This window comes from Halobacillus litoralis, assembly GCF_009856415.1.
Taxonomy (GTDB): domain Bacteria; phylum Bacillota; class Bacilli; order Bacillales; family Halobacillaceae; genus Halobacillus; species Halobacillus litoralis_C.
In genome coordinates, this window is the sequence record NZ_WMEZ01000014.1 from 1 (window position 1) to 42,094 (window position 42,094).

Below are 42,094 nucleotides of genomic sequence, written 5' to 3' on the forward strand. Positions count from 1 at the left end.
GTATAAGAGACAGCACCCAACCCACCGATAAAAGACCAAAACTCGCCGATAAATGCTTCTATGTCACTGATAAACTTAGATTCCAACTCTCATCCTTTACATCACATTGAAATAACGCGCTTCCGGATGGGCGAAAACCATTGCCGTGACCGACGCTTCCGGCTCCATCATGCATTCCTCAGTCAGCTCGATGCCGATTTCTTCCGGACGAATGAGCTCGAACAACTTCTTCTGATCCTCAAGCTCAGGGCAGGCCGGATAACCGAAGGAGTAGCGCTGACCTTGATACTTAGCAGAAAAGCGTTCCTGCATCGTGAAGTCCGTCGGGTCAGGGAATCCCCATTTATCTCGGATCTTCTGGTGGACCTGTTCGGCGAGTCCTTCCGCAGTTTCAAGAGCAAGTGCCTGCAGCGCATGGCTTTCTAAGTAATTTCCCTGCTCTTTCAGTTCCACCGCACGATTCCGGATGCCTTTTCCTGCTGTAACCGCAAAGAATCCGACATAGTCCATTTCACCACTCTCAACAGAACGCAAGTAGTCGGCAAGGCAAAGGAACGGTTCTTTGTTTTGGCGGGGGAAAGTGAACCGCTCAACGACTGTCTGGTGATCTCGCGGATCATAAATGAGCACGCCATCGCCGTCAGACTGGGCCGGGAAAAAGCGGTACATGGCGGAGGGCTGAATCCATCCTTCCCCTTTGGCGCGTGTGAGCAAACCATCCACGACACTTTTCAGGTGAACGGCTTTTTCGTTTCCTTCTACGAGCAGTTTATCAAATCTTCCTTTCAACCCAAGGTGGTGTCCAATCAACATCTGCATGTTGATGTACGGTTCAATGTGGGCGACTGGGTGATTTCGAATGATGTGTTTATCGAAATCATGCGGTTTAAATACGGGTACGGTTGTGGACACCGTCGATTTTGGTTTCACAGCCACAGCGGTTCCACCACGGCCTTTGGGAGCGTCACTTGCCGCACGGGTAAGGGCAGCCGTTCGTTTTTCTTCTTGCTCTTGTAAAAATTGATCCCGCTGCTCATCGTTGCTGAGCTGATTGGAGATCGCAAGACCGTCCATCGCATCCTTCGCATACAGAACAGGGCCATCATATTCCGGCGAAATCTTCGTGTGCGTAAACTTCCGTGACAACGCAGCCCCTCCAACAAGAATCGGAAGAGAAATGTCCTGCTGTTTCAAGTCCTGGGCGGTGAGCACCATCTGCTGAGCGGATTTGACGAGCAATCCAGATAGTCCGACAATTGTTGGTTGTTCCTTTTTAATCTGCTGGATCAGTTCAGCAGGAGTCACTTTGATGCCCAAGTCGACAACTTCAAAACCGTTGTTGCTCAAAATGATCTCTACGAGGTTTTTGCCAATATCATGTACATCACCTTTGACAGTGGCAAGCAGGACTTTTCCTTTTTTGTTCGAGGAATCATCTGCTTCCATGTGAGGTTCTAAGTAAGCGACCGATGTTTTCATGACCTCCGCGCTCTGCAAAACTTCGGCTACGATCAGCTGGTTGTCATTGAAGAGCCGCCCGACCTCCGCCATGCCGTCCATCAAGGGTCCGTTAATGATGGCAAGTGGCGTATCATATTCCGAGAGTGCCTTCTCCAAGTCAGGCAGCAAGCCTTCTTTCGTACCTTCTACAACATAATGAGCGAGGCGCTCGGCAAGAGTCATTGTCGACGTCGGGACTTTGGTTTCTTTTTTCTTTCCCCTGTAAAAAGCAGTGAAAGAAGCGAGCGTTTCATCATCCGTTTTGAAAAGCAGCTCATCCGCCAAATCGATTTCTTCCTGATCGATGGAGGCATAGCGCTCAAGCTTTTCAGTGTTGACGATGGCGTAGTCGAGCCCTGCTTTCGTACAGTGGTACAAATAAACGGCGTTCAATACTTCGCGGCCGACAGGAGGAAGTCCGAATGAGACGTTACTGACTCCAAGGACCGTCTGGCAGAACGGCAGGTGTTCTTTAATGAGTCGGATCCCATCAATGGTCGCTTCTGCTGACCCGATATATTGCTCATCACCCGTGCCGACAGGGAAGACAAGCGGGTCGAAAATGATATCCTGTGGGTTGATGTTGTACTCTTCAACGAGAATATCGTGAGATCGTTTGGCGATTTCAAGCTTTCTTTCCGCCGTTACAGCCATTCCTTTTTCATCGATCGTTCCGACAACGAGAGCCGCTCCGTATTGTTGCACAAGGGGGAGCACTTCTTTAAAACGCTCTTCTCCGTCCTCCAAATTGATGGAGTTGATGATGACTTTTCCTTGAGAGTACGTGAGCGCTTTTTCGATGACATCTACGTCGGTCGAGTCGATGACGAGTGGGACTTTGACTTTGTTGACAACCTGTTTCATAAAAGCTTCCATATCATCGATCTCATCCCGATCCGGGTCGGCGAGGCAGATGTCGATGACCTGGGCGCCTTTCTTCACTTGGGCGCGGGCTATTTCGGACGCCTCTTCAAATTTCCCTTCGGCAATCAAGCGTTTGAATTTGCGGGAACCGATGACATTCGTCCGCTCACCGACGAGGATCGGTCGATCGCCGGGGTCGTCGTAAATCAATGGATCGATGCCTGAAACGGCGTGGGCATGGCCGGAAGGTGCTATTCGTGGCTTGAAACCTTTGACCGCTTCTGCAATGGCACGGATATGATCCGGTGTCGTCCCACAGCAGCCACCGACGACATTCAGCCAGCCTTTTTCAGCAAAACCAGCGACCTTGGCAGCGAGTGATTCTGGTGTTTCATGATAGTTGCCTTCTTCATCTGGGAGGCCTGCGTTGGGATAACAGCTGACGGCGGACGTGGCGAGATCTGATAATGAACGCAGGTGATCTCGCATGAACTCAGGCCCTGTCGCACAGTTCAGTCCGACAACACTTGGGTTCATATGTTCAAGCGAAAGATAAAAGGCTTCGATGCTTTGACCGGCGAGTGTCGTTCCCATCGGTTCAATCGTCCCGGAAACAATCAGGGGCAGCGCTTTTCCTAGCGTTTCTTTAGCTTTTGTTATGCCGAGAAAAGCGGCTTTGACGTTGAGCATATCTTGGGAAGTCTCTAATAAAAGGAGGTCGACCCCGCCTTTGATGAGCCCTCGGGCTTGTTCTTCATAACCCTTGGCCAATGCTTCAAATGTCGTTCCACCGGTTACAGAGAGAGTTTTCGTTGTCGGCCCCATGGCACCAGCGACGAAACGCGGACGGTCTGGCGTATGGAAGCGGGAAGCGGCTTTTTTTGCAATCATAGCGGATTCGATATTGATTTTTTCAGCCAGGTGACCAAGGTTATATTCGTCCAGGACCAGGTCAGTCGCCCCAAATGTATTTGTTTCAATGATATCCGCTCCTGCTTCAAGGTAGCGAGAGTGGATAGTATCGAGCAGGTCTGGGTAGGTCAGGTTCAAGTATTCGTTACAACCATCGTATTCTTCTCCGCCGAAATCATCAGGGGAGAGGTCGGCTTCCTGCAGCATCGTCCCCATGGCACCGTCGAGAATGAGAATGCGTTCTTTGAGTTGTTCGTTAAACAATGTGGATGCCATTGGAAATCTTCCTTTCTCGTTCTGCTGTCTGCTGTTTAATATAGTTCGTCAATTCAACGGTCATTTCATAGCGTAGAAATGGTGTGATTAAGTAGATGCCATTGAACAGGTCCAGGGCTGTATCAATGAGAGATTTCGAGATGCTGAGACCTTCTGCCTGTGCTTGCTCTTTATCTGAACCGGCAAGCTCCATTTTTTCAAGAACCTCAGGAGCTAGTGTGATTCCAGGTACTTCATTGTGTAAGAATTCAGCGTTCCGCGCGCTCGTCAACGGCATGATTCCAATATAAATAGGCGCGTCGATATGTTTCGTTGCTTCATAAACTTCTATAATCTGTTCTTCATTAAACACAGGCTGACTAATGAAGTAGTCAGCTCCGTATTTGATTTTCTTCTCCAGTCGTCCAACCGCACGGTTCAAGTTGCGTACATTCGGGTTGAACGCAGCGGCTACAGAGAAGGAGGTGCTTTCGCCTAAATTTTTTCCGGAAAAAGAAATCCCCTTGTTCATTTGCTTGATGTAGTGAACTAAATCAAAAGAGTTCAAGTCATAAACCGAAGTCGCTCCAGGGAAATCCCCAATCTTTGTTGGATCGCCCGTCACGGCAAGCAACTGACGAATGCCGAGGGCGTGAAGACCCATTAAATGAGATTGCAACCCTAGTAAGTTCCGATCACGGCAAGCGATGTGGACGAGCGGGTCGATCCCATATCGTTGTTTGATGATGGAAGCCATCGCTGTGTTGCTGATTCTCGGGGAGGCGAGGGAATTATCTGCAAGGGTGACCGAATCCACACCTGCTTCGTGCAAGGCTTTGGCACCTTTTAAAAAGCGATCCGTTTTTAATTTTTTGGGTGGATCCAGTTCAACGATGATAGAACGTCCCTTTTTAGCTTTCTCATGGAGATGGGGACGTCCATCTTTCGTCTCGGAAGCGCGAACTTCGGTTTTTTCTTTAATCGGGACGACTTTATCTTTAATCGGAGGCTTGCCTTTTACGCGAGCGGCAATCGCTTCGATGTGCTCAGGGGTGGTCCCGCAGCAGCCTCCGATTAGGCGTGCCCCTTGTTCAAAAAGCGACTGGGCGCTTTTTTGGAAATATACCGGGTCTGTCGGGTAAACGAGCCTCCCATCCTGGTAGGCTGGTAAACTGGCATTCGGATAAGCCGACAACACCGCTTTTTCCGGAAGTGGAACGTCCTCTAAGGATTGTATCGTGTGATAAGGCCCCAGCCGACAGTTGACGCCAACAACGTCAGCGCCTAAGCCTTCCAGCTGTTCCAATGCGTCAGGAAGAGGGGTGCCATCTTGCAATACGCCCGCTTCATGCATCGATACTTGAGCGATGATTGGCAGGTCTGTTTCTTTTCTGGCAATCTTTAAAACGGTTATCAACTCTTCTAAATCATAAAAGGTTTCAAACAGGAGGCCGTCGACTTGTTCAAAAAGAAGACAGTACAACTGCTCCCTGAAGCTTCGCTTGATCTCTTCTGTTGAGATTGCTTGTTTACGAGCACCGCGGACGCCCCCGATTGTGCCGACGACATATGGAGCCTCTCCCGCCGCTTGTTTCGCAAGCTTAACCGCGGCGGTATTGATTTCTTTTACCTGATCCTGAAGGCCGTAGCGTTCAAGTTTAATATAGTTCGCTCCATACGTATTGGTCTGAATCACGTCTGCGCCGGCATTCACGTAAGCACGGTGGACGTTCAACACCTCTTCAGAGTGGGAGAGGTTCAGTTCTTCAAAGCACCGATCAATGCCATAGGAGTAGAGGAGGGTCCCCATCGCTCCGTCCCCGATCAGTGTCTTGTGTTTTAGAGCTTCGCGTAAATCCATCGTTCAACCTCCTGTTTGTAAAAATGCTTCGGATTCGATTTTTCCTAAAGCCTGGTGAAAATCTTTGATTAAGTCATTCGGATTCTCAAGACCGACCGATAAGCGGAGCAATCCATCTGTGATTCCGCGCTTTTCGCGCTCTTCTTTAGGCATGGAGGCGTGGGACATGCGGGCAGGATAGGACAAAATCGATTCTACTGCTCCGAGACTCACGGCATAAACAGGGAGTTCTACATGTTTCGTAAACTGCCTAACCGCATCTTCATCTCGCAGGCGGAAGGACAATACTGCACCGGAACCCTCCGCTTGATAGGCTTGCGTCGAGCTCCCCGGATGAAAACGGAAGCCTGGATAGTAAACCTGCTCCACGAGTGGATGAGCGCTCAATTTTTCTGCAATCTTTACAGCCGAAGCTTGAGACTGCGTCATTCGGCAATGCAAGGTTTTCAAGCCGCGAAGCACGAGCCAACAATCGTGTGCGCCCAGTATGGATCCGAATGAATTTTGTAAAAAACCGAGTTGCTCAGCGATTTCTCTATCGTTAGTAGCGGCAAGACCTGCGACCACATCGCTGTGACCGGCGATGAATTTCGTCGCACTGTGCAGGACAAGGTCCGCACCCAATTCGAGCGGACGCTGAAGGGCAGGGGTCATGAAGGTGTTATCGACGAATGTCCAGCAATCGTTCGCTTTCGCTAACTTTGCGACGGCACGGATATCTGTGATTTCAAGCGTCGGATTGGAAGGTGTTTCAATATATAAAAGTTTTGTATTCGGTTGGATCGCCGTTGCTACCGCATGGAGATCCGTCATATCAACAAATGTGTGATCGATTCCAAATCTGACGAGGACATCACGAATCATACGGAAAGTCCCTCCGTAAACATCTTGGGTGATGACAACATGGTCACCTTTCGATAAAAGCATGAAGGCCGTAGAAATCGCAGCCATTCCAGAAGCGAAAGCAAAGCCGTGACTTCCACTCTCAAGTCCCGCAATGGTATCTTCAAGAGCTTTCCGGGTCGGGTTACCAGAGCGGCTGTAATCATAGACTCCGGGATTGTCAAAATCCTGTTGATGGAAAGTGGATGCCTGTTGGATCGGGACACTGACCGCGCCGGTGTGCGGATCGAACTTATAATCACTATGCAGCAATCGGGTTTGCAAAGAATGATCAGTCATCGTACAGATTCCTCCTTTGGTAGTTGCGCAAGGGTATAATCAAGATCTTGAATCAAATCATCGATGTGTTCGACACCGACAGAGAAACGGAGCAGACGATTACAAACCCCGTAGCTGATTCGGGTTTCCTCAGGAATATCGGCGTGCGTCTGGGTCGCGGGGTAGGTGATGAAGCTCTCCACCCCTCCGAGGCTTTCGGCAAAACTGATCAGGTTCAAATTCCGCAAAAATGGATCGATCCATTCTTCCGATTGAAGTCTGAACGACACCATCCCACCCTTTCCTGGGTAGAAAACGTCCGTCACGTGCGGGTGGTCCTCCAAGAAGGCAACCACAGATTTCGCATTCGCTTCATGTTGTCGCATCCGGAGGGGGAGGGTCTTCATCCCTCTCATCACAAGCCATGAATCGAAAGGAGAGAGAACAGCTCCAGATGTATTCTGATGAAAAGCGAGCTTTTCACTTACAGCTTTTCCTTTACTCACAAGAATCCCGGCAAGAACATCATTATGTCCGGCTAAATATTTTGTGGCACTATGGATGACCACATCTGCACCCTCGGTAATCGGCTGTTGCAACACCGGAGTGTACAACGTGTTATCGACAAGCAATAGAAGGTCGTGGGTCTTAGCGACCGTTGAAATTTGCTTGATGTCTGCCGTATGCATTAACGGATTCGTCGGTGTTTCCACATAAATGGCTTTCGTCCTTTCGTTGATGTAGTCGTGGATGCGATCAAGGTTGTTGCTGTCACAGTAATGAAAGCGGAGGTCGTAACGCTCTTCCATGTGTTCAAACAAGCGGAACGTCCCGCCGTATAAATCTTCAGAGACGATGATTTCGTCCCCTTTTTTAAAAAGGGATAAAGCCGTCTGGATTGCTGCCATCCCGGAGCTGAACGCAAATCCCGCATCCCCACCTTCGATATCAGCAATCGAAGACTCTAGAATTTGACGGGTAGGGTTACCGGTTCTTGTATAATCAAAGCCTGTTGACTCCCCTAGACCAGGGTGGCGGTAAGGGGTGGAAAAATAAACGGGAGGGTTGATCGCTCCTGTAGGTTCATGCCGCTGATTCCCCGTCTGAACGAATTTCGTATCTGTATGCGGACACATAACAACACATCCTTTATTAGTTAATGGTTCAAAATCAAACGCCCTGTTAAACATAAGCTTCCGATTGTGGGAGAGTCAGTTTCGAGATGTTTTCGGGTTTCGTTGCCATGTTGGGCGTCAGGGGAGTCTCGCAGCTTCCCAACCACCCCTTTATAAAGTGAGAAACGAACCCTTTCAGACAGAAGGACTTTCTTCCACTATCCCTTTGTCTGTACCTAGAAAGTGCTCTATATCAAGCTTTTTAATCTAAATACTTGAACCGGCGCTTAAACTACCCACCTCTATCAAGTTGGAAATCAACTGTTTCAAGAAGTGGTTTCGAGACACTTACATGGCAAAGGGGCGGAGGGGAATGGCGAGACTCCTGCGGGAACAGAGTGCTTGGTGAGACCCCACAGGACGCAGTCCGAGGAGGCTCAAAAGAATAGAGGAAGTTCGATTAAGTTCGGCACTTCCTGTGCCAACATCGAACGACCCCACTTCGTGTGTGGCCCCGCGGAAAGCGAGTTATTCCCCGCCCCCCCATCCACTCAACAAATGTCTAGAAACTTAGTTTTCATGAATCCTGTCATATTCTTTAATAACGAATCATCAGCATCTAAAATAAAAATAAAAAAAGCCTTCTTGAAGAAGAAGACTTTTGTGGGTACGGTTCTTCTTCTTATCTTCCAAGTTGGTCAAACAACTTGCTGGAGTTAGCACCTTTCTGGTCAAACCAGTGGTTGCTGAGGCTTCGTCGGGCCAGTCCCTCTGCCTCTCTTGATAAGAGATTCAATTGTATTTTTTTCTAATTGCTGATTACTCTACACTACTCAGAAAGTTTTGACAATATGCTGGTAAGAATTTTTCTGAAAACTTTTTTGGGATGAGAAAAAAGCCTCCTTTTGAAAGAGCAGGCTTAGATGGGGGGGGGTTTGTACTCCAGCTTCGATGTAACAGCGGACGAGCTGCCATTCTCCATCCACTTTTTCGAACGTATCAAAAAAGAGGTTGGATGTACCCAGGAGCTCTCCGTTTAAACGGATGGAGACCCAGAAGGCGGCAAGGTGTGTGTTTTCATTGAGTTGGGTCTCGGAATGGTTGGTGTAGATCCAGGACATATCTTGATCCTGGAAATGGTCAAAAGCTTGATGCCATCCTTCGATCGACTCTTCATAAGAATAATCGACCCATTCACCCTGGCGGATCTCTCTTGCTGCGAGGTTCCGTGATGTCACTTTTTTTAAGTAATCCAAATCATGTTGGCTTGCTCTTCGTTTGTACTCTTCATAAAACGTTTGAAAATCCATAGCTATTCCTCCTCTACCTCAAGGGGTTCGACAGAGAAGGTGGAAATCCTGTCAATTAATGACAGATACCTAAGTTGTAGAGAACCGTTTTGACTTGTAGAGCAAGCGTACCGATCCAGAGCAGGTGAGCGACGGCATTCATCCCATACCAGGTCGTCTTTTTCTTCATCTGGCCACGCTTTTTATATAGAAAGGCCACCAAAGGAACCGTCAGAACGGTGAAAATAGTCGTCAATCCGAGAAGTCCTTTATAGTCGCGGATCCAGATGAAGTCATTGAAAAGGGGGATGATAATCGTTGGAGTATAAATGACAGATAGGAAATAAACCCCGATGGACCAAGAGGTCATCATGAACAGCAGGTTAATCAGAAGTGGGTAGGTTTTCAAGTGTACACTCCTCATTTCATTAATCCGATTAGTTTACTTGGTTTAATGTTATCCTACGTTCATCAGTTAGAATTGTCAACGTTTTAGCCATATTCTTTTTGATGGGCTTTCTTTTTCTTTAAATAGTCTTCATCCTCCCGGGCCAGAATCCATTTTTCCTCGAAAATTCTTGCGGATTCTGCTTTCTCTTGGTCGATGTCGCGATCATTCACCTCCCCGTTTTTGTCATACTTTTTCCCACCCCTATAATTGGCGTATCTCCGCGAGCGGGTATAGCCCATCTGCAGGAATTTCCTAGCCATATCCATGCCGACGAAGTCATCTGCTTCTTTATAATCGAGGAACATCTGATAGATTTTTTCTGATGATTCCCTAGCGATCTCAGGTGTCTTGAAGCGCCAGTGGGCCAGGATTTCACTTTTGTATGGTTCGACAAGTAATACGCCTTGTTCTCCGCGTCCGACCCGGTACTTCTCGGGGTTTTTCCGAAAATCAGTGTTATCAAAATCTAGGTCATAATCAAACGCCATCTTCATACTTCCTTTCTGTGTTCTCGACACCGAACATATTAAGTTCAAGGTCTTGAGAGAGCTTTTTGATCAAAGCGCCTCCGGCAGTACTGTTCCCTTTTTCATCAATGGCTGGTCCTACGACGCCGATTCCCATCCGGCCAGGGGATGAACCGATGATGCTTCCAGATACCCCGCTTTTACAAGGGAAGCCGGCTTCTACTGCATAATGGCCGGATGAATTGTACATCCCTGAGGTCATCATGATCGCTTTCACCGTGCGTAAGTGGTGGGAGGGGATGAGCTTTTCGCCTGTTTCAAGGTCCAGCCCTCCTTTGGCTAAAAACAGACCGACACGGGCGAAATCGTGGCAGCACATCATGACAGAATTCATCCGGAAGTAAAGGTCGAGCGCCTCTTCCACATCCGTAACCAACGTACCGGTACTCTGCATGAAGTAGGCAAGGGAGCGGTTCCGTGCACCGTTCGCTTTTTCGGCCTCATATACTTCCTTGCTCATTTCAAGCTGCTCATTATTCGTCACCTGACGCAGGAAATCCATATAACGGTTGAAACGTTTGTCCACGGTTTGCCCTTTAATCAAAGCAGATACAGCAATGGCTCCAGCATTAATCATTGGGTTGAAAGGCTTACTCGTATCGTAAGACTCCAACTGGCTGATGGAATTGAAAAAGTCCCCCATCGGTTCCATGCCCACCGTTTGGAACACACGCTCTTTTCCAAAGTCTTGTAAAGCAAGCATAAGGCCGATGATTTTCGAGGTGCTCTGCATCGGAATATATTTGTCATTATCACCCGCTGAAAAGCTTTCCCCGTCTGTTGTGATGATGGTTACGCCGAGGTAATCTTTAATCGTTTCGTCGTATTCAGGTAGGCTCATATTCACATTCCCGGATGAAGCGAACGGGCGGCTGTCTTGAATAGCTTCTTCGAGATAATCGTTCGTCAATTCCTGCATATCTTTGCTCCTTTTCTATAAGAAGTTTCTATGAAATCAATGGAATATGGTAGTTATGTACCTTTTTTGAAAAGGGGATAAACAAAAGGCTGCATCCATTCCGAAGCATGAAAAACGGCACCCATGAGGTGGGTGCCGTTATGTGTTACTCCTGTTTCAAGTAGCGGCGGTCTTTGAGGAAGAGGCGCCAGAAAAGGAAGAAGGCTGGGATGAGAATACCGAACCCGACAGCATAGACGATCAGCATCTGATAGAACGTATCAGGGTTTGTAAACCCGTCTGTGATGGTGATATCCGGATAAATTAAGTAAGGCAGGTGGGCAGCCCCATAAGCATAAATAGCGATGGCATACTGTAGTCCGATCATAATGACAGCAGCTCTTGCCAGACCACGGCGACCGTCTTTTTTCTTGATGAAGAGAAAAGCGTACCCGATGATAAAACAAAGCAGGGACAATCCGAACGCCACCCAATGTTCTTGAATGTTATCGACGATCCACGAAGCTTCTTCAGGGAATGTGCCGATGGTCAGCATGGCAATGGCGATACTGACAGGTCCAAGCCAAAGGGAATGCTTACGGAAGGTATCGTACGCGTTCCAATCTTCCGCTTCTTTAGCGTAGTCCATCAGGAAAATGGCCGAGATGAACAGTTCGGTCGATAATCCGAACAGGATGTGCATGTACAAGGTCGGATGGGTGAGTAGTTCTCCGTATTGCAGGCGAGGATAGTCATTTTCAAGACTGACGAAACCGCCTAAAGTTATTGGAAGAATACTGACCAGAAGCGCCGGAATGATCAATCCTGTAAAACCGGAAGTCAACCGGAGCAGGTCCTTGTATCGATCAGCATGATGCTGAAAAACCATGAACGTCGTCCGGATGGTCAAAAGCAGCACCCCAAGTCCTACAGGAACAAGCAATACATTACTGAGCAGGGTCGTTGCGAACGGAAAAAAGGTGACGACAGATACGACGAAAATGACGAGAAAGACGTTCGTCACTTCCCATGTGGGAGAAAGAAAACGGTTGGCGATTTGGGAGGCGCTTTTTTCTTCGTTCTTTCCGTAAATCATGCCCCAGAATCCAGCACCGAAGTCAAGAGACCCTAGGATGGAATAGACGAAAAGCAAGCTCCACAAAATCGTAATCGCTAATGTTGATGCTTCCATAGGTTGTACGTCCTTTCTGGGATGATGTTTTCTTACGCTTCCCGGGCATCCAAATCTTTACGGACTGGGTTCCGTTTGAAGTAATAACGCATGACAAAACCGGTGACAAAAAGCAACGTGATGTAAAGAGTCATGAACAGGTAGAAAAGAAAACCAACACTGTTGGATTTGGTCGCCGCTTCATCTGTACGCAGTACTTCATTGATGGTCCATGGTTGCCGACCGATACAACTGAAGCACCAGCCCGCTTCAATGGCAAGCATGGCGAGCGGTCCACTTACAACGAGCATAGCCAAGATCCAGCTTGGAAACTCTTTTTTTAGGACGTGTTTCCAGAACAAAGCGATGAATGCAACGAGAATGAGGACCGTACCAATCCCGACCATGACATTGAAGAGGATGTGGACATAGAGCGGCGGCCATAATTCTTCGGGCCATTCATTGAGTCCCATCACTTCTGTATCCAAACGATCACCAGCAAGAAAACTGAGTGCGTAAGGGATTTCGACCGCATATTTCACTCGTTGATCCTCCAGAGAAGTATATCCACCAACGGATAACGGAGCGTATCGTTGAGTTTCGAAAAGTCCCTCCGCAGCTGCCAATTTACGTGGATTGTATTCATGAAGCATCTGTGCTGTTTCGTGCCCGTTGACCGCTGTTGCAAGAGACATGAGCGCACCGAAGTAAAGAGCGATGGTCAGTGCTTTTTTATGGTAAGCACGCTCAGCTTTCGTGATTTTCCTTCTCATGAGCCGGAGAGCGGCAATCGATGCGACGAGAAAGGCAACCGTCATGTAAGCAGACAATGTCACGTGAATGGCGGTGACTCCGAAACTTGGATTAAAAAAGGCAGCCCACGTATTTACATCTGTGACCTCACCATCTGGTGTAATGTTGAAACCTGCAGGTGTGTTCATCCATGCGTGAACATCAGTAATTAATATAGCTGATGCTGTAGCACCTAGCGCGACAGAGATAATACTGACGAGTCTCAGTGTTGGCGGCAGGCGATCGGCCGCATACAAGTAGATGGACATGAACACAGCTTCAATGAGAAAAGCGAAAATCTCCATTTGGAATGGCAGAGCAATGACTTGTCCTACAATTTCCATGAAATCTGGAAATAAGAGTGAGATCATGACACCGACAATGGTTCCTGAAGCAATCGATACAGCCAATAAAATAGCGAAACCTTTCGTCCATCGTTTCGCCATCAACGCATAATCCGGGTCTTTTTTTATAAAGTGCAGGACTTCCGCGATGATGATCATGACCGGAAGTCCAACACCGATCGTTGCATAAATAATATGGAACCCAAGCGACGTTCCGAACAAAGCCCGGGCCATTACGACGATATCCATTGATCTCCACCTCACATACAAATTCAATACCTCGCTTATTTTTCCAATGTGATGGTGGATTATTCGTCAGGAGGAATGTTTTTCTACCACTACCATATACTCATCAATCGCGAAAGATTGCACATGATCGTTTTCTTCATTAATTTCAAAGTGGCTCTTTGCCTCAGCGGGTGCTTGTTGAAAAAGTTCTTCAACGGCTTTTTGGTCTTCTTCGTTGTCTAATGTACGTCGTACCCAGTCTGGAAAAGGCATGGCCTTTTTGCGTGTCAGATGCTTCTTGACGTTCAAATGGTTATTGCGGAAGAGTTTTTTCCATTCACTGATTTTTAGAGCGCGGACATGGCTGTAATCCCGTTTCTTTTCAAAACGATTATAAAATTCATCCAATGCATCATCTTCAGGTGCCACGTTGTCGATCATTAAAAACCTGCCGTTATCTTTTAAAACGCGTGCCACCTCCTTGATGAATTGGTGCGGCGAAGGGAAGTGGTGGGGGGCGATACGGCAAGTGACAAGATCAAAACTCCCATCGAGAAAAGGCAATTGTTCAGCATCCGCGACAACGTATTCGATATTCTGTTGGGAAGTTAAGTGACGGGCGGTGTTTTGCAGCATGTCTTTTGTGAGGTCTGTAGCGAAAACTGTACCGCAATGAAGACTTAAGGCTTTCGCGACATGACCGCCTCCCGTAGCGATATCCAGTGCTTTGTCGGAGGGGGAGGGCTCCAGCCACTCAATGATTGCATCAAGGTCGGATTGTTTTTTATGTGTCGAGCTATCGACATACGCCTGTTTGTTCTTCGAAAATACTTCCTGCACGTGACGTTTCACATCATCTGACATCCGTGATCCCTTCTTTCCTAATATTCCGCTCTGTTAAATGCTGATTTGTGTTTGCAGTTATTGAAGAATATGGCAGGATTGTGGAAGATTTGATTTCGAGATGTTTCGGGGTTCGTTGCTTGGGATGAGCGTCAGGGGTGGCTGGGAAGCTACTCGCTTTCCTGTGGGGGAGTGGTGAGCTTCCTCGGACTACGTCCTGTGGGATCTCACCTATCTCCTTTCTCCCACGGAGTCTCGCAGCTTCCCAACCACCCCATCCGTCTTATGTGGGTAACGAACCCCTATACCGAAGGAGACTGTCTTCCACTACTCTGGTATTATATGCATAAAGCGCTCTATAGCAGTCTTTACGAACCCAAAATAGCCAGCGTGGGAGTTGGTTTTTCTTCTGTTTTCACTGGGATAAAAGCTACTTATTCTGGATGCGGTTTCGGGACACTTATATGGTAAAGGGGCGGAGGGGAACGGTGAGACTCCTATGGGACGTGTGGGACAGGTGAGACCCCGGAAGGCGTAGCCTGAGGAGGCTCACCGCCCGCCCCATGGAAAGCGAACCTTTTCCCGGAGCCCCTAAACTCCAACAAACATCTCGAAACTGAGTCTTCAACAATCGGGAGCTTATCTTCAATATTTAACAGGGGTTATTTTTATTGTAATCAAAACAGGTGATTGGCGATAATATGGGATTTTTATAGAAAGTGATAAGATAAAGTGAATACGTATAAGCTTTTAAAAAATGGGCGAGGATGAGGATAAGAAAACTTTGACATACAAAAGATTACATTGTAGGATATGGAGAAGATACGTATAGTTTCGTTGACGAGAAGAGTAGGCTTTTATTTCTGTCTCAAGAGAGTCGCTGGCAGGTGGGAAGCGATGGCGGATAATAGCTGAAGATCATCTCTGAGAAGTTCTGCTGAAATGATACAGAGTAAGTGGAACCGGTGGGCGGCCGTTATCCGTTATGTGAACCGAGAGCCGTGCACAACGTGTGCGGAATATGGGTGGTACCGCGGAATCAAATCCGTCCCTGTTTTTATAGCAGGGGCGGATTTTTTATTTTGTTCCTGCCGTCACTAGGAAGTTCGTAATCATTTTTCTATACAAAAAATCAAAGGGTAAGAGGTGGAAGAAATGCGCAGTGTCAATACGAAAGAAGCGGCTTTAGACCGCGAAAATCGTGTCAAAGATTACTGGAATAAAGAAAATGTCTTCCGTCGCTCCATGAACGAGCGCGAAGGTGCAGAAACATTTGTTTTTTATGAAGGACCGCCGACAGCCAACGGCCTTCCTCACGCTGGTCACGTGCTTGGCCGCGTGATCAAGGACTTTGTCGGACGTTATAAAACGATGCAGGGCTATCAAGTACTTCGTAAGGGCGGCTGGGATACACACGGTTTGCCGGTTGAGCTTGAAGTCGAGAAACAACTTGGCATCTCCGGAAAACAGCAAATCGAAGAGTACGGCGTAGAGAAGTTCATTGAGAAATGTAAGGAAAGTGTCTTCAACTACGAAAAAGAATGGCGCGAATTCACGGAATCCATCGGCTACTGGCTGGATATGGATGATCCGTATGTCACTCTTCAGGACCGTTATATCGAAAGTGTCTGGTATATCTTGAGTGACCTTCACAAGCGCGATCTGCTTTCTAAAGGCCACCGTGTTACGCCATACTGCCCGAGCTGTCAGACGACATTAAGCTCTCACGAAGTGGCGCAGGGATATGAAGATGTCAAAGACCTTTCTGCGACGGCGAAGTTTAAAGTGAAGGGTTCTGAAAATGAATTCTTCCTAGGCTGGACGACGACGCCTTGGACATTGCCAGCCAACGTAACGCTAGCTGTTCATCCGGATCTTGACTATATCAAGGCGAAGAAAGATGGCGAAGTGTACATCGTTGCAGAAGCTCTTGCTGAGAAGAACCTTGGGGAAGAGTACGAAGTCGTTTCCAAGCATAAAGGGAGCGAATTCAAGGATGTTGAATATCAGCCGCCATTCCCGTTCGTTAAGCCTGAACGTGGTCACTTCGTAGTCGAAGCAGACTTCGTTAACGCCGAAAGCGGTACAGGTGTCGTTCACATCGCACCGGCTTATGGTGAAGATGACTACAATTTGGTGAAAGAAAACAACTTGTCCTTCTTCAACGTCGTTGATGGTCAAGGTCGATATACAGAGGATATCCCTCCGTTTGAAGGCCGATTCGTCAAAGACTGCGACGTCGATATCGTGAAATACTTGGCGAACGAAGGACTTCTTTTCCATAAAGAAAAATATGAGCACAGCTACCCGCATTGCTGGCGTTGCGATTCTCCATTGCTTTACTACGCAATTGAGAGCTGGTTCATCAAGACGACCGAACTGAAAGATCAGTTCATCAAAAACAACCAGGAAGTCACATGGCATCCGAACCACATCAAAGATGGCCGCTTCGGTAACTTCCTTGAAAACATGGTTGACTGGAACATTGGCCGTAACCGTTTCTGGGGAACACCACTTCCGATCTGGATGTGTGATTCTTGTGACCACCAGTACGCACCGCACAGCAAAGCGGATCTACAAGAAAAAGCGATCGGCGATATCGGTGATGTCGAGCTTCACAAGCCTTATGTTGACCGCGTGCAGGTAACGTGTGAAAAATGTAACGGCACAATGAACCGTGTACCAGAGGTCATCGACGTATGGTTCGACTCTGGTTCTATGCCATTTGCCCAGCAGCACTATCCGTTTGAAAACAAGGATCAGTTCGAGAAGCAGTTCCCTGCAGACGTCATCTGTGAAGGAATCGATCAGACGCGTGGATGGTTCTACAGCTTGCTTGCTGTTTCTACACTATTCACTGGTAAAGCACCATACAAGCGTGTCCTTTCTACAGGTCACATCCTTGATGAAGAAGGACGCAAGATGTCCAAGAGTAAAGGAAATGCCTTGAACCCGACGGATCTTGTTACAAAATTCGGTGCCGACGCTTTCCGTTGGGCCTTGCTTGCTGACAGTGCACCTTGGAACAACAAGCGTTTCTCCGAACGTGTCGTCATCGAAGCGAAATCGAAAGTGATCGACACGCTCGTGAACACGCACGGTTTCTACACGTTGTATGCGAATATCGATGGTTACACGTTCGATAAAAATGAAGAAGGCGAAAAGACTTTGCTTGACCGTTGGGTTCTTTCCCGCCTGAACAGTGTGACAGGAGTCGTAGAAGAAGCCTTGAACGACTACGACTTCACGAAAGCTGCTAAAGCTCTTGAGAAGTATGTCGATGAAGTAAGTAACTGGTACATCCGCCGTTCCCGCGACCGTTTCTGGGAAGAAGGCATGACGGAGTCCAAGAAAGCAGCTTACCATACGCTTCACGAAGTGTTGGCACAGCTGAGTCAGCTGATGGCTCCATACACGCCGTTCCTTGCTGACGATATCTATCAAAACTTGACGGGTGAAAGTGTGCACTTGGCGTACTTCCCGAAAGTAGACGATACGGTTGTCAACACACAGCTTGAAAAAGATATGGATGCTGTACTGCAAGTCGTTGAGCTTGCTCGTGGAGTCCGTAATACAGAGTCCATCAAAACGAAGCAGCCATTATCTGAGCTTGTCGTCATCCCGGTCAACCAGGATCAAGGAAAAGCGCTCGAAGAATACAGCAGCATCATCCGTGATGAGATCAACGTCAAAGAAGTGGTCGTGAAGCAATCTTCTGATGATCTTGTCCGTTATGAAGTGAAGCTGAACTTCCGTGCGGCAGGACCTGTCCTAGGGAAAAACGTCGGCGTCGTGAAAGGCTACCTTGAAAAGCTTTCAGACGAAGAAGCAGCGAAAATTGTCCAGGACGAAAAAGCCGTTGTACCGACAGGAGACGGAGAAGTCGAAGTGACGATGGATCTATTGAACGTAGAACGCGTCGCGGATGCTGGACTGTCCATGGGGTCCAACCAGGACTTCCACGTTGTGCTTGATACGAACATCACAGAAGAGCTTCGTCTTGAAGGCCTCGCGCGTGAAGTGATCCGCGTCATCCAGGATGAACGTAAACAGCAGGACCTTCCGATCGATCTTCGTGTCGACATCGCCCTTGATGGAGATGCAGACGTAAAAGAAGCGATCCAACAAAATGAACAGCTGATCCGTGAGAATGTTCTAGTGAATGATTTGACGGTCGGTGAAAAAGAAGCGATGAAAGAGTACACAGTCGGTGACCACCAGCTGAAACTAGCGCTTCAAAAATAAAGAGAAAGGCCTGAGCATGTTGTGCTCAGGCCTTTCTGATTTTCAAAAGGATTTGAGGTTGTTGTATCGAAATAAACTAATGAGTACAACTATTCAGGAGGTATGACCATGTTCAAAAAAATGGCGAGTGATGCATTAGGGTTGAGTGACATCGGAAAAATCATCAAAAAAGAAGACTTCGATAAAGCCCAGTCTGATGATTTTGTATTGACGGAAGACGGGGAGAACATCCATTTTTTAATCAAGTCAAAAAGTGATGAATACTGCTTTACGAACCGCGCGCTCATCCACCTCGATGGTGAAAAAGCGACAAGCAGCAAACGTAACATCAAACGCTATGACTATTATCAGCACCCGATTCGCAATGTATCTGTGGAGACGGCGGGGACGATCGATTTGGATTTAGAAATCAAGTTTTACATCGGCGATCAGTATATGAGCATTGATATCGCAAAGGACGAAGGAGAAGCCATCGCGGACTTGTATAAATCCCTTGTATCGATCTCTCATATCCAAGAGGAAAACCAGCGGCAGGCGGCTTTTGCCAAAGACAGCATCGGAATGGCTCAGGATCTCATCCATGACAACAGGTTCCATGAGAATGATATATCCAAAGAATTCGGTGAAGCGGCAAACTTCGCGTATGATTGGTTCACACAAAAATACAAAGAAAATACCCGCAAAGATTTTGATGAGGTGTTTGAGAAGTATATCCAAAATTAAAAGAAAACCCGGATCATGTGTATGATGATCCGGGCTTTGTTTAATTTCCAGTTTCTCTGAACGCTTTTTCGGTTGCGACAAAGCTGAGGAGGGTGGAAATATCTCCTTCCTCTGATTCACAATTGCTCACATACACCATAGGCCCGCGTTGAGTCATGTATTCACAATCGAATGTCCCAGCAGGAGAGGACGGATAGGCTCCATAATTATTAACGAAACGGATGGTCTCTCCATCGTAAGAGAAGGAGTTTTGATAATGGGAACCGTCCGGATTGAAGATGGATACGGCAATTTCGTCTTCCGCTCCTTGCTCTACGTTATGAATAAAAGCGGTCATGTCTTTGATATTTTCAACTTTCAGTGCCCCATTCTTGATTTGATCAAATTGTTCGGATTGATGTTCAACGATGACATGGCCATCTTTCTTCGCATCCTCAATGGTGTAAGGTTCTTCCGTTTCCCCTTCAGAACATGCAGCTACGAATAGTATGCCTAACCCCCAAAGTATTTTTTTCATAAAATCCCCTCACCTAATGTAATATATTTCCATTATCATATATGTGGTCGAAGATGTACACACCTAAAAAGAAAAGCCGCCTCAGTTCTGAGTGCGGCTTCTGACTTATTCTTGTTCTTTCAATTCGTATAATGGAACCTTTTGAACGATATTCGGCTGATCCGTCGGATGAATGCGCGCCATTTCGTTACGTTCGATAACCTCTTCGATGTAAATTTCACGGTCTTCGTGCATAACCGGGATCATGTCTTCAGATTTGAAGATTTCTTTTGCGCGTTCTTTGTTCATCTCAGCAACCCTCCTTTTAAACGTAATATTCGCAAGAAAGGGCTGCGGTATTCTCCGTAAAAAACGTTAAGTCACTTTCGTTGGGAGTTAGGGCACTTTGGGAGCGCGTTAAGTCACTTTGGAGAAAGTTAGGGCACTTACCCTCAGCGTTGGGTCACTTTCAATGAGAGTTAGGGCACTTTCATCCTCCATTCAAGCCCGAATCAACATTCGATCCAACGCTTTGCGTGCATCAGAAGCAACAGAAGAATCGACCCGTATTAAGTTCTGAGGCTGACCTTCGGCTATCGATTCAAGAGACCAGGCTAGGTGCAGGAGGTCAATGCGGTTCATCGTCAGACATGGACACATCCTCGGGTTCAATGAAATGATATGCTGTTCCGGGTGTTCCTGAATGATGCGGTTGACGAGGTTCATTTCAGTTCCGATTGCCCACTCACTTCCAGGTGGAGCGTTCTCAATCGCCTGGATGATAGCGTTAGTGGACCCTGAGAGGTCGGAAAGCTCCACGACTTCGCGGCTGCATTCTGGGTGGACGATGATTTTCATGTTCGGGTGGTCCGTACGAACTTGTTCAACATTGGCTATTCTGAAATTCTCATGAACGGAGCAATGTCCTTTCCATAAAATCACCTTGACCGCTTCTAAAGGACCGTCATACAGGAGTTCTTCGATAATCGGATCCCAGACAGCCATTTGATCGAGCGGGATGCCGAGATCGTACGCAGTATTTCTTCCCAAATGTTGATCGGGGAGGAAAAGGATCCGTTCTTTCTGGGAAAATGCCCACTTCAGCATATCTGCAGCATTCGAAGAAGTGACGGTGGCTCCGCCATTTTTGCCAACGAAAGCTTTGATGGCCGCTGTTGAATTCACATAGGTGAGAGGAAGGATGGTATCATCAAAAAGTTCCATGAGGCGCCCCCATGATTTCTCCGTCTGTTGGATATTCGCCATATCTGCCATCGAACATCCTGCACGCATATCGGGAAGGTAGACGTGCTGGTCCTCGCGCGTCAGTATGTCTGCTGTCTCCGCCATGAAGTGGACGCCGCAAAAAACGATGGCTTCCGCTTCGTGTTGGGAGGCGGACAGCTGCGCAAGTTTCAAAGAATCTCCACGAGCATCAGCAAATTGGATGACTTCATCTTTTTGATAATGGTGACCAGGTAAGAAAAGTTTCTCTCCCATTTCTTCTTTTACTTGGAGCACTATCCGCTCAAGTTCCGTTCTTTCCATTGTCTTATACCGGTCAGGGAGCGTATGCTGTTCAATCGTTTCAAAAAGGTTCATTGTACTTCCTCCTTTGTTGTGGCTACACGGGCGCTGATATCAAGGGCTCTCACGGAATGGGTCAAGAATCCGAGGGAAATATAGTCAATCTCAAGGCCTCGGTAATCGGGTAAGGTTTCGAGAGTGATGCCTCCAGATGCCTCTGTTGTAATCGAAGAGGGGACCAATGAAGTGAAGGATCTAATTTCCGCTGGTGTCCGGTTATCGAACATAATGATATCGGCACCTGCTTCTATAGCCTCCACGACCTGATTTTCCGTTTCTGTTTCCACTTCAATTTTGACGGTATGACCTACAGATGCCTTCGTCCGGGCGATCGCTTCACGAACAGAACCAAAAAATGCGATATGGTTATCTTTCAGCATGACGGCATCGTAAAGGCCGAAACGGTGGTTGTAACCTCCACCGGTACGGACGGCATACTTTTCGAAAGACCGCAATCCTGGGGTGGTTTTGCGGGTGTCACAAATCCTGATGTTCTCATCATTCAAGGCTTTTACGGCTTTGTGTGTCAGTGTGGCGATCCCACTCATGCGTTGAATAAGGTTGAGGATGACGCGTTCCCCTTTTAAAAGCTCACCCACAGGACCATCGATGGTGGCGATCGTGTCTCCTGTACGCATCCAATCTCCGTCATGAATATAGAGTTCGACCGTAATGGTAGAGTCGAGCATCTGATAGCCATCGGTGATGACGTCTTCCCCACAAAAAACCCCTTCTGCTTTAGAGGTAAAGGTCAATCTCCCATGATGATCTTTCGGAAATAAAAAGTCGGTACTATAATCATGCTCACCAATATCCTCTGTGAAAAAGGCCTCTAACTGTTGTTTACGTCTCCACTGATTCATGGAATTCCCCCATTTCTAATGTTCTCTGCCTGATGATTTGTTTGTTTTGCCAGTCCAACTGCTCTTCAGGAAAATCGCTGCGATAATGGCCGCCGCGGCTTTCCTCACGATCAAGGGCGGATCGTGTAATTAACCAGCTCGTTTGCAGCATGAACAGTCTTGTCATTTGCTCGAATGTGAGCATACTTAAGTCATACTCCCTCCATGCAGAAGGCGGGAGGAATGATTCTAACCATTGGAGGTGGTTGAATAGCATTTCTCCATCTCTTACGATGCCGACACCTTCCATCATCCGCTCTTGAATTTCGGTTTTGGATGGAAGTCGGAAAGGAAGGGGGGGTCTTTTCTCATTGGCTTCCGTTGATGGAAAGTGAGGAGTCCCTCGATTATTTAAATGGTTGGCTAATCTTTTTCCATAAACCAACCCTTCAAGCAGGGAGTTGCTTGCCAGTCGGTTGGCTCCGTGCACACCCGTACAAGCGACTTCTCCAATCGCATATAAACCTTCGACTGTCGACCTCCCAACCATATCCGTCTTCACTCCACCCATAGAAAAATGACAGCCGGGCGCTACTGGTATTCGTCCTTTTTCTATATCCACTCCGTGCTGTAGGCATAAGTTTGTGATATGGGGAAACCTTTTTTCAAACTTGACTACATTCCTTATATCCAAATAGACGTTTTCCCCGTTTTTCCTTCTTTGATAAATCGTTTGGGAAACCACATGCCTCGGGGCGAGGTCTCTCAGAGGATGGACGTCTTCCATGATTAGCGTTCCATCTTCATCAATAAGAACAGCCCCTTCTCCGCGCACCGCTTCAGAGATCAACCCAACCGGCTTTTTTTGTATGTACAAAAGGGTGGGGTGGAACTGGATGAATTCCATGTCTGTGAGTTCCGCGCCTGCTTGATAGGCGAGAGCCATACCGTCACCGGTAACCGAGGAGGCGTTGGATGTGGATGAGTATAATTGTCCGCACCCTCCTGTAGCAAGGACGGTATGAGGAGCGTGGAATTCATGAATTCCAGAGGCATCCTTGCTTTTCACTCCAAAACAACTTCCGTCCTCATTGGTCATCAATTCGAATACATAATGGTTTTCAAAAATATCGACATGAGGAGGGAGGGATTGCATCAAGTAATCCATTAGAACTTTTCCAGTTTGGTCTCCACCTCCGTGAACGATGCGGTTCTGGGTATGGGCGCCTTCTTTTCCAAGAGCGAGGGTGTCCTTTTTTTCATAATCAAAAGCACATCCATCTGTTTCCAATTCTCTTATGATTTGAGGTGCCTCTTTAGTCATCATGAGTGTTGCTTGATGGTTGTTCATCGAACGGCCAGCGATGACTGAATCGACGAAGTGATAAAAAGGATGATCATTGTCGCCTATGGCTGCAGCAATTCCACCTTGAGCTAAACGAGAATTCCCATGACCGAGCGAGGACTTTGTGATAATAATCACATTTTTGTCCGCAGTAAATTGTCGGGCAAGTTGTAAGGCCGCTACGCCACTACCAATGATGATGAGATCTGCGGTCCGTATCATGAATATATCCCCCGTAACTATACATGTGTATTTACACTTATATTTACACAATGTTAAACTATTGACAAGAGATTTGAGTCAAAAAGGAGAGAGAAATATGGAAGGGTACTTTGATTATGCGGCCACATCCCCTATGGATGAGGGTGCGCTGGAGGCTTATATTCATGCTGCTCGTAACTATTTTGCGAATACGAAAAGTTTACATGATCCCGGAACAAAAGCTCATGCGTTATTGGAACATTGCCGGAATACAATGGCAGGGTTGCTGGGGATCGAACAAGAGGGTGTTTATTTTACAAGTGGGGGCACGGAAAGTAATGAACTTGCGCTGGAGGCTCTTTTGAAAGCGGGGAAGGGGAATCACATCATTACTACGGAGGCTGAACATTCTTCTGTGCGGAACCTTATTCACAGCTATGAAGAAGAAGGTTATAAAGTAACAAGGGTGCCTTTGGATGAAGCGGGAATCATCAATGTGGAAGATGTTCAAAGAGCGATTCAACAGGATACCGTCGTCATGGCGATTCAGCATGTGAATTCCGATATCGGTACGGTGCAGCCGGTCCAGCATCTCTCTGAACTTTGCCGGACGCACGGCATTCTTTTTCACAGTGACTGTGTCCAGTCTTTTGGGAAAATGCCAGTAGAGGAAGTGGCTCCTTATGTCGATAGTCTTTCGGTCAGTGCACACAAACTATACGGACCGAAGGGGGTAGGGGCGGTTTACATCCGGCCGTCCCTTTCGTTTCAACCTAAAACTCCAGGAGGCACGCATGAAGGAGGAGTAAGAGCAGGGACCGTGAATACACCAGGCATTGCTGGATTTACGGTTGCCGCTGAAAAAATGGTGAAAGAAAGACATCACAACCAGTCGAAGATTATGGAACTGAAACAAACATTTCTGAAAGCTGGAGAGTGGAAGCTGGTCGGTCACACAGCGGATAGTGCTGTACCGATCATCGGTCTGCTTTTGCCTGAAATGGAAGGACAATTAGCGATGCTTGAAGGGAATCGTCACGGATTTCATTTTTCTACGGGCAGTGCCTGTCGTACAGGTAACCCCGAGCCGCCAGGTACACTGCTAGCGATGGGCTATGATACAGAAGAGGCCAAGTCTTTCATTCGTCTCTCTTTCAGTCATCACCAGACGAATGACCAGGTGGAGAAACTGGCCCTGTTTTTAAGTGGGTTACGTAAGCCCACCGTGGCTCGGTCATGATATTTCAGCTTCTATGATTGTACCTGGCACCGAGCTGGTGAATAGACGTACCAGGTACCATCGAGAAGGATACGCATACCTGGTACCAAAGTGTGGAAAAACGGTGCCTGGTATGAAGGTTTTACCTTCTGAATCATAGTTTGTCCTTTTCGCTCATAGGATGATGGGTGAGAGGAGGAGCCTGGTTTGGGATTGCTTCATGAATTCAAACAGTTCACCGTCCGTGGGAGTGCCGTCGATATGGGAGTGGGGATGGTCCTGGGGGCCGCTTTCAGTGGATTTATTGATTCCCTCGTGACGGATATTTTACTTCCGCCTGTTGGAGTTTTGTACACAAGAATGAACTTTGAGAATATGTTCCTCAGCCTGGATGGGTCGGTCTATCCTTCGCTTGCCGCCGCAAAAGAAGCAGGAGCGGCTACGATTAATTATGGCCTTTTTGTAACGGCTTCCGTCCGTTTTATCATTATCCTGTTCGCGGTGTTCCTCGTCGTCCGCCAAATCAACCGCTGGAAAAAACCTCATCAGCACCCTTTGCATGGGATGACGAAAAAAGAGTGCCCTTATTGCTGTATGCCGATTCCGACTCAAGCCATCATCTGCCCGAATTGTTCATCTTCCCTTGAAGCTCATCCTTCTCCCCGTCAGCAAGTGAAGACGAAATGGCGAATCAAATAAACAAGGCGAATCCTAAAAAGGATCCGCCTTTTGTTTTTCATGTATTATTCTGCGCTGTCTTCACTCTCTGTGTCACTTTGTTCCTGCTCTTCCGTTTGTTCTTCTTCCATCTCACCGTCTTCTTCTCCACCACAAGCAGCAAGGGTCAAAACAGATACCAAACCTAACGCCAACATCCATTTCTTCAACATATAAAAATCCCCTTTCCAAAGTGAGTTACGTATAAAAGATACCCGTCCTTTGTTAAGGGGAAGTGAATGTGGTGTAATTTTATGGTAATGAAATCAACTGTTATTGCTCTTCGTCATCCATGGCATCATCATCTTGACCATTGCCTTCGGTATCTGTGGAATCGTCTCCTTCCGTATTTCCATCTTCTTCACCCATGTTATCCTCGGATTCTGTACCATCTTCACCCATATCACTTTCTGTATCATTCGAATTCTCATCTGTGTCTTCCATTTCTTCCTGGTTTTCGTTCTGATCTTCTTCCATGTCCCCGCCGTCCTCTCCACCACATCCGGCTAAAGTAAATACAGTAGCGATACCAAAGATCACCATCCATTTTTTCATCTTCTTCCAACTCCTTCCTTTTTGTAACCCTTATCCCCGGTGATGACATCTATGAAACGAAAGTTTGAAACTTGAGACTATTGTCTTCGTATAAAAGACAGAGGTGATTTTGTGAAGATATATATTGTGTTCATTTTTACGTTGATTCTAAGCTATGGGCTCGTTTCTTGGGGAACAGGTTTGGTTCTGACCTTTCTTCATGACGTTGATCCGTGGATCGTAAATGGCGGGGAAGACCCTTCATTTTTTGTTAAAGCCATGCCTGCGCTTACGATGGTTCTGCCTATAGTTATGGCTATTTTCCTAACAGATAAATTGGGTCAAAGGAGGGGGATAAAGGAATGAAAATCATACGCTTGCAAGAGGGGTCCGATTTGATTGACCTTGCCATCGACGTTTTTTGGGAACAGTGGGGGAGTGAGGATAACTTTAAGCTGTATGAAGACTGCATCCGTCAATCATTGAAAAACGGAGACGAGCTGCCATTGTTTTATATCCTGTTGAATGAGGATGAAATCATCGGCACGTATGCTCTGCTCAGAAATGATATGAACAGTCGCCAGGATCTTTGCCCATGGCTTGCGTGTCTTTACGTTCATCCAGATCATCGAGGACGAAAGGTCGGGAAACAGTTGCTGAATCATGCGATTGAGGAAGTGGGCAGGTTAGGTTACGAAAATCTCCATTTGGCTACAGACCTTGAAGGATATTATGAGAAGTATGGGTGGAAACAGGAAGGGGAAGCCTTTGGGATAACTGGTGAGTCCATAAAAGTTTACATGAAAGCGACGTGAATATATCCAAATTTTTCTCATCGTGAATCCATTGGAATCGGGCATCCTACGTTTATGAATACGTAGGAGGAATTGCATTGGAAAACAAAGTTAGCCGTTGGTGCCTGGTCAGTATGGCTTCGATTCCCCTTGTGATGACGCTCGGAAATTCAATGCTGATCCCAGTATTGCCGATTTTCGAGAAAAAGGTAGGCATCACATCTTTTCAATCAAGCACAATCATCACCAGCTATTCCGTAGCGGCCATTATCCTTATTCCTGTTGCCGGATACTTATCCGATCGTTTTGGCAGAAAGTTAATTATCCTTCCCAGTCTAGTCCTTGCTTTCATTGGAGGATTGATCGCGGGATTTTCTTCATGGAAATTGGAAGACCCCTTTTTCTGGATTACGATTGGACGAATCCTCCAGGGAATGGGCGCAGCCGGGGCGACCCCGATCATTCTGCCGCTGGTCGGAGATTTATATAAAGATGACGATGAAAAAGCGAGCTCATGTCTCGGCATTATTGAAACATCCAATACGTTCGGAAAAGTACTAAGTCCCATTTTAGGTTCCCTTTTTGCTGTATTTTTATGGTTTCTTCCGTTCTTTTCTATTTCCTTTTTCAGTTTGATCTCCATCGTTCTCGTTTTCTTTTTTATAAAAGTTCCTAAAGGGAAAAAAGAAGAGCCTCAGCCGTTCAAGCAATTTCTGAAAAAAACGAAAGAGATATTCAAACAGGAAGGGAAATGGTTGTATCCTGTATTTCTACTAGGGGCTTATGCCATGCTCATTTTGTTTGCGGTGTTGTTCTTTATGTCCGACATTCTTGAGAAAACCCATAACATTGAAGGCGTGAAGAAAGGATTCGTGCTCGCCATTCCGCTGTTCACGTTATGTGTGTCGGCGTTTTTGACTGGGAAGAAAATTAAAGGAGACACGACTGTCATGAAATGGGTGCTTGTCATTGCGTTGATTATGGTATCAGCAAGCGTCATTTTTGTCGGGTACGTCAATGAAAAGTTGTTTTTGCTCCTAGTTGTGACAAGCATTTTAGGAACGGCAATCGGCGGGATGCTCCCGACTCTCGATGCACTCATTACAGAAGGAATAGAAAAAGAAGAGCGTGGTACGATCACTTCTTTTTATAGTTCATCAAGATTCATAGGGGTAGCGGCAGGTCCGCCTTTGATGTCACTCCTTATGAAGGAATATCTGAATATCAGCTATATTGCAAGCGGTGCCTTAGGTGGTCTTCTTTTATTCCTTGTTCTCGTATTAATTAAGCCGGAAAAAAGCGGGGATCAAACCAAGACCGCATGAAAAAGCGCCTTCCATCATGATGGAAGGCGCTTTTTGTTAACAGTATTGGTTATAAGCGTTCGTAAGATTGGCTACAATTTCTTCTACTTCATAATCCTCAATCTCTTCACGCGGGATGAAATGGAGAACCTGTCCATCTTTCAAAAGAGCCATGGATGGAGAGGATGGCTCATAGCCTTCCAAATGGTCACGCATGCGTGATGTAGCTTCACGATCCTGGCCAGCAAAGACAGTTACAATGTTGTCGGGACGTTTTTCATTTTTGAGCGATTCGCGGGCAGAAGGGCGTGCCAGTCCAGCTGCACATCCACAGACCGAGTTGATGACGACAAGGGACGTTCCTTTCGTTTCGCTAATAAAAGTGTCTACTTCCTCTGGGGTCGTCAATTCAGTAAAGCCTGCGTTCGTCAATTCATCACGCATCGGCTGGGAAATTTCTTTCATATATGCTTCATATGGATTCATAAATCGTAGCCTCCTATTGTTGTTTTTTCTTAGTCGCTTGAGTCATTTGATGCCATACGGATCCCTTAGCTTCCTCGCCGCCTTCAATTCTTTCAATCGCCATATTGATCTGCAGACGAACTTCAAATTCGGGGTCATCAGCGGCCTCTTTCAAGGCAGGGAGAGCTGTTTCGTCGCCAAGCTCATACAAGTACATCGCGGCACGCCAACGAACAAGTTTGTTGGAATCAGAAAGTGATTCCATCATTTTCGGCATCGCTTCTTTGAAACCGAGATCCGAAATGCAATCGCCAGCTGTGCGTCGTACGGTGACTGATTTGTCATTAAGAGCTTTGTAGAGATATGGCAGTGTTTCAAGTTCTTCGATCATACCGAGATAGGCTGTAGCCAGACGTCGGATCGATGCCTTGTCATCATCCAGTGCTTTATCAAGCAGGCGATAATCTTCTGCCGTCGGATCCATTCGGTCTAAAGCCGCATAGCGAACTTTCCAATCGTCATGATCCAGCGTTTCTAAGCTGATTTTCGTCCTTTCTTCCTTCGGTTCGACATCAACCGATTCTTGGTCAAACGCTTGTTTAACAAGGGATTCCAGTCGCTCTTCATCATAACTCGCCGAAAGTTCCTCTTTTATCTGTTCCCCAATTTCAGCCACGTCACCATAGCGTGGGTTGTGCTCCACCCATTTACGCTCCATGATCATGTTCGGAGAAGCGGGAGAGGCTTTCATTGCTGCTTCCATGAAACGTTCAGGAAGCCCGACGCGTGTTTCCTCTTCGCCTTCCTCAAGCTTTACCTGCATCGGCAGGCCGCGGAACATCTGCACGAAAACACGGACTTCCCCGAAGTGTTCATCCGGCTCTTCCTGTTTTGGAGAGGATGCTTCTTCGGCTTCCTCTGATCCAAAAACCTTCCTTACTTCAGGAAGGATCGCTTCCCAAGAAACACGTGCGTTTCTTTCTAAGGCGATGAAATCAGTCACATGGTAGAGACCTTTGACACCTTCAATTTCAAAAAGGTGCTGGACGAAGTCAGGCGCACCCTTGAGTTCATCATCTTTTTTATAGTTGTGTGTCTCGCCATCCGGCAAGGTTTCGTTTAAGTTGATCTTCATTGAATTCGGACTAGGTGTCGGTTCAATGGATACGATTTTCACTGAGTCTAACCCCCTAACAGTCTAATCATCTTTTCATCCGGTTCTGAGGGATCTGCCCTCATTCCATGCTTCCATCTTATCAAAAATTCCCAAGCTCATCCACGCATCCGTCCCCACCCTCCATTGTTCCACTAAAGCTCCCGATTGTGGAAGACTCAGTTTCGAGATGTATGTGTGCGTTTAGGGGCTCCGGGAAAAGGTTCGCTTTCCATGGGGCGGGCGGTGAGCCTCCTCAGGCTACGCCTTCCGGGGTCTCACCTGTCCCACACGTCCCATAGGAGTCTCACCGTTTCCCTCCGCCCCTTTACTTTATGAGTGTCTCGAAACTACTCCCCCATCAGCAGAGCTTCCAATATCTGTTGAAATCCAGAAATCTGGCTACCCTATTGAAATGCTAATACACCACTTTATGACTCCTGGACAAGGAGGTTGGAAGACGTCCTTCTAAGTAAAGGGAGTTCGTTTTTCAACTCCATCGAATGGGGTGGCTGGGAAGCTGCGAGACTCCCGTGGGAGAAAGGAGATAGGTGAGATCCCGCAGGACGTAGTCCGAGGAAGCTCATCACTCCCCCACAGGAAAGCGAGTAGCTTCCCAGCCACCCCTGACGCTCGTCCCAGGCAACGAACCCCACAAACATCTCGAAATCGAGTCTTACACAATCCTGCCAAATACTTGAACATTGTAAAATTTTTCATGAATTGTGAAACCAGATTGGTTTTGTGTCGTACATTAGATGTGTTGATAAAAAGGAGGGGGAAGAATGTCAGAGCCTGTCATGCAGTTGAAGAATGTCAAAAAGACAATTGGAAATAAAACGATCATTAAAGGTTTGAATTTCGATATTTACGGCGGGGAAGTGTTTGGTTTCCTTGGGCCTAACGGAGCCGGGAAAACGACAACAATCCGAATGATGGTCGGGTTGATGAAGATGACGGATGGGGATGTAATCATTCAGGGACAAAGTGTGCAGAACAACTTTAAAGGAGCGATTCGTCACGTAGGTGGAATCGTAGAGAACCCTGAAATGTACCCTTTCATGAGCGGTTGGAAAAACCTTGTCCATTATGCCCGTATGATGCCTGGTGTGACAGAGGATCGTATCAAGGAAGTCGTAAGGCTTGTCGGATTGGAAAAGCGGATGAAGGAAAAAGTCGGCAAATATTCACTTGGGATGCGTCAGCGTCTTGGGATTGCTCAAGCCCTTTTACATAAACCATCCGTCCTTATCCTTGATGAACCAACGAACGGGTTGGATCCATCCGGGATCAGGGAAATCCGTGCGTACATCCGGAGGCTGGCGGAAGAAGAAGGGGTAGCTGTAATTGTGTCGAGTCATATTCTTTCTGAAATGGAGATGATGTGTGATCGAATTGGCATCATTAAGAATGGAGAATTAATTTCCATTCAGACCGTTCAGGATGCCTTGCAGCAAACGGAAGAAAAGGAAGTATCGATCGAAGCGACGCCTTTGGATCAAACGATGGTCGCTCTTAAAGAAATGACGGGCAAGGATGTGAGCCGTAAGGAAGAGCTCCTGACCTTCACAGTGGAAAAGGAAAAAATCCCAACCGTTGTTGCAGATCTGGTACAAAAAGGTATTCAAATCTACAGTGTCAACGTCAACCGCTCAACGCTTGAAGATAAATTCTTAGATTTGATTGGAGAGGGAGCCATTGAGTAACTTTTTTCAACTGATCAAAAATGAACAAATGAAGCTCTATAATCAAAAGGCGACGTGGATCATGGCTATTCTTTTAGTCGTTTTAATTGTAGGGATAGGGGCTTTGCTTAAAATCGATGCGGCCATTACTGGTGGGGAAGCACCTACTGGTGATAATTGGAAACAGGAACTTCAGCAGCAGAACGAACAATTGATGGCCGCGGGAGAACAGCCGCCAGAAATTGAATATCCGGCATATACCAATGTTGAAATGAATCAATATCGCATTGAGAATGACTTGAAACCAACCGACTATAATGGTTGGGATTTTGTCAGAGACAACCGGACATTTGTAGCGCTGGTGAGTTTATTCACAATTATAGTTGCCGCAGGTATTACAGCCAATGAATTTCGCTGGGGTACAATCAAGCTCTTATTGATTCGCCCGATATCAAGGTCGAAAATTCTACTTGCGAAATATGTGTCTGTTGTCATGTATGCGTTGACTATGCTTCTTGCCTTATACATCTTGTCCTTTTTAGTGGGAGCTTTATTGTTTGGAATGGGCAGCTTTTCGCAGACGTATGTATATACTCAGGCTGGTGAAATCAAAGATGCTGGTATCTTTTCATTTACTGTTTCACAATACTTATTGAGTTTTGTAGAATTAATTATGATGGCTACGTTCGCTTTCATGATCGCCTCTGTATTCAGGAATACATCCCTTGCGATCGGGTTGGCGATCTTCCTCATGATGGCTGGAAGCTCAATCATCGTTTTCTTCATGGAAAAAGAGTGGGCCAAATATATCCTGTTTGCCAATACGGACTTGACTCAATACATGTCTGGGACACCATTCGTATCAGGAACTTCGCTTGGGTTTTCCATCGCAGTTTTAGCGGTATATTATGTAGTATTCATGGTTTTATCATGGGGATTCTTTACGAAGCGTGACGTAGCTGGAGCATAAAAAAGGAGGAGAAGGAATTGAAACGTACGGTAGAAATCGTTCTTACCATCATTGGAATTGTTCTTTTTGGACTTCCCGTTCTGTTGAGTGGTGTATTATTAAACTCTGCAGATAATCCGCAAATACAACAAGAAATTGAAAACTTCATGAATTCCCCGGAAATACAGATGGAAGGGGAAATGAGTTCCACAGATATGACCCAGATGTTCGAAATGATGGGGTCATTCGCAATGTTCGTGCTAATCGCCTCTTTAATTGCGATTGGGTTAGGTATTCTGGCAGCAGTGTTCCTTAAAGGGAATAAAAAGCCAAAAGCAGCCGGAATCATTTTGATCATTTCCGCCATTATCTTTACGTTTGCTACAGTCTTTATGGGATTGTTTGGAGGCGTAGCCTATTTGATTGCCGGAATTGTTGCGCTCGTTCGTAAACCGAAGAAGACCGCAACCGACGAAGCGATCAGTTACTAGTGGGAAAAGGCGTGGCTCTAGAGCCGCGTCTTTTTGTTGATCATGGACTAAAAGTATTCAGACACATGATTTAAACGAAAAAAAGCACTCGGCAGAAGCTGAGCGCTTTTTAGCGGAGACAGAAACCCTGGCAGTTAATCCAAGTACCGATTCATTGCATCCACATCTGCACTTTGACGGTCATAGACGCTTCCTTCCTGCGGCCGTAGACCACTGCCGCCACAAACCTTACATGTATAGCGCCACTCTTCATCATCCATCAGCAGGCCTTCTCCATCACAAGCGAGGCAGAATTCATCTCTAGCCATCTGCATTCCTCTTTTCCTTGTTTTTCTTACCATTTCTCAAACGCGTCAGGTTATACAGAGGAGATTATATTTTTAAAGAATCGGGAATGTGAGAATCATTGGAGGGATGACCATGGCAAATGAGGAAAATCAAGAAACAGATGTGAATGAAAGTGATGAATCGAATCAGAAAATAGATCGTCCGGGACGTCAGTTTTATATTCCGTCCCAAATTGTAGATGAATTTGGTGAAAAGGGAAGGGATCATTTAAACAAGCCTTTCCGTGCTCAATTTTTACTCGCGCTGACGGCAGGATCTTTTATGACATTCGGAGCCGTCTTTTCCATACTTCTTGCTGTTGGAGTCGAGACGAAAGGAATCTATCACCTTTTATCAGGGCTAGGGTTCGCAGCAGGGTACTCGATGGTCTTCATATCAGGAGCCGTTCTTTTTACGGAAATCAATGTTCTTTTGCCCTCCTATTTGTTTAACAAGGCGGGGTTGATGAAAACGAACATCTATAAATTCTGGATGTCCTCTTATATCGGAAACATCATTGGAGCCTTCCTGGTAGCTGTATTGATTCAGTGGTCAGGCTCATTCGCCAGTACATTCTATCCAGAGCTTGAAATGTATTTGGACCATAAAATGAAATTCATGGACCATGGAGTCAAAGGGTGGTTTCAGGTTCTGATCTCCGGTGTGCTTGCCAACTGGCTTATCGGAATGGCGGCCTTTCTGACGACCTCAGCCAGGGATTTGACAGGTAAGATCCTTGGAACAACCTTACCCGTCGTTCTTTTTGTAGCGGGTAATTTCCAGCACAGTGCAGCGAATATGGGGTACTTCAGTATGGGGTTTTTAGCTTCTGATAAATACACATGGTATGAATATATCTTTTTCAACCTTGTACCTGCCAGTATCGGAAACCTGATTGGCGGAGCCATCCTGGTATCGCTATTGTTCTCTTATGCTTATAAAGAGGACATTCAAACCTCCCTTGGGAGAAATAAGAATAAGAAGGGGGTTAAACAATGAAACAAATCATAGCTATGGGTGGAGGTGGCTTCTCAATGGAGCCCGACAACCCGTTGTTGGATGATTACGTATTGGATCAAGTGGAAAAAGAAAGACCGAAAATCTGTTTTGTCCCCACGGCTAGTGGGGATGCGGATAGTTACATCGAACGTTTCTATGAAGCGTTCAAAGAGAAAGCGGAAGCGACCCATTTATCTTTGTTCAAACCACCGACGAGAGATTTACGAGAATTTTTGCTCGAACAGGACATCATTTACGTAGGTGGAGGATCGACGAAAAACCTGCTCGTTCTTTGGCGGGAATGGGGTCTGGATGAAATCATGAAAGAAGCCTGGGAACAAGGAGTCGTCCTTGCTGGCATCAGTGCAGGGGCCATTTGCTGGTTTGATGAAGGGGTGACGGATTCCTACGGCGATCAGTTGGAACCCTTAGCATGCCTTGGTTTTCTCCCGGGAAGCTGTTGCCCTCATTATGATGGGGAGGAAGAGCGGAAACCGGCGTATACCTCTTTTATAAAAGATGGATCGATTCGGCCGGGTTATGCGCTCGATGACGGAGCGGCTGTTCATTTTATAAACACGGACCCAGTGAAACATGTGAGTTCGCGTACAGGGGCAAAAGGCTACTATGTAAGAGTGGAAGCTGGAGAAGTTGAAGAAAATGAGCTGGAAATGGAATACCTGGGCTGAAGAAACACCCTCGTGCTGGAAATTCAGGACGAGGGTGTTTTTTAGTCAGTAGAGTGTGTGGAAGAAATAGGTGTACCAGGTCATCCATAATATGGATGACCTGGTACGGTGATTTTTGGTGGCTATTCGAACAACAGGATTTCCGGATCTTTTTTATAGGTGTGGACTAACATGGCATGCAATTGGCCGCGGTGGTGGTACATATGGGCGACCGTTTGGATGAGCCATTCAAAGCGTGTATTCGTCACACCCCACCAGGACGTGGTTTCTGTGTAAAGGTGCTCTTCGGTGTAGTTTTCAAATTGTGTTTTTAGTTGCGCAAAGTTTTCAAAGAGACGTTCTAAGATTTCATCTTTTGTTTTCATTGATACCGTCTCGTAGAAGTCTTCCATCTCTGCTTTTGAAGCCCCTTCTGCGATGTGACCATCAGCCGCAGGGATTGCTGCAATGTGTTCGAGCAATTCCCCGATGGAGTACTTTCCCTCCGTGGGTCTTAGGGTCAAATCTTCTTCTGATAACTGACCGACCATTTCGGAAATGGATGCAATGACGATTTCTAATTGATGAAAAGCGCTCTGACAGTACATATTCATAGGAACACAACCTTATTAAAATTGTTATTCCTCCTCTTATTCTCCGACGTTCGACTAAATCCCTTTCCAAAGCGAAAAACTACATGAAACGACGAAAATCGCCCTAAGGTTTGGTTGGACTCCTGCATAGAAAGACCTACACACATATGAAAGCTGTGAATTTCTTAAGAAGATGAGTTGACTCTGACGTTACGTCATAGATTATCGTTACATATGAGGTGATCACCGATGTATAAAGTAAAAGAAATGGCGGAGATGACAGGGGTCAGTGTGCGCACACTGCACCATTATGATCATATCGATTTGTTGTCACCAAGCTTTGTAAGTGAAAAAGGCTACCGTTTATATAGTGAAAAAGAGTTGTCGCGTCTTCAGCAGATTCTATTCTTTAAAGAGATGGAATTCTCTTTGAAAAAGATCAAGGAGATCCTGGATGACTCTGATTTCGATGAAGCCGATGCCTTGCAGCGCCACCGTGAGATTTTGAGAGAAAAGAAAAAGCGATTGGAGCGATTAATCCGATCCGTAGATCAGACGCTCCAAACGTTGGAAGGAGAAGATCATATGAAAAGTGAAGACCGTTTCCGTCCGTTTGATAAGAGTGAGATTGAAGCCCATCAGAAAAAGTACGAGAAAGAGGTGGAAGAGCGTTGGGGAGAGACGGACGCTTACAAACAATCCAAACAGAAAACATCACAGTACACGAAGGAAGATTGGAAGAAGATTCAACAAGAGGGAGATGCCATTGATCGGGAACTTGTAAAATTAATGGATCGGGACCCATCTGATCCAAATGTTCAGCGGTTGGTTGATAATAAACGTCAGCACATCACCGATCACTTTTATGAGTGCAACCTGGAGATATTCAGAGGTTTAGCCGACATGTACGTCAACGACCCTCGTTTCACAAAAAATATCGACAAATGGAAAGAAGGCTACGCCGAATTCCTTAGAAAAGCCATGCACACCTACTGCGACCAACAGGAGGGGAGGAAATAATTGCATGACCAGGTCATACAATTATTTCCATTAAGTAAAAACCAGCCTCTACAGTCAAAAAGACTGTAGAGGCTGGTTTTATTTAGAGGTGTGTGTCTTAAATCTTTCCGTTTCTTTTTCATCTGTACCAGGTCATACAGATTTTCCCATATTAACGCGGCTGGCAAATAAGCCCGTTGTGTACTTTGATGTAACCGTGTCTCAGGATGTCGAATCCTGCTTCATACATATAGAGTCCCATTTGTTCGACAGTCATGAGTTCACGATAGGTATGGTTCATCACATCTGCCATGACATGATAGTAGAGGCGGGATCGAAGCTGGTTGCGTGGGGTGGTCAGTATCGCATAGCCCCCTTCTTTCAAAAAACGCCGGTGCCAATCAGCGACTTCCGGCTTGTATTGATCAGGAAAATGTTCCAATAGGCCGACGGAAAGGACGATATCAAATTCTTTTCCGAAATCAAGGTTACGGATATCCTCAACCACATATTCAATGTTCAAGTCATCTTTATATATGACTTTCCACTGTCCTGTTCTAGGGTTTTCACCTAAGAAAGGATAATGTTCTGGGAATTCGCCAAACCGTGTGGTCTTGCAAAATTTATCGTAATCGACCATGACAATCTCTGCTCCTGGATACATGGCTCCAAGCTGCATGGCTTCATAACCTTCCGCAGCTCCCAGGAAGAGAATACGGGGACGATCTACATGCAACCCTTCAAAAAGAGCCCTCTTTCCGCGAGGGTCCCAAATTCCATCTTGGATTCTATGGACATAATTCCATAACTGCAATTGAACAAGGTTACCAATCGCTTGTTTTACTTGTCCAGGCTTAAATGAAGTGAGGCTTCGCATGAACTGCTTTTTACCATGGTTCTTTGCCTGAGGGACATCTTTGATGAACCACTCATGAAAGGATTTGTTGAAATAGGTCCATGAAGTGTGCGGATCCATCACTTGATCATTCTTTCGCTCCCACTCTGTCCGCTCTATCGAATAATTCGTGACCTCAAAGGGTTTACCTACATCTTTCCATGACAAAAGGGACCAATCCGATACCGTGTTCAAGCGAACAAACTTGTTGTACTCTTTCTCTGAATATCGTCTAAGGTCGACACGGTATTGCGGGTGGGAAAACGTTTCGTCCATATGCTTCTCACTATAGGGCTTGGGTATCCTCACATCCTTGACCGCCGCTTCTCCTAACATGGACCGATCACCTCTCCATATCATTTAGTACAACTATAACCGCTAATGTAAACGTTTACAATATTTGCTGCTCTAAAATTGGACCATTATTTGTATGCCTTGGTCTTACATTATATGGTGTACCAGGTCATACAGATATTCCCAATACCTCTTACGTTAACCTGGAATAGAACTCGAATGAGAAAGACCTCTCGTTAACTTAGGTACATTTATCCATTACAACCGTATTATTACACCGTAGTAAAGATGATGTAATGTTTGAAAAGTTATTGTTGTGTTCCTGTTATTGGCATATGAGCTGTGCGTGTTACAGTAGGAATTGTGATTTTGAGACAGCGCTTAGCCGAGGGCTGAGCGAGAGCTGTTTACCAAGGAGGAAATTAAACATGATGAAAAAAACAATGGTTTCTTTGGCGGCGGTCGCATCGGTTTCGGCAGTAACAGCAACAGCAGTAAGTGCAGATGAAATTAAAGTAGAAAAAGGAGATACTCTTTGGAGCATTGCTCAAAACAATGGAGTATCTGTGAGTGATATAAAAGAAGAGAACGGTTTGAACTCTAATCTGATTTTCCCTAATCAAGTACTTTCTATTAACGAAGGACAAAACGCAGAAGCTCAATCCCAAACTTCCAGCAGCGTTCACACGGTTCAATCCGGGGACACTCTTTACAGCATTGGACAAGCAAATAACGTAAGCGTGCAAGAGCTGCAAGCTTGGAACAATCTTAACTCTAGCCTTATCTATCCGGGAGAAAAACTAACTCTTGATGGAGCAGCAGTTGCAGAACAGTCCACGTCTGAAAATAACTCAAGCAATGAAGAAGCAGAAGCAGAGCAAACATCCAGCCAACCAGCAGAAGATGGTGTCGTTAAAACATTGAATATGGAAGCGACAGCTTATACAGCATTCTGTGAAGGCTGCTCCGGTACAACTTATACAGGTATCGATTTGAGAGCAAATCCAGATCAAAAAGTGATTGCCGTAGACCCGAACGTAATTCCACTAGGTTCTGAAGTTTATGTAGAAGGCTATGGTAAAGCAATCGCCGGAGATATCGGTGGTGCCATCCAAGGCGACCGTATCGATGTATTCATGGCAGATCGTTCTGATGCTCTGGACTTCGGACGTAAAAGTGTAGAAGTAAAAGTATATGAATAATATAGATGGAGACGATCCTTTGCGGGTCGTCTCTTTTTGTTTTACCGCTGACAAACCATATAAAACCCCGATAGAAAAAAAGACAACAAATTAAATTTTTCATTTCATATGGCTGATGTAATCGTAGTGAAAGATGAAAAAACGACATTTTTTCCACATAAATACGTTTTAAAATCAACCCGCACGGATATTGTTAAGCAATGATGATTCCTTAAATAAGCTCTATAGTTAGAAAAAAACGTATAAAACATAATTTTTTCTTGCGTTTACGTAGTTTTACTAATAATATCAAGGGGAATCGTATTATATACTAAAAAAGAAGGGAGGACACCACGATGACTCTGCTATACTCAAAAGCCCGTGAGCTATTCGATCAGGATTATAAAAACAGTCCGGAAGCCCAGGTTCAATCCAAGGCTAAAGGCGTAAAGCGTACACGGAGTGGAAAGGTTCTATTCTCTTTCCGTAAGCAGACCAACAAGCGGAAATAGCATTAGAAGTCGTGGAGGTAGCTATGAGAAGTAACAAAAAAAGAATCAACATGGTCGACTTTTTAAAACAAATTGTCCCGTGGATCAGCGTTTCATTGACAGATCAGTCATGAAGCGCTGATTTTTTATATCCAGAAGGTTTACATACAGAAGGGTTCGGTTATCGTATCCGCTAAGGAGGCGAAAGTATGAACATTTTTTCTGACGACGCGTTAAAAGGCGAACACATTCTAGTTACGGGGGCGACAGGCGGAATCGGATATGAAACGGCCAAGGAAATCGTCCGTGCGGGAGGTCAGGTGACCATCACAGGAAGGAACGAGGAGAAACTGGCCTCGTTAAAAGAAGAATGTGCTACGATAAATGAAGAAGTGAAAGTTTTTATAAGCACTGCTGATTTAAACGATGAAGCGGATCGTGTAAAAGTAGTCCAAGACGCCAGGCAGGCGATAGGTCCCGTGACAGGGCTTGTCAATTCGGCTGGTATCATCGGTGGCGGACCGCTTGAAGATCTAAAAGAGGAAGATTTACGTAAAGTGATGGAGCTCAATTATTTTTCTACCGTTCTTTTCACTCAGGAAGTCTATCAAGATATGAAAGCTAACGGGCACGGAAGTATCGTCAATTTATCATCCCTCTCTGGTTTGCGAGGTACGCATTCCGGTACGGCTTACAGCGCTTCGAAATTTGCGATTACAGGCTTCACCCAGTCGTTCGCTCATGAAGCCATTGAACATGGTGTTCGCGTCAACGCCGTATGTCCTGGTTACGTAGATACAGCGATGGGGCAGGAAGCCATTCGCTCAAAAGGGGAACGGGAAGGTAGAACTTATGAAGAACAAAGAAAAACAGCGGAAAAAGGGATTCCTTCAGGGAAATTGAGTGAACCGGATGAAGTGGCCCGGTCCATTGTCTACCTTTTATCGGAGGCATCGACCAATATTGTCGGGGAATCTTTGAAAATATCCGGAGGCAGCGTCATGCGATAAGGAAAAAAGGAGGTGGGCCCTTTGCCAGGAGAACGATACTCAAGACAACAGCTCTTCCAACCAATAGGAGAGAAAGGGCAGCGCCGTATGAACGAATCACATGTGCTCATCATAGGGGCTGGTGCACTAGGAACAAGCAGTTCAGAGCAGCTTGTACGTGCAGGAGTCGGAAAAATAACTGTCATTGACAGGGACTATGTGGAATTCAGTAACTTGCAGAGGCAGCAGCTATTCACAGAAAAAGATGCTGAAAACCGAATGCCTAAAGCGATGGCTGCCAAAGATCGTTTGGAAAAAGTAAATAGTGAGGTTCAAATTCATGCTGTAGTGGATGATGTACAAGCAGCAGAACTTGAGGAATATTCACACGGCATTGATTTGATCATCGATGGCACGGATAACTTCGAGACACGTATGCTCCTCAACGATTTTACACAAAAACACCAAATCCCCTGGATATATGGTGGATGCGTAGGGAGTCATGGAATGAGTTATACCATTATCCCAGGTGAAACCCCTTGTTTATCATGTTTGATGAGAAGTATCCCTCTCGGTGCGGCCACTTGTGATACGGTTGGTGTGATCAGTCCAGCGGTTCAAATGGTCGCCGCCCACCAGGTGACGGAAGCGTTGAAAGTCCTTGTCGGAGACTTTCATTCCGTACGCAAAGGTCTTGTTACCTTCGATCTTTGGACGAACGACTATACGTCGATCAAAACCGGACGTATTCAAAGGAAAGACTGTCCGTCTTGTGGGGAAGAACCGACTTATCCTTACCTATTAGGAAACGAAATGACCAAGGTTGCCGTTCTATGTGGAAGGGACACTGTACAGATACGTCCAGGTATTAGGGAACAAAGAGACTTGGAAGCGTTGAAAGAGCGATTACCAGATGGAGACATTCAGGAGAACCCTTTCTTGTTATCTTATAAAACATCGCTGCACCGCATGGTCTTCTTCCGGGACGGACGCGTGTTAATTCACGGGACAAAAGATATAAAGGAAGCGAAAACGTTGTACCACAAAATTGTGGGTGGTTGATGTGGTTTGTTCATTAAGAGAAAAGGGAATAGATAAACCAACAACTAATAAGGAGAGTGCAACATGGGACGACTACTAAAACGAGTGTTCAAATATGGACCTGTGGTATATCCGCTCATAAAAAAATTCATGAGAAAACGAAGAGGGCGGTACTAAAAGTGAGCAGAGATCTGCTCGCTTTTTATTTTTCTTCTATATAATAAGGAAGAAAAAGATCAATGATATTCTAGTACACTGGAAAACTAAAAAAGTATTAAAAAACCTATTGCGTCATTTGAAATGCCATGATATATTATTACTTGTCGCGTTAAGAGAGCGGCAAGCCGCAAACGGCTTAACAAAATAAATCATAAAAAGTTGTTGACGAAAACAACTACATATGATATATTAATTAAGTCGCTGTTTTGAAGCGGCGAACAAAACATTTGATCTTTGAAAACTGAACGAACCAACCAGTACGTCAAAACATTTCTTCTTTATATAGAAGAGATTTGAAACAAAGCACATTCGGTGTGCAAATGAGCAAGTCAAACTTAACTTTTATGGAGAGTTTGATCCTGGCTCAGGACGAACGCTGGCGGCGTGCCTAATACATGCAAGTCGAGCGCGGGAAGCGAGTGGATCCCTTCGGGGTG

General features: G+C 46.0%; 39 protein-coding genes, 1 rRNA gene, 1 riboswitch and 1 other annotated feature. Of the genes, 17 read left to right on the top strand and 23 right to left on the bottom strand.

Annotated features, from left to right (window positions below):
* Positions 1-96 precede the first annotated feature (96 nt).
* From metH to GLV98_RS19305, 11 genes are all read right to left on the bottom strand, one after another.
* Positions 97-3,552, bottom strand: coding sequence for a methionine synthase (metH, locus tag GLV98_RS19255; protein ID WP_160917614.1), 3,456 nt, complete (start codon positions 3,550-3,552; stop codon positions 97-99).
* Positions 3,533-5,392 carry a bifunctional homocysteine S-methyltransferase/methylenetetrahydrofolate reductase gene (locus GLV98_RS19260; RefSeq protein WP_160917615.1) on the bottom strand — a complete coding sequence of 620 codons (1,860 nt, stop codon included), beginning with the start codon at positions 5,390-5,392 and terminating at the stop codon, positions 3,533-3,535. Before GLV98_RS19260 ends, metH begins: the two co-directional genes overlap by 20 nt.
* Positions 5,393-5,395: 3 nt before the next feature.
* A complete protein-coding gene (gene metC / locus GLV98_RS19265) occupies positions 5,396-6,574 on the bottom strand; it encodes a cystathionine beta-lyase (RefSeq protein ID WP_160917616.1) in 1,179 nt (392 codons plus the stop codon).
* Positions 6,571-7,689, bottom strand: a complete 1,119-nt coding sequence (locus GLV98_RS19270; protein WP_160917617.1) for a methionine biosynthesis PLP-dependent protein — start codon at positions 7,687-7,689, stop codon at positions 6,571-6,573. Before GLV98_RS19270 ends, metC begins: the two co-directional genes overlap by 4 nt.
* Positions 7,690-8,347: 658 nt before the next feature.
* A riboswitch (SAM riboswitch) is annotated at positions 8,348-8,458 on the bottom strand.
* A gap of 43 nt (positions 8,459-8,501) precedes the next feature.
* Positions 8,502-8,978 carry a hypothetical protein gene (locus tag GLV98_RS19275; protein ID WP_160917618.1) on the bottom strand — a complete coding sequence of 159 codons (477 nt, stop codon included), beginning with the start codon at positions 8,976-8,978 and terminating at the stop codon, positions 8,502-8,504.
* 55 nt (positions 8,979-9,033) lie between these two features.
* Positions 9,034-9,366 (bottom strand): hypothetical protein, encoded by a 333-nt coding sequence (locus GLV98_RS19280; RefSeq protein ID WP_160917619.1) that lies wholly within the window; start codon positions 9,364-9,366, stop codon positions 9,034-9,036.
* 83 nt (positions 9,367-9,449) lie between these two features.
* Positions 9,450-9,896 (bottom strand): DUF4385 domain-containing protein, encoded by a 447-nt coding sequence (locus GLV98_RS19285; protein WP_160917620.1) that lies wholly within the window; start codon positions 9,894-9,896, stop codon positions 9,450-9,452.
* Positions 9,886-10,854 carry a glutaminase A gene (gene glsA, locus GLV98_RS19290; protein WP_160917621.1) on the bottom strand — a complete coding sequence of 323 codons (969 nt, stop codon included), beginning with the start codon at positions 10,852-10,854 and terminating at the stop codon, positions 9,886-9,888. Before glsA ends, GLV98_RS19285 begins: the two co-directional genes overlap by 11 nt.
* A 145-nt stretch (positions 10,855-10,999) precedes the next feature.
* The gene (locus tag GLV98_RS19295; RefSeq protein ID WP_160917622.1) at positions 11,000-12,025 is read right to left on the bottom strand and encodes a cytochrome d ubiquinol oxidase subunit II; all 1,026 of its coding nucleotides are present in this window, start codon (positions 12,023-12,025) and stop codon (positions 11,000-11,002) included.
* 32 nt (positions 12,026-12,057) lie between these two features.
* Positions 12,058-13,389: a cytochrome ubiquinol oxidase subunit I gene (locus GLV98_RS19300; protein WP_160917623.1), complete on the bottom strand. Its 1,332-nt coding sequence runs from the start codon at positions 13,387-13,389 to the stop codon at positions 12,058-12,060.
* Between the two features lie 66 nt (positions 13,390-13,455).
* Positions 13,456-14,232, bottom strand: a complete 777-nt coding sequence (locus tag GLV98_RS19305) for a class I SAM-dependent methyltransferase (protein ID WP_160917624.1) — start codon at positions 14,230-14,232, stop codon at positions 13,456-13,458.
* An 807-nt stretch (positions 14,233-15,039) separates the two neighbouring features.
* Positions 15,040-15,267 (top strand) — a binding site (T-box leader).
* A 99-nt stretch (positions 15,268-15,366) separates the two neighbouring features.
* Between GLV98_RS19305 and ileS the strand changes: the two genes are divergently transcribed.
* Together ileS and GLV98_RS19315 are read left to right on the top strand one after the other, a co-directional pair.
* Positions 15,367-18,456 carry an isoleucine--tRNA ligase gene (gene ileS / locus GLV98_RS19310; RefSeq protein WP_160917625.1) on the top strand — a complete coding sequence of 1,030 codons (3,090 nt, stop codon included), beginning with the start codon at positions 15,367-15,369 and terminating at the stop codon, positions 18,454-18,456.
* A 108-nt stretch (positions 18,457-18,564) separates the two neighbouring features.
* On the top strand, positions 18,565-19,179 hold the full coding sequence (locus tag GLV98_RS19315) for a PH domain-containing protein (RefSeq protein ID WP_160917626.1): 615 nt from the start codon (positions 18,565-18,567) through the stop codon (positions 19,177-19,179).
* 40 nt (positions 19,180-19,219) lie between these two features.
* Here the strand turns inward: GLV98_RS19315 and GLV98_RS19320 are convergent, their stop codons facing one another.
* The 5 genes from GLV98_RS19320 to nadB form a co-directional block, all read right to left on the bottom strand.
* Positions 19,220-19,696, bottom strand: coding sequence for a hypothetical protein (locus GLV98_RS19320; RefSeq protein ID WP_160917627.1), 477 nt, complete (start codon positions 19,694-19,696; stop codon positions 19,220-19,222).
* A gap of 105 nt (positions 19,697-19,801) precedes the next feature.
* A complete protein-coding gene (locus GLV98_RS19325; protein WP_115824538.1) occupies positions 19,802-19,984 on the bottom strand; it encodes an H-type small acid-soluble spore protein in 183 nt (60 codons plus the stop codon).
* 192 nt (positions 19,985-20,176) lie between these two features.
* Positions 20,177-21,277 carry a quinolinate synthase NadA gene (nadA, locus tag GLV98_RS19330; protein ID WP_160917628.1) on the bottom strand — a complete coding sequence of 367 codons (1,101 nt, stop codon included), beginning with the start codon at positions 21,275-21,277 and terminating at the stop codon, positions 20,177-20,179.
* Positions 21,274-22,125, bottom strand: a complete 852-nt coding sequence (gene nadC, locus GLV98_RS19335) for a carboxylating nicotinate-nucleotide diphosphorylase (RefSeq protein ID WP_160917629.1) — start codon at positions 22,123-22,125, stop codon at positions 21,274-21,276. The genes nadA and nadC overlap by 4 nt, the downstream gene beginning before the upstream one ends.
* Entirely contained in the window at positions 22,106-23,671 is a 1,566-nt protein-coding gene (nadB, locus tag GLV98_RS19340; RefSeq protein WP_202410144.1) for an L-aspartate oxidase, read from the bottom strand. The genes nadC and nadB overlap by 20 nt, the downstream gene beginning before the upstream one ends.
* Positions 23,672-23,768: 97 nt before the next feature.
* On the opposite strand from nadB, the gene GLV98_RS19345 reads away from it, so the two are divergent.
* Both GLV98_RS19345 and mscL read left to right on the top strand, forming a co-directional pair.
* Entirely contained in the window at positions 23,769-24,890 is a 1,122-nt protein-coding gene (locus GLV98_RS19345) for an IscS subfamily cysteine desulfurase (RefSeq protein WP_160917630.1), read from the top strand.
* A gap of 186 nt (positions 24,891-25,076) precedes the next feature.
* A complete protein-coding gene (gene mscL, locus GLV98_RS19350) occupies positions 25,077-25,568 on the top strand; it encodes a large conductance mechanosensitive channel protein MscL (RefSeq protein WP_160917631.1) in 492 nt (163 codons plus the stop codon).
* 44 nt (positions 25,569-25,612) lie between these two features.
* Here the strand turns inward: mscL and GLV98_RS19355 are convergent, their stop codons facing one another.
* Both GLV98_RS19355 and GLV98_RS19360 read right to left on the bottom strand, forming a co-directional pair.
* Positions 25,613-25,759: a hypothetical protein gene (locus GLV98_RS19355; protein WP_160917632.1), complete on the bottom strand. Its 147-nt coding sequence runs from the start codon at positions 25,757-25,759 to the stop codon at positions 25,613-25,615.
* Positions 25,760-25,859: 100 nt separating this feature from the next.
* On the bottom strand, positions 25,860-26,141 hold the full coding sequence (locus tag GLV98_RS19360) for a hypothetical protein (protein WP_160917633.1): 282 nt from the start codon (positions 26,139-26,141) through the stop codon (positions 25,860-25,862).
* A gap of 341 nt (positions 26,142-26,482) precedes the next feature.
* Here GLV98_RS19360 and GLV98_RS19365 point away from each other — a divergent pair, with 341 nt between their 5' ends.
* Both GLV98_RS19365 and GLV98_RS19370 read left to right on the top strand, forming a co-directional pair.
* On the top strand, positions 26,483-26,935 hold the full coding sequence (locus tag GLV98_RS19365; protein ID WP_160917634.1) for a GNAT family N-acetyltransferase: 453 nt from the start codon (positions 26,483-26,485) through the stop codon (positions 26,933-26,935).
* A gap of 113 nt (positions 26,936-27,048) precedes the next feature.
* On the top strand, positions 27,049-28,239 hold the full coding sequence (locus GLV98_RS19370; protein WP_160917648.1) for an MFS transporter: 1,191 nt from the start codon (positions 27,049-27,051) through the stop codon (positions 28,237-28,239).
* A 36-nt stretch (positions 28,240-28,275) separates the two neighbouring features.
* On the opposite strand, the gene GLV98_RS19375 is transcribed toward GLV98_RS19370, so the two are convergent.
* A complete protein-coding gene (locus tag GLV98_RS19375; RefSeq protein ID WP_160917635.1) occupies positions 28,276-28,704 on the bottom strand; it encodes a BrxA/BrxB family bacilliredoxin in 429 nt (142 codons plus the stop codon).
* Positions 28,705-28,717: 13 nt separating this feature from the next.
* A complete protein-coding gene (locus GLV98_RS19380) occupies positions 28,718-29,860 on the bottom strand; it encodes a virulence factor (RefSeq protein ID WP_160917636.1) in 1,143 nt (380 codons plus the stop codon).
* Between the two features lie 761 nt (positions 29,861-30,621).
* Here GLV98_RS19380 and GLV98_RS19385 point away from each other — a divergent pair.
* From GLV98_RS19385 to GLV98_RS19395, 3 genes are read left to right on the top strand one after another with little or no spacing between them, the layout of a single operon-like run.
* A complete protein-coding gene (locus GLV98_RS19385) occupies positions 30,622-31,542 on the top strand; it encodes an ABC transporter ATP-binding protein (protein WP_160917637.1) in 921 nt (306 codons plus the stop codon).
* Complete coding sequence (locus GLV98_RS19390) at positions 31,535-32,491, top strand: ABC transporter permease (RefSeq protein ID WP_160917638.1); 957 nt, start codon at positions 31,535-31,537, stop codon at positions 32,489-32,491. The genes GLV98_RS19385 and GLV98_RS19390 overlap by 8 nt, the downstream gene beginning before the upstream one ends.
* 17 nt (positions 32,492-32,508) lie before the next feature.
* Positions 32,509-32,961 carry a DUF4064 domain-containing protein gene (locus GLV98_RS19395; RefSeq protein WP_160917639.1) on the top strand — a complete coding sequence of 151 codons (453 nt, stop codon included), beginning with the start codon at positions 32,509-32,511 and terminating at the stop codon, positions 32,959-32,961.
* 134 nt (positions 32,962-33,095) lie between these two features.
* On the opposite strand, the gene GLV98_RS20060 is transcribed toward GLV98_RS19395, so the two are convergent.
* The gene (locus tag GLV98_RS20060) at positions 33,096-33,269 is read right to left on the bottom strand and encodes a hypothetical protein (protein WP_167356081.1); all 174 of its coding nucleotides are present in this window, start codon (positions 33,267-33,269) and stop codon (positions 33,096-33,098) included.
* Positions 33,270-33,381: 112 nt separating this feature from the next.
* On the opposite strand from GLV98_RS20060, the gene GLV98_RS19400 reads away from it, so the two are divergent.
* Together GLV98_RS19400 and GLV98_RS19405 are read left to right on the top strand one after the other, a co-directional pair.
* Complete coding sequence (locus tag GLV98_RS19400; RefSeq protein ID WP_160917640.1) at positions 33,382-34,287, top strand: formate/nitrite transporter family protein; 906 nt, start codon at positions 33,382-33,384, stop codon at positions 34,285-34,287.
* Positions 34,284-34,976, top strand: coding sequence for a peptidase E (locus tag GLV98_RS19405; RefSeq protein ID WP_160917641.1), 693 nt, complete (start codon positions 34,284-34,286; stop codon positions 34,974-34,976). The genes GLV98_RS19400 and GLV98_RS19405 overlap by 4 nt, the downstream gene beginning before the upstream one ends.
* A gap of 122 nt (positions 34,977-35,098) precedes the next feature.
* Here GLV98_RS19405 and GLV98_RS19410 read toward each other — a convergent pair whose 3' ends face one another.
* On the bottom strand, positions 35,099-35,569 hold the full coding sequence (locus GLV98_RS19410) for a DinB family protein (protein ID WP_160917642.1): 471 nt from the start codon (positions 35,567-35,569) through the stop codon (positions 35,099-35,101).
* Positions 35,570-35,797: 228 nt separating this feature from the next.
* Between GLV98_RS19410 and GLV98_RS19415 the strand changes: the two genes are divergently transcribed.
* Positions 35,798-36,568: a MerR family transcriptional regulator gene (locus GLV98_RS19415; protein ID WP_160917643.1), complete on the top strand. Its 771-nt coding sequence runs from the start codon at positions 35,798-35,800 to the stop codon at positions 36,566-36,568.
* 151 nt (positions 36,569-36,719) lie between these two features.
* Here the strand turns inward: GLV98_RS19415 and GLV98_RS19420 are convergent, their stop codons facing one another.
* Positions 36,720-37,778: a class I SAM-dependent methyltransferase gene (locus GLV98_RS19420; protein ID WP_160917644.1), complete on the bottom strand. Its 1,059-nt coding sequence runs from the start codon at positions 37,776-37,778 to the stop codon at positions 36,720-36,722.
* A gap of 389 nt (positions 37,779-38,167) precedes the next feature.
* On the opposite strand from GLV98_RS19420, the gene GLV98_RS19425 reads away from it, so the two are divergent.
* The 5 genes from GLV98_RS19425 to GLV98_RS19440 all read left to right on the top strand — a co-directional run.
* On the top strand, positions 38,168-38,938 hold the full coding sequence (locus GLV98_RS19425) for a LysM peptidoglycan-binding and 3D domain-containing protein (protein WP_160917649.1): 771 nt from the start codon (positions 38,168-38,170) through the stop codon (positions 38,936-38,938).
* A 335-nt stretch (positions 38,939-39,273) separates the two neighbouring features.
* Entirely contained in the window at positions 39,274-39,429 is a 156-nt protein-coding gene (locus tag GLV98_RS20065) for a hypothetical protein (protein ID WP_202410145.1), read from the top strand.
* Between the two features lie 188 nt (positions 39,430-39,617).
* The gene (locus GLV98_RS19430; RefSeq protein ID WP_160917645.1) at positions 39,618-40,418 is read left to right on the top strand and encodes an SDR family NAD(P)-dependent oxidoreductase; all 801 of its coding nucleotides are present in this window, start codon (positions 39,618-39,620) and stop codon (positions 40,416-40,418) included.
* A gap of 21 nt (positions 40,419-40,439) precedes the next feature.
* A complete protein-coding gene (locus GLV98_RS19435) occupies positions 40,440-41,459 on the top strand; it encodes a thiazole biosynthesis adenylyltransferase ThiF (protein WP_160917646.1) in 1,020 nt (339 codons plus the stop codon).
* A 539-nt stretch (positions 41,460-41,998) separates the two neighbouring features.
* Positions 41,999-42,094: ribosomal RNA gene (locus GLV98_RS19440) — 16S ribosomal RNA — on the top strand; the annotation flags it as partial.

Coding starts and splice junctions, on each gene's coding strand:
- metC (WP_160917616.1), bottom strand. CDS start 6,574: ATGACTGATCATTCTTTGCAAACCCGATTGCTGCATAGTGATTATAAG.
- GLV98_RS19260 (WP_160917615.1), bottom strand. CDS start 5,392: ATGGATTTACGCGAAGCTCTAAAACACAAGACACTGATCGGGGACGGA.
- GLV98_RS19345 (WP_160917630.1), top strand. CDS start 23,769: ATGGAAGGGTACTTTGATTATGCGGCCACATCCCCTATGGATGAGGGT.
- GLV98_RS19315 (WP_160917626.1), top strand. CDS start 18,565: ATGTTCAAAAAAATGGCGAGTGATGCATTAGGGTTGAGTGACATCGGA.
- GLV98_RS19355 (WP_160917632.1), bottom strand. CDS start 25,759: ATGTTGAAGAAATGGATGTTGGCGTTAGGTTTGGTATCTGTTTTGACC.
- GLV98_RS19370 (WP_160917648.1), top strand. CDS start 27,049: ATGGCTTCGATTCCCCTTGTGATGACGCTCGGAAATTCAATGCTGATC.
- metH (WP_160917614.1), bottom strand. CDS start 3,552: ATGGCATCCACATTGTTTAACGAACAACTCAAAGAACGCATTCTCATT.
- GLV98_RS19275 (WP_160917618.1), bottom strand. CDS start 8,978: ATGGATTTTCAAACGTTTTATGAAGAGTACAAACGAAGAGCAAGCCAA.
- glsA (WP_160917621.1), bottom strand. CDS start 10,854: ATGCAGGAATTGACGAACGATTATCTCGAAGAAGCTATTCAAGACAGC.
- GLV98_RS19385 (WP_160917637.1), top strand. CDS start 30,622: ATGTCAGAGCCTGTCATGCAGTTGAAGAATGTCAAAAAGACAATTGGA.
- GLV98_RS19295 (WP_160917622.1), bottom strand. CDS start 12,025: ATGGAAGCATCAACATTAGCGATTACGATTTTGTGGAGCTTGCTTTTC.
- nadC (WP_160917629.1), bottom strand. CDS start 22,125: ATGAATCAGTGGAGACGTAAACAACAGTTAGAGGCCTTTTTCACAGAG.
- GLV98_RS19320 (WP_160917627.1), bottom strand. CDS start 19,696: ATGAAAAAAATACTTTGGGGGTTAGGCATACTATTCGTAGCTGCATGT.
- ileS (WP_160917625.1), top strand. CDS start 15,367: ATGCGCAGTGTCAATACGAAAGAAGCGGCTTTAGACCGCGAAAATCGT.
- GLV98_RS19400 (WP_160917640.1), top strand. CDS start 33,382: ATGGCAAATGAGGAAAATCAAGAAACAGATGTGAATGAAAGTGATGAA.
- GLV98_RS19375 (WP_160917635.1), bottom strand. CDS start 28,704: ATGAATCCATATGAAGCATATATGAAAGAAATTTCCCAGCCGATGCGT.
- GLV98_RS19405 (WP_160917641.1), top strand. CDS start 34,284: ATGAAACAAATCATAGCTATGGGTGGAGGTGGCTTCTCAATGGAGCCC.
- GLV98_RS19410 (WP_160917642.1), bottom strand. CDS start 35,569: ATGAATATGTACTGTCAGAGCGCTTTTCATCAATTAGAAATCGTCATT.
- GLV98_RS19360 (WP_160917633.1), bottom strand. CDS start 26,141: ATGAAAAAATGGATGGTGATCTTTGGTATCGCTACTGTATTTACTTTA.
- GLV98_RS19430 (WP_160917645.1), top strand. CDS start 39,618: ATGAACATTTTTTCTGACGACGCGTTAAAAGGCGAACACATTCTAGTT.
- GLV98_RS19305 (WP_160917624.1), bottom strand. CDS start 14,232: ATGTCAGATGATGTGAAACGTCACGTGCAGGAAGTATTTTCGAAGAAC.
- GLV98_RS19285 (WP_160917620.1), bottom strand. CDS start 9,896: ATGGCGTTTGATTATGACCTAGATTTTGATAACACTGATTTTCGGAAA.
- nadB (WP_202410144.1), bottom strand. CDS start 23,671: ATGATACGGACCGCAGATCTCATCATCATTGGTAGTGGCGTAGCGGCC.
- GLV98_RS19420 (WP_160917644.1), bottom strand. CDS start 37,778: ATGTTAGGAGAAGCGGCGGTCAAGGATGTGAGGATACCCAAGCCCTAT.
- GLV98_RS19300 (WP_160917623.1), bottom strand. CDS start 13,389: ATGGATATCGTCGTAATGGCCCGGGCTTTGTTCGGAACGTCGCTTGGG.
- GLV98_RS19425 (WP_160917649.1), top strand. CDS start 38,168: ATGAAAAAAACAATGGTTTCTTTGGCGGCGGTCGCATCGGTTTCGGCA.
- GLV98_RS20060 (WP_167356081.1), bottom strand. CDS start 33,269: ATGGCTAGAGATGAATTCTGCCTCGCTTGTGATGGAGAAGGCCTGCTG.
- GLV98_RS19415 (WP_160917643.1), top strand. CDS start 35,798: ATGTATAAAGTAAAAGAAATGGCGGAGATGACAGGGGTCAGTGTGCGC.
- GLV98_RS19325 (WP_115824538.1), bottom strand. CDS start 19,984: ATGAACAAAGAACGCGCAAAAGAAATCTTCAAATCTGAAGACATGATC.
- GLV98_RS19365 (WP_160917634.1), top strand. CDS start 26,483: ATGAAAATCATACGCTTGCAAGAGGGGTCCGATTTGATTGACCTTGCC.
- GLV98_RS19270 (WP_160917617.1), bottom strand. CDS start 7,689: ATGTGTCCGCATACAGATACGAAATTCGTTCAGACGGGGAATCAGCGG.
- GLV98_RS20065 (WP_202410145.1), top strand. CDS start 39,274: ATGACTCTGCTATACTCAAAAGCCCGTGAGCTATTCGATCAGGATTAT.
- nadA (WP_160917628.1), bottom strand. CDS start 21,277: ATGAACCTTTTTGAAACGATTGAACAGCATACGCTCCCTGACCGGTAT.